Annotated in this window: 52 protein-coding genes, 1 pseudogene and 1 riboswitch (2 of these 54 only partly in view); of the genes and pseudogenes, 22 read left to right on the top strand and 31 right to left on the bottom strand. The window is 61.9% G+C overall.

What is annotated here, in order from left to right; genetic code table 11:
• On the bottom strand, positions 1-312 hold the 5' portion of the coding sequence (locus tag CIW50_RS06060; protein ID WP_149530292.1) for a VOC family protein. Its footprint begins 147 nt before the window's first position; the window shows 312 of its 459 coding nt (coding positions 1-312); the start codon lies at positions 310-312; the stop codon falls past the left edge of the window.
• Positions 313-423: 111 nt separating this feature from the next.
• Positions 424-1,587, bottom strand: a complete 1,164-nt coding sequence (locus CIW50_RS06055; RefSeq protein WP_149530291.1) for a PA0069 family radical SAM protein — start codon at positions 1,585-1,587, stop codon at positions 424-426.
• Positions 1,588-1,786: 199 nt separating this feature from the next.
• On the opposite strand from CIW50_RS06055, the gene CIW50_RS06050 reads away from it, so the two are divergent.
• Positions 1,787-2,356, top strand: a complete 570-nt coding sequence (locus CIW50_RS06050; protein ID WP_149530290.1) for a glycosyltransferase family protein — start codon at positions 1,787-1,789, stop codon at positions 2,354-2,356.
• A gap of 8 nt (positions 2,357-2,364) precedes the next feature.
• Positions 2,365-2,838 (top strand): annotated as a pseudogene (locus tag CIW50_RS06045) (GNAT family N-acetyltransferase); the annotation flags it as partial.
• Here the strand turns inward: CIW50_RS06045 and moaB are convergent.
• Both moaB and ypfJ read right to left on the bottom strand, forming a co-directional pair.
• Positions 2,835-3,398 carry a molybdenum cofactor biosynthesis protein B gene (moaB, locus tag CIW50_RS06040; protein WP_149530288.1) on the bottom strand — a complete coding sequence of 188 codons (564 nt, stop codon included), beginning with the start codon at positions 3,396-3,398 and terminating at the stop codon, positions 2,835-2,837. The pseudogene CIW50_RS06045 and the gene moaB overlap by 4 nt on opposite strands.
• A complete protein-coding gene (gene ypfJ / locus CIW50_RS06035; protein ID WP_149530287.1) occupies positions 3,398-4,336 on the bottom strand; it encodes a KPN_02809 family neutral zinc metallopeptidase in 939 nt (312 codons plus the stop codon). Before ypfJ ends, moaB begins: the two co-directional genes overlap by 1 nt.
• A gap of 240 nt (positions 4,337-4,576) precedes the next feature.
• Here ypfJ and CIW50_RS06030 point away from each other — a divergent pair, with 240 nt between their 5' ends.
• On the top strand, positions 4,577-5,710 hold the full coding sequence (locus CIW50_RS06030; protein ID WP_149530286.1) for a site-specific DNA-methyltransferase: 1,134 nt from the start codon (positions 4,577-4,579) through the stop codon (positions 5,708-5,710).
• A gap of 45 nt (positions 5,711-5,755) precedes the next feature.
• Here CIW50_RS06030 and CIW50_RS06025 read toward each other — a convergent pair whose 3' ends face one another.
• Positions 5,756-6,640, bottom strand: a complete 885-nt coding sequence (locus tag CIW50_RS06025; protein ID WP_149530285.1) for a LysR family transcriptional regulator — start codon at positions 6,638-6,640, stop codon at positions 5,756-5,758.
• Between the two features lie 90 nt (positions 6,641-6,730).
• Between CIW50_RS06025 and CIW50_RS06020 the strand changes: the two genes are divergently transcribed.
• Positions 6,731-7,033: a DUF6506 family protein gene (locus CIW50_RS06020; RefSeq protein WP_149530284.1), complete on the top strand. Its 303-nt coding sequence runs from the start codon at positions 6,731-6,733 to the stop codon at positions 7,031-7,033.
• Positions 7,034-7,294: 261 nt separating this feature from the next.
• Positions 7,295-7,975, top strand: a complete 681-nt coding sequence (locus CIW50_RS06015) for a glutathione S-transferase family protein (RefSeq protein ID WP_149530283.1) — start codon at positions 7,295-7,297, stop codon at positions 7,973-7,975.
• Between the two features lie 55 nt (positions 7,976-8,030).
• On the opposite strand, the gene CIW50_RS06010 is transcribed toward CIW50_RS06015, so the two are convergent.
• On the bottom strand, positions 8,031-8,459 hold the full coding sequence (locus tag CIW50_RS06010; RefSeq protein ID WP_149530282.1) for a nuclear transport factor 2 family protein: 429 nt from the start codon (positions 8,457-8,459) through the stop codon (positions 8,031-8,033).
• Between the two features lie 92 nt (positions 8,460-8,551).
• Between CIW50_RS06010 and CIW50_RS06005 the strand changes: the two genes are divergently transcribed.
• The gene (locus CIW50_RS06005) at positions 8,552-9,475 is read left to right on the top strand and encodes a LysR family transcriptional regulator (protein ID WP_149530281.1); all 924 of its coding nucleotides are present in this window, start codon (positions 8,552-8,554) and stop codon (positions 9,473-9,475) included.
• A 155-nt stretch (positions 9,476-9,630) separates the two neighbouring features.
• Complete coding sequence (locus CIW50_RS06000; protein ID WP_149530280.1) at positions 9,631-9,966, top strand: hypothetical protein; 336 nt, start codon at positions 9,631-9,633, stop codon at positions 9,964-9,966.
• A 75-nt stretch (positions 9,967-10,041) separates the two neighbouring features.
• Here the strand turns inward: CIW50_RS06000 and CIW50_RS05995 are convergent, their stop codons facing one another.
• Both CIW50_RS05995 and CIW50_RS05990 read right to left on the bottom strand, forming a co-directional pair.
• Complete coding sequence (locus CIW50_RS05995) at positions 10,042-11,367, bottom strand: methyl-accepting chemotaxis protein (protein ID WP_149530279.1); 1,326 nt, start codon at positions 11,365-11,367, stop codon at positions 10,042-10,044.
• Positions 11,330-11,866, bottom strand: a complete 537-nt coding sequence (locus tag CIW50_RS05990; protein WP_149530278.1) for a PAS domain-containing protein — start codon at positions 11,864-11,866, stop codon at positions 11,330-11,332. Before CIW50_RS05990 ends, CIW50_RS05995 begins: the two co-directional genes overlap by 38 nt.
• Before the next feature lie 205 nt (positions 11,867-12,071).
• Between CIW50_RS05990 and CIW50_RS05985 the strand changes: the two genes are divergently transcribed.
• Positions 12,072-13,361: a flavin-dependent oxidoreductase gene (locus CIW50_RS05985; protein WP_149530277.1), complete on the top strand. Its 1,290-nt coding sequence runs from the start codon at positions 12,072-12,074 to the stop codon at positions 13,359-13,361.
• A 45-nt stretch (positions 13,362-13,406) separates the two neighbouring features.
• Here the strand turns inward: CIW50_RS05985 and mutY are convergent, their stop codons facing one another.
• On the bottom strand, positions 13,407-14,519 hold the full coding sequence (gene mutY, locus CIW50_RS05980; RefSeq protein ID WP_149530276.1) for an A/G-specific adenine glycosylase: 1,113 nt from the start codon (positions 14,517-14,519) through the stop codon (positions 13,407-13,409).
• Between the two features lie 28 nt (positions 14,520-14,547).
• On the opposite strand from mutY, the gene CIW50_RS05975 reads away from it, so the two are divergent.
• The 3 genes from CIW50_RS05975 (at position 14,548) to CIW50_RS05965 (ending at position 16,670) form a co-directional block, all read left to right on the top strand.
• The gene (locus tag CIW50_RS05975) at positions 14,548-15,027 is read left to right on the top strand and encodes a DUF721 domain-containing protein (RefSeq protein ID WP_116661620.1); all 480 of its coding nucleotides are present in this window, start codon (positions 14,548-14,550) and stop codon (positions 15,025-15,027) included.
• A gap of 105 nt (positions 15,028-15,132) precedes the next feature.
• Positions 15,133-15,789, top strand: coding sequence for a DsbA family protein (locus tag CIW50_RS05970; RefSeq protein ID WP_149530275.1), 657 nt, complete (start codon positions 15,133-15,135; stop codon positions 15,787-15,789).
• Positions 15,790-16,418: 629 nt separating this feature from the next.
• Entirely contained in the window at positions 16,419-16,670 is a 252-nt protein-coding gene (locus CIW50_RS05965) for a hypothetical protein (RefSeq protein WP_149530274.1), read from the top strand.
• Between the two features lie 513 nt (positions 16,671-17,183).
• Here CIW50_RS05965 and CIW50_RS05960 read toward each other — a convergent pair.
• Positions 17,184-18,329, bottom strand: coding sequence for a hypothetical protein (locus CIW50_RS05960; protein ID WP_149530273.1), 1,146 nt, complete (start codon positions 18,327-18,329; stop codon positions 17,184-17,186).
• A 603-nt stretch (positions 18,330-18,932) separates the two neighbouring features.
• Here CIW50_RS05960 and smc point away from each other — a divergent pair.
• The 3 genes from smc to CIW50_RS05945 all read left to right on the top strand — a co-directional run bounded on the left by smc (position 18,933) and on the right by CIW50_RS05945 (position 24,083).
• Positions 18,933-22,397: a chromosome segregation protein SMC gene (gene smc / locus CIW50_RS05955; RefSeq protein ID WP_149530272.1), complete on the top strand. Its 3,465-nt coding sequence runs from the start codon at positions 18,933-18,935 to the stop codon at positions 22,395-22,397.
• Between the two features lie 245 nt (positions 22,398-22,642).
• Positions 22,643-23,635 (top strand): small ribosomal subunit Rsm22 family protein, encoded by a 993-nt coding sequence (locus tag CIW50_RS05950; RefSeq protein ID WP_149530271.1) that lies wholly within the window; start codon positions 22,643-22,645, stop codon positions 23,633-23,635.
• A 67-nt stretch (positions 23,636-23,702) separates the two neighbouring features.
• The gene (locus tag CIW50_RS05945) at positions 23,703-24,083 is read left to right on the top strand and encodes a COG4315 family predicted lipoprotein (protein ID WP_149530270.1); all 381 of its coding nucleotides are present in this window, start codon (positions 23,703-23,705) and stop codon (positions 24,081-24,083) included.
• A gap of 52 nt (positions 24,084-24,135) precedes the next feature.
• Here CIW50_RS05945 and CIW50_RS05940 read toward each other — a convergent pair whose 3' ends face one another.
• Positions 24,136-27,123 (bottom strand): autotransporter family protein, encoded by a 2,988-nt coding sequence (locus CIW50_RS05940; protein ID WP_149530269.1) that lies wholly within the window; start codon positions 27,121-27,123, stop codon positions 24,136-24,138.
• A gap of 285 nt (positions 27,124-27,408) precedes the next feature.
• Here CIW50_RS05940 and CIW50_RS05935 point away from each other — a divergent pair, with 285 nt between their 5' ends.
• Both CIW50_RS05935 and CIW50_RS05930 read left to right on the top strand, forming a co-directional pair.
• The gene (locus tag CIW50_RS05935; protein WP_149530268.1) at positions 27,409-27,969 is read left to right on the top strand and encodes a LemA family protein; all 561 of its coding nucleotides are present in this window, start codon (positions 27,409-27,411) and stop codon (positions 27,967-27,969) included.
• 26 nt (positions 27,970-27,995) lie between these two features.
• Entirely contained in the window at positions 27,996-29,165 is a 1,170-nt protein-coding gene (locus CIW50_RS05930; protein WP_149530267.1) for a M48 family metallopeptidase, read from the top strand.
• Between the two features lie 5 nt (positions 29,166-29,170).
• Here the strand turns inward: CIW50_RS05930 and CIW50_RS05925 are convergent, their stop codons facing one another.
• From CIW50_RS05925 to CIW50_RS05895, 7 genes are all read right to left on the bottom strand, one after another.
• Entirely contained in the window at positions 29,171-29,791 is a 621-nt protein-coding gene (locus CIW50_RS05925) for a hypothetical protein (protein ID WP_149530266.1), read from the bottom strand.
• 111 nt (positions 29,792-29,902) lie between these two features.
• The gene (gene acuI, locus CIW50_RS05920) at positions 29,903-30,889 is read right to left on the bottom strand and encodes an acrylyl-CoA reductase (NADPH) (protein ID WP_149530443.1); all 987 of its coding nucleotides are present in this window, start codon (positions 30,887-30,889) and stop codon (positions 29,903-29,905) included.
• A 139-nt stretch (positions 30,890-31,028) separates the two neighbouring features.
• A complete protein-coding gene (locus CIW50_RS05915) occupies positions 31,029-31,538 on the bottom strand; it encodes a 6,7-dimethyl-8-ribityllumazine synthase (RefSeq protein WP_149530265.1) in 510 nt (169 codons plus the stop codon).
• Between the two features lie 81 nt (positions 31,539-31,619).
• Positions 31,620-31,772: riboswitch (FMN riboswitch) on the bottom strand.
• Between the two features lie 65 nt (positions 31,773-31,837).
• On the bottom strand, positions 31,838-33,088 hold the full coding sequence (locus CIW50_RS05910; protein ID WP_149530264.1) for an MFS transporter: 1,251 nt from the start codon (positions 33,086-33,088) through the stop codon (positions 31,838-31,840).
• A gap of 266 nt (positions 33,089-33,354) precedes the next feature.
• Positions 33,355-34,746, bottom strand: coding sequence for a cell wall hydrolase (locus CIW50_RS05905; protein WP_149530263.1), 1,392 nt, complete (start codon positions 34,744-34,746; stop codon positions 33,355-33,357).
• A gap of 399 nt (positions 34,747-35,145) precedes the next feature.
• Complete coding sequence (gene ppdK / locus CIW50_RS05900; RefSeq protein ID WP_172980226.1) at positions 35,146-38,106, bottom strand: pyruvate, phosphate dikinase; 2,961 nt, start codon at positions 38,104-38,106, stop codon at positions 35,146-35,148.
• 118 nt (positions 38,107-38,224) lie between these two features.
• A complete protein-coding gene (locus tag CIW50_RS05895) occupies positions 38,225-38,383 on the bottom strand; it encodes a DUF3096 domain-containing protein (protein ID WP_081421867.1) in 159 nt (52 codons plus the stop codon).
• A gap of 246 nt (positions 38,384-38,629) precedes the next feature.
• Here CIW50_RS05895 and CIW50_RS05890 point away from each other — a divergent pair, with 246 nt between their 5' ends.
• Positions 38,630-38,995 carry a DUF1236 domain-containing protein gene (locus CIW50_RS05890; protein WP_149530261.1) on the top strand — a complete coding sequence of 122 codons (366 nt, stop codon included), beginning with the start codon at positions 38,630-38,632 and terminating at the stop codon, positions 38,993-38,995.
• Between the two features lie 107 nt (positions 38,996-39,102).
• Here the strand turns inward: CIW50_RS05890 and CIW50_RS05885 are convergent, their stop codons facing one another.
• The 7 genes from CIW50_RS05885 to CIW50_RS05855 all read right to left on the bottom strand — a co-directional run bounded on the left by CIW50_RS05885 (position 39,103) and on the right by CIW50_RS05855 (position 46,360).
• Positions 39,103-40,203: a hypothetical protein gene (locus tag CIW50_RS05885; RefSeq protein ID WP_149530260.1), complete on the bottom strand. Its 1,101-nt coding sequence runs from the start codon at positions 40,201-40,203 to the stop codon at positions 39,103-39,105.
• 311 nt (positions 40,204-40,514) lie between these two features.
• Complete coding sequence (gene glyS / locus CIW50_RS05880; protein ID WP_149530259.1) at positions 40,515-42,605, bottom strand: glycine--tRNA ligase subunit beta; 2,091 nt, start codon at positions 42,603-42,605, stop codon at positions 40,515-40,517.
• Entirely contained in the window at positions 42,605-43,537 is a 933-nt protein-coding gene (locus tag CIW50_RS05875; protein WP_149530258.1) for a glycine--tRNA ligase subunit alpha, read from the bottom strand. The genes glyS and CIW50_RS05875 overlap by 1 nt, the downstream gene beginning before the upstream one ends.
• A 406-nt stretch (positions 43,538-43,943) precedes the next feature.
• The gene (locus CIW50_RS05870) at positions 43,944-44,135 is read right to left on the bottom strand and encodes a hypothetical protein (RefSeq protein WP_089262464.1); all 192 of its coding nucleotides are present in this window, start codon (positions 44,133-44,135) and stop codon (positions 43,944-43,946) included.
• A 108-nt stretch (positions 44,136-44,243) separates the two neighbouring features.
• Entirely contained in the window at positions 44,244-45,128 is an 885-nt protein-coding gene (locus tag CIW50_RS05865) for a S49 family peptidase (RefSeq protein WP_149530257.1), read from the bottom strand.
• 235 nt (positions 45,129-45,363) lie between these two features.
• Positions 45,364-46,128, bottom strand: a complete 765-nt coding sequence (locus CIW50_RS05860; protein ID WP_149530256.1) for a tRNA1(Val) (adenine(37)-N6)-methyltransferase — start codon at positions 46,126-46,128, stop codon at positions 45,364-45,366.
• Positions 46,129-46,132: 4 nt separating this feature from the next.
• The gene (locus CIW50_RS05855; protein WP_116661319.1) at positions 46,133-46,360 is read right to left on the bottom strand and encodes a putative signal transducing protein; all 228 of its coding nucleotides are present in this window, start codon (positions 46,358-46,360) and stop codon (positions 46,133-46,135) included.
• Positions 46,361-46,595: 235 nt separating this feature from the next.
• Here CIW50_RS05855 and CIW50_RS05850 point away from each other — a divergent pair, with 235 nt between their 5' ends.
• Positions 46,596-47,606, top strand: a complete 1,011-nt coding sequence (locus CIW50_RS05850; protein WP_149530255.1) for a polyprenyl synthetase family protein — start codon at positions 46,596-46,598, stop codon at positions 47,604-47,606.
• A gap of 10 nt (positions 47,607-47,616) precedes the next feature.
• Here CIW50_RS05850 and CIW50_RS05845 read toward each other — a convergent pair whose 3' ends face one another.
• Together CIW50_RS05845 and CIW50_RS05840 are read right to left on the bottom strand one after the other, a co-directional pair.
• Positions 47,617-48,618, bottom strand: coding sequence for an NADP-dependent oxidoreductase (locus CIW50_RS05845; RefSeq protein WP_149530254.1), 1,002 nt, complete (start codon positions 48,616-48,618; stop codon positions 47,617-47,619).
• Between the two features lie 20 nt (positions 48,619-48,638).
• Positions 48,639-49,514 carry an alpha/beta fold hydrolase gene (locus CIW50_RS05840; RefSeq protein WP_149530253.1) on the bottom strand — a complete coding sequence of 292 codons (876 nt, stop codon included), beginning with the start codon at positions 49,512-49,514 and terminating at the stop codon, positions 48,639-48,641.
• A 156-nt stretch (positions 49,515-49,670) separates the two neighbouring features.
• Here CIW50_RS05840 and CIW50_RS05835 point away from each other — a divergent pair, with 156 nt between their 5' ends.
• Positions 49,671-50,102 (top strand): winged helix-turn-helix transcriptional regulator, encoded by a 432-nt coding sequence (locus CIW50_RS05835; RefSeq protein WP_149530252.1) that lies wholly within the window; start codon positions 49,671-49,673, stop codon positions 50,100-50,102.
• An 84-nt stretch (positions 50,103-50,186) separates the two neighbouring features.
• Here the strand turns inward: CIW50_RS05835 and CIW50_RS05830 are convergent, their stop codons facing one another.
• On the bottom strand, positions 50,187-51,032 hold the full coding sequence (locus tag CIW50_RS05830; RefSeq protein ID WP_149530251.1) for an alpha/beta hydrolase: 846 nt from the start codon (positions 51,030-51,032) through the stop codon (positions 50,187-50,189).
• A 132-nt stretch (positions 51,033-51,164) separates the two neighbouring features.
• On the opposite strand from CIW50_RS05830, the gene CIW50_RS05825 reads away from it, so the two are divergent.
• From CIW50_RS05825 to CIW50_RS05815, 3 genes are all read left to right on the top strand, one after another.
• A complete protein-coding gene (locus tag CIW50_RS05825; RefSeq protein WP_149530250.1) occupies positions 51,165-52,592 on the top strand; it encodes an amidase in 1,428 nt (475 codons plus the stop codon).
• A 388-nt stretch (positions 52,593-52,980) separates the two neighbouring features.
• On the top strand, positions 52,981-54,216 hold the full coding sequence (locus tag CIW50_RS05820; protein ID WP_149530442.1) for an MFS transporter: 1,236 nt from the start codon (positions 52,981-52,983) through the stop codon (positions 54,214-54,216).
• Positions 54,217-54,246: 30 nt separating this feature from the next.
• Positions 54,247-54,909, top strand: a complete 663-nt coding sequence (locus tag CIW50_RS05815; protein ID WP_149530249.1) for a sulfite oxidase-like oxidoreductase — start codon at positions 54,247-54,249, stop codon at positions 54,907-54,909.
• Between the two features lie 21 nt (positions 54,910-54,930).
• On the opposite strand, the gene CIW50_RS05810 is transcribed toward CIW50_RS05815, so the two are convergent.
• From CIW50_RS05810 to wrbA, 3 genes are all read right to left on the bottom strand, one after another.
• Positions 54,931-55,497 carry a DUF2478 domain-containing protein gene (locus CIW50_RS05810; protein ID WP_149530441.1) on the bottom strand — a complete coding sequence of 189 codons (567 nt, stop codon included), beginning with the start codon at positions 55,495-55,497 and terminating at the stop codon, positions 54,931-54,933.
• Between the two features lie 147 nt (positions 55,498-55,644).
• Complete coding sequence (locus CIW50_RS05805; RefSeq protein ID WP_149530248.1) at positions 55,645-56,019, bottom strand: winged helix-turn-helix domain-containing protein; 375 nt, start codon at positions 56,017-56,019, stop codon at positions 55,645-55,647.
• Between the two features lie 277 nt (positions 56,020-56,296).
• Positions 56,297-56,524: the final stretch of an NAD(P)H:quinone oxidoreductase gene (wrbA, locus tag CIW50_RS05800; protein WP_149530247.1), read on the bottom strand. It continues 372 nt past the right edge of the window; only the last 228 of its 600 coding nucleotides appear in the window; its start codon lies beyond the right edge, outside the window — the gene reads right to left on this strand; it ends in the stop codon at positions 56,297-56,299.

Genomic DNA, 56,524 nt, shown 5'->3' with positions numbered 1-56,524 from the left:
GCAATCGATGGCGAAAGCGAGAACCGCATCGACCTCGTCCTCCGAGCGGCAATTCCACGCCAGCGTGCTGCCGCGAAACGCCTGCGGCCTTGGATGGTCAGGCAATGTCGCGTCCTGCGCCAGTTGACTCCACGGAAACAGCGCGAGGACGCTGGCGCCGGTGTCGAAAAAGGCGATGGCATCGCCCGAGGCACGGGCCTTTCGCGTAAAGCCCAGCGCTTCGTAGAAAACAATGCTCCTGCGCATATCCGCGACGCCCAGCGTGATCACCGTCATGCGCGCGATCGGCACTGGTGGTTTTTTAGTTGTCATGCGCGTCACTCCTGTACTCACTCTATAAATCGAAAAGAGGGACGTTGGCAGGCTCTGGTTTCCTGCCAACGTCCCCTCTCCACCACTCCGTACGCTGCGAGACCTGCGGAGTTAGAACAGATTCAATTGCTGGCCGGCACCGGCCGGCTTCTCGAAATGGTCGAGGGTGAGCTTCGAACGACGCTTGTTGAGACCGAGTTTCGTGCAGGCGATCTCGAAGCGGCGGCCAATCATCCAGGCCATCGGTCCGGTGCCTTTCATGCGTGTGCCCCATTGCGAGTCGTAGTCGCGGCCACCGCGCATTTCGCGGATCAGCGTGAAAACGTGGCGATAGCGGTCCGGATAATTCGCCATCAACCACTCGCGAAACAGATCGCGCACTTCCATCGGCAGTCGCAGCAAAACGTAGCTGGCTTCCTTGACGCCGGCATGAGCGGCGGCATCGAGAATGCGTTCGATCTCGCTGTCATTCAGCGCAGGGATCACCGGCGCCACCATCACCGTGGTCGGAATCCCGGCCTCCGACAGTTGGCGCAATGCTTCCAGCCGCTTCGACGGCGTCGAAGCACGCGGCTCCATGGTTCGTGCGAGCTTCGGATCGAGCGACGTCACCGACAACGCCACCTTGACCAGGTTGCGCTGCGCCATCCGAGCCAGGATATCGATATCGCGCGTCACCAAAGCCGACTTGGTGACGATGCCGACGGGATGACCAGTCTTCTCCAGTACTTCGAGAATGCCGCGCATGACCTGACGCTCGCGCTCGATCGGCTGATAAGGATCGGTATTGGTGCCGATCGCGATCATCTTCGGCTCGTATTCGGCGGCGGCCAGCTCCTTCTCGAGCAGCGCCGGCGCATCGGGCTTCACGAACAGTTTGGATTCGAAATCGAGTCCGGGCGAGAGACCGAGATAGGCGTGGGTCGGCCGCGCGAAACAATAGACGCAGCCATGCTCGCAGCCGCGATAGGGATTGATCGAACGGTCGAAGCCGATATCCGGCGATTCATTGCGCGTGATGACCTTGCGCGCGGTGTCCGTCGCAACAGTCGTCTTGAACGGCGGCAATTCATCGAGGCTCTGCCAGCCGTCATCAAAGGCGACCCGGGCCTCGGCCTCGTAGCGCCCGCTGTCGTTGGACTGGGCACCGCGGCCTCGCCGCCGCTGCTTGTCGATCGCCACCGCGATCTCAGGAAAAGGGGAAAGCGCACCCGCCGGTTCATCGGAGGGCGCCGGGACCGGCGGGTGCTTGAGGGCAGCGATCTGGCGACTCATGCAGCCACGATAGCGCAGACAAGGAACAAAGCAAGAACATAAATGGGATGGCGCGCAGGGCAGGCACTGTGCATTCTCCGACCGCCCTCAGGACTACCGCCTAGGCGTGCCCCAAATTGCCGCGGTTGAGAGTGCTGCGTAGAGTATGACGAAATGATAACGCAGTTGCGGACTTGTTAGAGGTATCAATCCGAAATCCATGCTGAGCGTGATTATCCCCACCGAAGGCGTCGAACAGCCCGCTGTTGCCACACTGGCAGCGCTGGTCCCGGGCGCGGCTGCCGGTGTGATCCGCGAGGTGCTGCTGGTCGACCGAGCCGGCACCGATGTCATCGAACGCGTCGCCGATGTCGCCGGCTGCGGCTTCCTGACCTCGCAGGGATCGCGCGCCGCGGCGATGGCCGCCGGCGCCAAGCAGGCACGCTCCCCCTGGCTGATGTTTCTGCATGCGGGTGCCGTGCTCGACGCCGGCTGGATCGAGGAGACCCAGCAATTCATTCAGCGCGTCTCGACCAGCAATCGCCCCCGCGCGGGCATTTTCCGCTATGCGCGCTCGCCCTATGACGAGGCGGGATTTGGCGATGGCCTGAAACACATGATCCGCGTGATCACTGGCCCCAAGGCCGATCAGGGCCTCTTGATCGCACGCGACCATTACGACCGGCTCGGAGGCTATGCACCCGATGCCCGCCGATCCGAAGCGCGGTTGCTGCGTCAGCTTGGCCGCTCCTCCCGCACATTGCTCCGTAGCCGGATCATCGTCGCCTGACCATGGCAGCCGTGTTACGCGATCTCCAGCCTGGCGACATCGACTGGGTCATCCGCAGCCACGGCGAACTCTATACGGCCGAATACGGATTCGATGCATCCTTCAAGGCGCTGGTGGCTGACATCGCCGCAGAATTCGTCGCGTCATGCGATCCTGCGTGCGAGCGCTGCTGGATCGCTGATATGGATCGCGCGCCCGTCGGCTCGCTGTTTCTCGTGAAGGCATCCGACGACGTCGCCAAATTGCGGCTCTTGCTGATCGATCCCAAGGCGCGCGGACAAAAACTCGGCCAGCGCATGGTGACGGAATCCATCGCCTTTGCGCGGCAATGCGGTTATCGCAGGATCACACTATGGACCCAGAGCAATCTCGGTGCTGCGCGAAGAATCTACCAGGATGCCGGCTTCACGCTGGTCGCCACCGAGCCGCATCGCAGTTTCGGGCAGGATCTGATGGGAGAGACCTGGGAGCTCGTGCTCTAGACCGACGCGCCCTTCGCCTTCGGACGTCGCAGATGCTCATCGAGACGCGGCATGATCTCGACGAAATTGCACGGCTTAGTGCGGTAATCCAGCTGCGCGGCGAGAATGCCGTCCCAGCCATCACGGCAGGCGCCAGGCGACCCCGGCAGGCAGAAGATAAATGTCGCGCCGGCGGTACCAGCAGTCGCGCGGCTCTGGATCGTCGAGGTGCCGATCTTGGCGTGGCTCAGCATGTGAAATGCAATCGAGAAGCCATCCATCCGCTTCTCGAACAAGGGCTCGATGGCTTCCGGCGTGACGTCACGGCCAGTGAAGCCCGTGCCACCGGTCGTGATGATGGCGTCGACGCCGGGATCGGCAATCCATGCGCGCACGATCGTCCGGATCGCTTCGACATCATCTGTGACGATCTCGCGCTTCGCCAGCGTGTGACCGGCCGATGTCAGCCGATCGGCCAGCGTCGCGCCGGACTTGTCGTCATCGAGCGACCGTGTGTCGGAAATGGTCAGTACCGCGATATTGAGCGGCACGAAGTCTTTCGTCACATCGGTCGATGACATCACAGCCGATCCGTCGCAAATGTGTTGCAGGCCTGCACGGTGCCCTGCTGATAGCCAGTCATGAACCAACGCTTGCGCTGTTCAGCCGAGCCATGCGTGAACGAGTCCGGCACGACGCGGCCCTGTGCCTGACGTTGCAGCGTGTCGTCGCCGATGGCAGACGCGGTCTGCAGCGCGGCATCGATGTCACCGGCTTCAAGGAAACCAGGACGCTTCTTCGATTCGCGGTTGACCCAGACACCGGACAGACAATCCGCCTGCAGTTCGACGCGGACCTGCAGCAGATTGGCCTCCGCCTTGCTGCCGGCCTGCTGCTGCAGCCGCGTCACACGCGGAATGATCCCGAGCAGATTCTGGATGTGGTGGCCCGCTTCATGCGCGATAATATAGGCTGCGGTGAATTTGCAGGCATTACCCGAGCAACCGCGAAATTTGGTTTCGACCTGACGGAAGAAGCCGGTGTCGAGATAGATCTTCTTGTCGGGCGGACAGTAGAACGGCCCCATCGCCGACTGCGCATTGCCGCAGCGCCCGCCATTGGTGGCATTGCGAAACAGCACGATCTGCGGCCCTGTATATTTCTGTCCGCTCTCCTTGAAGATTTCATCCCAGCGGTCGTCGATTTCGCCGAGCACGCCCGAGATCATACTGCCCATTTCGTCTGATGGCGCACCACTCTTGGTCGGTGCTGACCGGCGATCGGTCTGGTAGGTCGGTGCCTGTTGTCCGCCGGTGAGAATCTCTGCGCCACCGATGAGAATGCGCGGATCGATGCCGAACGCCCAGCCAACCAGTCCGAGCACGATCACCGTGCCGATGCCGAGGCCACCGCCGCCACCGGGAATACCGAAACCGCCGCCCCCGCCGCCATATCCGCCACCGCTATCGTCACGACGGTCGTCGATATTGTCGCTGCGACGGAAGTCATCGTAACGCATGGGGCAATTCCTTCATTTCAATTCGCAGCATTTTAGACGAGTTGCGGACGATCCCGCACACATAACGCAGTTGCGACGCAAAATTTCCATTGCATTAAGCATTACCCTGCCCGGCAAAACTTGCCTAGTTCGATCTCGTTACCAATTAAGTCGATTTTTACTTTGCGCGGTCAATGTCTGCCTGTCGGTTGTTTAGTCCCGCGTCGCCGACAGCGTCGCCTGAGTCAGAGTAATTGAGTCATGGTTGTTTCGCGTCGCGGGGCGTCTGCAAGGGCGCCCCGCTCTCACTTCGAAGCCTCTCCGAGCAGCAGCATCGTCATTGGTGATTGCGTCGCAGAGATGTCAAAACTCCCGGCAGGGTCGGTCGATCTGGTGTTCGCAGATCCGCCGTACAATCTGCAGCTGAAGGGCGACCTCAAACGCCCCGACGAATCTCATGTCGATGCGGTGAACAATGACTGGGACAAGTTCTCGTCATTCGCCGCATATGACGACTTCACGCGCGCGTGGCTCCTGGCCGCACGCCGTATCATGAAGCCGTCGGCGACCTTGTGGGTGATCGGCTCGTATCACAACATTTTCCGCGTCGGCGCGATCATGCAGGACCTCGGCTTCTGGGTCCTGAACGATATCGTGTGGCGCAAATCGAACCCGATGCCGAATTTCCGCGGACGTCGTTTCACCAATGCGCATGAGACCATGATCTGGGCCGCGCGCGATGAGAACGCCAAGGGCTATACGTTCAATTACGAAGCCCTCAAGGCAGCCAATGAAGACGTGCAGGCACGTTCCGACTGGCTGATCCCGCTCTGCACTGGCGACGAACGCCTGAAGGGCTCGGACGGCAAGAAGGTTCACCCGACGCAGAAGCCGGAAGGCCTGCTCGCCCGCGTGCTGCTGTCATCGTCGAAACCCGGCGACCTCGTCATCGATCCGTTCAACGGCACCGGCACGACCGGCGCTGTCGCCAAGCGCCTCGGCCGCAATTACATCGGCTTTGAGCGTGACCGCGAATATGCCGCGGCTGCCGAAGCACGCATCGCTGCGATCGAGCCGCTGCCGGAAGCCACGCTGGCCCCGTTCATGACTGCTCGTAGCGCGCCGCGCGTCGCGTTCTCCGAACTGGTCGAACGCGGCATGATCTCACCCGGCACTAAGCTGGTCGATCTGAAGAAGCGTCATGGTGCGCTGGTGCGCGCCGACGGCGCCATCATGTTCGGCGACAAGGTCGGCTCGATCCACCGCATGGGCGCGATGGCCCAGGGTTCGGCCTCCTGCAATGGCTGGACGTTCTGGCACGTCGAGACCAAGAAGGGCCTGCGCCTGATCGACGAGCTCCGCGCCGAAATCCGCAGCGAGATGGGCGCGGGATAGAGCCCCACCGCATCGCCAAGGCAAGTCTTCTTGCGCACGCCGGATTTACGGCGCGCGCCGACACGCATCCAGAAACACGCGTACGAGAGCCGACGTGTCCCGCGCGGCCACAGCATAGATACGCATGCGTAGCGGAAATGCGCCCGGCATTGCTCGCAACACAACACTGGGCGCTGCCCGATGCCGCAGACTCGCCTGCACGATCGCCAATCCCAAGCCTGCCTCTACGAATCCCAGTGCTATGGTCGGATTGTCGGCCTCAAACTGGATGTTTGGCATGAACCCGGCCACGGCGCAGGCCTGCAGGAAAGCCTGTCGCGTCTGCAACGACCGGGATTCGGGCGCGGCAATGAACGTCTGACCATGCAGCCGCTGCGGCAAGAGCCGGCCTGTGGCAAGTGGGTGTCCTTCGGGGACGGCAAGCAGGAATTTCTCTTCGGCGCAGAGATGGCCGACGAGAACTCCGTCCGCTGAAGGCGCGGAGTAAGCCAGGCCAACGTCGAGATCACCTTGGCTGATCGCTGCAAACAGAGGAGCCGAACGCAAACTGCGCAGTTGCAGTCGCACGTTCGGAGCCCGATCGCGTAACGCCCGCAGACCCGCCGCGATAACGCCGCTGTGGATGGCTCCCTCCACATAGCCGATCGCTAGACTGCCTGCGCGACCCTGCGCAATATCCTGAGCGCCGTTCTCCACCTTGGCAGCATGCGCCAACAGGGCGCGTGCCTCCTTCAGGAACGTCCGTCCCGCAGTGGTCAGGCGAAGCCGTTTTTTCTCGCGAGCAAACAATGCAAGCCCCAACCGGGCCTCCAACTGCTGCATCTGCCGGCTGAGCGGCGATTGCGAGATGTGAAGCTGCGTTGCGGCCCGCCCGACATTTTCCGTTTCCGCAACAGCGACGAAGTAACGCAATTGCTGCAAATCCAACATGAGACATATCCGGTCTGAAGTTCTGCCATATCAGTCTTGGACGACAGCATATGCCATCTCTAACGTAGGGTCACCGTAAGGAGAATTGCGATGGCTCTTGTCAAATTCGGCTTTATCGTCTCGGGCGCCCAACTCGACCCTGCGCAGCACCGGATGTCGATGGCTTCACCTGCATTCGAAATGATTGCCGTCGGCGTGGACGAGCCTGGTCAGGCTGTCGCGATCGCGCAGCAAATGGTAGAAGACGGCGTACAGCTCATCGAATTGTGCGGTGGTTTTGGCCCGCGATGGACTGCAAGTGTCCTCGAAGCCATCCAGCATCGTATCCCGGTCGGCTCCGTCAGCTACGGGCCGGAATCCATCGACGGCATGCACGCCCTCTTCAAGGAGTGATCAATCGCGCGGGCGCGATATCCCAAGGTTTCGCAGCCTGCAACCGCTCCATATTCTGGTATGTCGAGACCGAGATAGACGCGGGCTAAATCTCGATCTTCTCCACGACAAGCCCGGCCACGACGGAAGTGAAGATCCGGAGCTCAGCCCGGCTTCACTAAAACGTCGCTTGCACTCTCCCTGAATTCCAAGCACGAGACGACGGTCCGCATCAGCGGCCCCGCCTCGTGCTTTGACGTATAAAATCCAGGGAGACTTGAGATGCTGAAATTCTATTTCAACGGTTCGCCGAATCCGACCAAGGTTGCGCTGTTTCTGGAAGAAGCTGGGCTGGCCTATGAGCCCATCGCCGTCGATACCCGCACCGGCGCACAGTTCAATCAGGATTTCCTCAAGGTCAATCCGAACGGCAAGGTTCCGGCGATCGATGACGACGGCGTCAAGGTGTTCGACAGCAACGCCATCCTGCTCTATCTCGCCGAGAAGACCGGAAAATTCCTGCCGCCGGCAACGCAGCGCGGCGAGCTCCTGTCCTGGCTGATGTTTGTCGCCACCGGCGTCGGTCCATTCTTCGGTCAGGCTGTGCACTTCAAGCATTTCGCGCCCGAGAAGATCGATTACGCGCATAACCGTTATCAGTTCGAGGCCAAGCGCCATCTCGGCGTGCTCAACGAGCGCCTCGCCGGACGTCAATACATGGTCGGCGACACCTATACGATCGTCGACATGGATGTCTGGGGCTGGGTGAGGATGACCAATTTCATCCTGGGCGACGAAGCTTTCGCCCAATTCCCCAATGTGAAGCGCCTGCATGACGAAATCTCGGCGCGCCCCGCTGCAGCCAAAGCCGTCGCGCTGAAGGACACGTTCAAGTTCAAGGCCGAGATGGACGACGAAGCCCGCGCCGCCATGTTCAAGCACCTGGCGACCAAGGTCGCCTGAGCACGAGCCATTCGACGAATGCCAGGCGCAACACCGCGCCCGGCATTTTGTTGTGTCAGGTGGGCACCCGTGCCATTTCTTCGGGAAACGGGCCCAGCACCCGCTCGACCAATGCCGTGTCGCAATATTCCTTGATCATGGTGATCTTGCCGTTCTCGACACGCCACACCATGCAGTAGTCGTTGTCATAGCGGTCGCCCGCCTTGGTGACATTATCGCCCTTGGCCTCGACAACCACCAGATTGCCTTCCGCAATGAAATTGGACGCGAGTGTCCGCGGCCGTATGTCGAGTAGCGACCGGAAATGCCCCATGAGGCCGTTGAGGATGGCGTCCTTCCCCTTGAACGTGCGCCCCCAGGAATACTGACCGACCACGATCCAGCATGCATCGTCGGCGAGATGATCGGCAAAGGTTGTGCCGCTGCGGTTGGCTGAATCGCTATAGACCTGCTGAATAAGCTTCTTGTTGTCTGCGGTGCTCATGGCATCTGCTCCATCGATCAAACGATGACGCAGTATGAGTCGGACAATCCACATTCTTCCAATCGATAGTCCGTATGATATATATTCACCCCATGAATTTGGCTACGCTCGATCTCAATTTGCTGGTCGCGCTCGATGCATTGCTGCGCGAAGCTAGCGTCAGCCGCGCCGCGATGCGGATCGGGCTATCGCAGCCGGCCGCCAGTCATGCGCTGCGGCGACTACGCGATCTGCTCGGCGACCCCCTGCTTGTCCGCGTCGGCGCGCGCATGGAATTGTCGCCGCGGGCGCAGGCCATGCGCGGTCCACTCGCCCAGACGCTCGAACAGGTGCGCGGACTGTTCATCCCGGATGTCTTCGATGCCAGCCAGAGCGACCGACACTTTCGGCTGATGATGCCGGATCTGGCCGTCGAACTGCTGATGCCGCCGTTGATGAAGAAGCTCGACAGCGTCGCGCCGGGCGTCCGAATCAACGTCGTGCCATGGCGCGGCCCGTCGATCATGACGGCGGAATTCGCCCGCAGCCTCGACATGGTGATCAGCATCGGCAACGCCTTCAATGGCTTCCATCGCCAGTTGCTGTATGTCGATTCCGACGCCCTTGCCGTCCGCAAGGGCCATCCGGCGGCGGCGCGCCTGAAAAGCACTGACGGATTTCTCAAAGCCCGCCATATCGCCGTCGTGCTCAGGGGCCAGAGCGAAGACCTTATCGACGACTGGCTGCGCAGCAAGAGACTGGAGCGACAGATCGCCCTCGTCGTGCCGAGCTATATCGAGGCGCTGCATGTCGTGGCACGAACCGATCTCGTCGCCTTTGTGCCGCGCCGCCTGATTGCCGCACTGGCTCAGCCGCTGTCGCTCACGACAATTGCGCCGCCATTCGATCCTGGCAACGACGAACAGTTCATGTTCACGCCGACACGCGCGCAATTTGATCCCGGCTCGATCTGGCTGCGCAAGATCATGCTGGAGACCGGCCGTGAGCTCGATCCGCCGAAACGCCGCGCGACCTGACGCAGCACGCCCCGGTCAAAATTGCCGGCAAAGCTTGCCGGGAGGCAATGCCGCGGAGCAACCTCAGATACCCAAGTACTTATGATGTCTGAATATTTCTGATGGCCTGGTTTTTGCGTAGTTGAGCGCAAACATCTCGTAGCAAGAGAATTCCGATGTCGAACTCCATCATCTCGAGCCTGCAATCCTTTACGCTTCCGAGCCGGCTGCAACCATCCGACAAGGCCGAGAGCGGCCTCGGCAATGCAACGACGGCATCAAAATCGCCGGAAGAGAAATTCCTCGACTACGCAAAGAAGACTCCGGCTGAAAAGATGCGCGATGCGTTGCTGTCGAGCATCGGCGTGACGGAAGAAGAACTGAAAAACATGTCGCCCGAACAACAGCGGGAGATCGAGCAGAAGATTGCCGACAAAATCAAGGAGGCCGTGAACAAGAAGACCGAGAATGGCGGCAGCGCCAAAGGCTTCTTCACGGATATCAGCGCGTAAAGGCGCGTTCCTCAACGCAAAGAATTGGCGCCACAAGGGCGCCAATTTCAGATTATTTGATGAAGGAGGACGAGCTCAGCTCGCCACGGCCTGACGCACCAGATTCTGCCGGGCCTCGCCGAGATAGCCGCGGATTTCCTTGGTCAGCAATCCCGACTGCGACGACAGATCGCCTGACGCGACCATGGTCGACGTGGCGAGCTGCTCGGTATCCTTGGCCGTGGTCGCCAGCGACTGGATGTTGGTCGAAATCTCGCGCACGACGGCAAAGGCTTCGTCGATATTGCGAGCGATATCCGCCGTTGCTGCCGATTGCGCTTCCGAGGCGCTTAGGACCTTGCCGGTGATCTCGTTCACTTCCGCAATCACGGTGCCGATCTCGGTGATCGACGAGGATACCTTGTCGGTCGCAGATTGAACCTGGCCGATTTCCTTTTCGATCTCGGCGGTGAAGTTCGCGGTCTGTGTCGCCAGCGCCTTCACTTCATGCGCCACTACGGCGAAACCACGACCGGCATCGCCTGCGCGGGCCGCTTCGATCGTTGCGTTCAGCGCCAGCAGATTGGTCTGGCTGGCGATCACATTGATCGAGGTCACGACTTCGCTGATACGCACGGCGACAGCGCGAAGCACGTCGACATTGCTCGCTGCATCGGCGACGCGTTCGACAGCGCGACCGGCAATCGCGGCTGAGCGATTGACGTCGGCGCCGACCTCGCTGGCACTGGACGACAGTCGCGCCGTGGCCGAAGCCACCGATTGCATGTTGGCGGACGCCTGTTCGGAAGCCGCCGCCACCGACGTGACGCGGGTCAATGTCGAGGATGCGCCGGTCCGCAGATTGCCTGCGGTGCTGCTCATCTCGACCGCGCCGCTGTCGAGTGCGGAGACGATGCCGCCCACGGTGGATTCGAGCTGGCTGGTCTGGCGCTCAAAATTTTTGATGCGGTCGGCAATATTGTCTGTCGCCGCATTCATCGCTTTCGCGCCGTGTAGCAGGCCACCGTGCAATCCGCCCGGCAGGATGCGCCGGTAATATTTATTGTCGTTGAGCGCCGCCATCGCCGCGGTGGATTCACGCACGAAGGCATCGCAGCCGTCGATCATGTCATTGACGCTATGCAGCAGTTCGCCGGTGACACCGCGCACAGGAATTCCCAGAATGCGGGCCTCGAAGTCTCCCTGCGCGATGCGCTGGCAGGCGATGCGTGCCTTCTCGATCAGGCGTACCGTCTTGCCCATCAGGACAAGCGCGACGACCGCCGCTGCAATCGCTGTGGCCTGAGAGACCATCGCAGCGAGCGAAAGACCGAAGAACTGAAGCACCAAGGCAAGCGCAGAGCCGGCGATGACGACGAGCGTGCTAAGCTGCGCTCTTGAGAGAAAACATAAGTTCGTCATAGCTGACCTTCTGGGATGCAACGAAATCGGTAAGGGCCTTGTAACCGGCGGCGAGGGATTCCTTGCCATTCACGTGTCGCTTCTCGATTGCCAGAACGTCGGCATAAAGAGGCGCAATCGTCTTCTTGATGAGATCCGGCGGCGGAACGCGGCGATTGGAATGATAGCCGGCGACCTTGCCGTCGGGGCCGTAGGACGGCGTGACATGGGCGAAGACCCAATAGTGATCGCCATTGCTCGCCATGTTTTTCACGAAGGCGAAAATCTCGCGGCGGTCCTCGACCGTGTCCCAGAGCAGCTTGAAGACGCTGCGCGGCATATCGGGATGACGAATGAGGTTGTGCGGCTGACCGAGCAGCTCGGCTTCGTTGTAACCGGCCATCTTGCAGAACAGACGGTTCACATAGGTCATGCGCCCCTTGAGATCCGTCTTGGATACGATGAGCTCCGACGCCGGAAAGAAAGTCTCGCGGCCGCTCGGCTTAATCTGGTTGGACATCATTGACCTGTCGGTGACCGATTCACCCAAAAACTAGTGCCACCGGTATTAGGGAACGCGGCTGAATTTTGCGTTAAGGTTCCGTCCACCATGAATTCACCGCCGGCGGACGATCCGGACGCGTTTTTCCGTGACGATCGTCCCAGTTGCCGCGATTGCCTTTCCCGTGCCATGACCTCGATCAAATCGAGGGGGAGGCAACAACATGACCGTTCTCATTGCAGGCGGCGGAATTGGCGGACTGACGCTCGCGCTCAGCCTGCACCAGATCGGCGTACCATGCCGCGTATTCGAAAGCGTACCAGCGCTGAAGCCGCTTGGCGTCGGCATCAATGTGCTGCCGCATGCGGTACGCGAGCTGATCCAGCTCGGCCTGCACGACCAGCTCGACGCGTCCGGCGTGCGCACCCGCGAACTCGCCTTCTTCTCCAAGCACGGCAAGCCGATCTGGAGCGAACCGCGCGGCATCGAGGCTGGCTACAAATGGCCGCAGTTTTCGATCCATCGCGGCAAGCTGCAGCAGATCCTGCTCGATGCAGCCACTGAGCGACTCGGCGCCGAGAACATCCTCACCAGCCATCATCTGACCGGCTGGACGGAAACGCCGGACGGCATCCGCACCGATTTCATCGACAGGGCCACCGGAAAATCCGCCGGCAGCCATGACGGCACGCTGCTGATCGCCGCCGACGGCATCCATTCGGCGATCCGGCAAAAGCTTTATCCGCAGGAAGGCGCGCCGCTGTGGAATGGCCGCATTCTCTGGCGCGGCATTACCAGGAGCGATGCGTTCCTGACCGGCCGCACCATGATCATGGCTGGCCACGAGATCCTGAAATTCGTCTGCTACCCGATTTCGCAGGCGCCGGAGGCCGACGGCAAATACGACATCAACTGGGTGGCCGAACGGCACATGCCGCCGACCTATGAATGGCGCCGCGAGGACTACAACCGTGCGGCTCGCCTCGACGAATTTCTGCCCTGGTTCAAGGACTGGACTTTCGACTGGCTCGACGTGCCCGGCCTGATCAGCAACTGCCCGCACGCCTATGAATATCCGCTGGTTGACCGCGATCCGGTCGATCGCTGGACCTTCGGCCGCGTCACATTGATGGGCGATGCCGCGCATCCGATGTATCCGATCGGCTCCAACGGCGCGTCGCAGGCCATTCTCGATGCGCGCGTGCTGACCCGCGAGATTCTTGCGCTTGGCGAAGTGCCGGCCGCGCTCGAAGCCTATGAAGCTGAGCGCCGTCCAGCGACCACCGATCTCGTGATGCTGAACCGGCGCAACGGACCGGAACAGGTCATGCAGATCGTCGAGGAGCGCGCGCCCGAAGGCTTTAACGTCGTCACCGACGTGCTGTCGCAGCAGGAACTCGAAGACATCGCCGCCAACTACAAGCGCGTCGCCGGTTTTCAGGTTGAAGGGCTGAATGCGAAGCCGCCGATCGTGACGCTGCCGCAATCGTCGCAACTTTCCAGTGCGGACTGATACAGCCCACACGCTGTCGCGCATTCAGGCGTCTGGCTTCAAACTTCAATCCAGTCCGTGCGCGATGACCTTGCGCATCACGTTCGGCAGAGCTTCGTCGTCCAATGTTGCGATCGGGACCCAGCGCATGCCCTCCGGGGGGCGGGTGCGGGGCGGCACGTGCGCCGTATAGACGGTGAGCTCCAGCGGGAAGTGTGTGAAGATATGGGTGACCGCGCCCGCTTTGCGATGCCACGCCGTGAGATTTTTCAAGGTCGGCGCCTGCTTCAACGCGTCCTTGTCGTCGTGACCGGCCAGCCATTCCGATGACGGCACTTCGGTCATGTTGCCCAGCAAACCCTTTTCCGGGCGGGTGCGGACCAGCAGATCGTTCCCGCGCGTCACCACGAAGGCCGCTCCCCGCCGCAAGGTGCCGGCCTTCTTCGGCAGTTTGCGCGGAAACGTCTCCTGATCGCCGCGGGTCCTGGCCGCGCAGTCGTCATTGATCGGGCACAGCGCGCAGGCCGGTTTCTTCGGCGTGCAGATGGTGGAGCCGAGATCCATCAGCGCCTGGGCGCTGTCGCCCGCCCGCGTGGGTCCGAGCAGCGTCGCGGCCAGCCCCACGATGACAGGCTTGGATTTCGGCAGCGGCTCTTCCACCGCATAGAGTCGCGACGTGACGCGCTCGATATTGCCATCCACGGGCATGCATTGGCGGCCGAAAGCGATCGCGGCGATCGCCGACGCCGTATAGGGCCCGATGCCCGGCAGCGCGCGCAGGCCGTCCTCGGTATCGGGAAAGACGCCGCCGTGGTCGCGCAATACGGTGACGGCGCAGGCGTGGAGATTGCGCGCGCGGGAGTAATAGCCGAGCCCGGCCCACATCCGCAGCACATCGTCCTGCGAGGCGCTGCCGAGATCGCTCACCGTCGGCCAGCGCGCCAGGAACTTGGCGAAATACGGCCCCACCGCCTGAACCGTGGTCTGCTGCAGCATGATTTCGGACAGCCAGACCCGATAGGGATCGACGCCCTCGCCCGGCAGCGGCCGCCACGGCAGCCTGCGGCGATGTCTGTCATACCAGTCGAGCAGTTGCGCCGGACGCCTGGCGGCGGCGCTTTCCCCGCTATCCCGTGCGGAAGGTTTCTTTCGTCGGGTGGCGGCGGCTGATAGACTCATGCCGACCATGTATCCAAAACGCCCGACCATGAACAAGCCCGGCTATATCTCGGCGAAACCGCTCTCCGTCCTGCTCGGCGGGGTGTTTGCCGATGCCTATGCCAAACAGGGCTTTGCCTCGCGCGAGCTGGTGACACGCTGGGCCGAGATCGCCGGCCAGCAGGTGGCGAACTTCTCCGAGCCCTTGAAGATCCAGTGGCCGCGCCCGGTGGAAGGCCAGCCGCAGGAGCCGGCGACGCTCATCCTGCGCGTCGAGGGGCCGATGGCGCTGGAGATCCAGCATTCGTCGGATGCGATCCTGCAGCGGGTGAACCGGTTTTTCGGCTGGAATGCGGTCGGCAAGATCGCGCTGCGCCAGGCGCCGCTGTCGCGGCCGCAGCCTCGCCGCACCGTGAAGCCGCCGGACGCCAAGGCCATCGCCAAGGTCGCGGAAACGCTGCCGGAGGTCGAGGACGAGGCGCTGCGCGAGGCGCTGGCGCGGCTCGGCGCCTCGATCAAGCGAAGTTGAGGCTTTCCAGCCCGGCCGGAACCGGCGCGTGCTTGCCACATTTGTAGTTTCAAGTTAGCGAAGCGAACCTTGTCCCGGCGTCCGCCGCCGCTCTGGAGCATTCCTTTGATCATCACGCGCCGTGACTTCACCGCCGCCCTTGCCCTGACCGGCGCCGCCGCAGCCATCGGCCTGTCGCCGCTGCAGCTGATCTCCGAGGCATTCGCGCAGAACGCGACCGATGTCGCCAAGCCGGTGTCGCTGCCCGACATGGTGCTCGGCCCGAAGGATGCCGCCGTCACCGTCACCGAATATGCCTCGATGACCTGCCCGCATTGCGCGGCCTTCACCGAGCAGGTGTTCCCGAAGATCAAGGAAGCCTTCATCGACACCGGCAAGATCCGCTTCGTGTTCCGCGAATTCCCGCTCGACATCAAGGCTGCCGCCGGCTCGATGCTGGCGCGCTGCATCGCCAAGGACGACGCGGGCAAGTACTTCGCCGTCATCGACATGCTGTTCAAGCAGCAGAACGACTGGGTGATGAAGGACACCGCCGCGACCCTGACCCGCATCGGCAAGCAGGCCGGCCTCAGCCAGCAGGCCGTGGAAGAATGCCTGAAGGACCAGGCGCTGCTCGACAAGATCGCCGCCGACCAGAAATACGCCAATGAAGTGCTGAAGGTGAACTCGACGCCGACCTTCTTTATCAATGGCGAAATGCTGAAGGGCGAAACCTCGTTCGAGGAATTCTCCAAGAAGATCACCCCGCTGCTGAAGAGCTGAAGTTTTCTTCGCGCGCATCCGTCTCGTCATTCCGGGGCATGCGCGCGAGATGATCTCCGGCCTGCATTTCAAACAGCCACACATATCCTGTCTCGCGGCGCTTGCGCGTCCGAGGTGTGAGCAGTCCCCCTCGAAGATATGAGGGGTGGCGGCGCGCCGTCAGGCGCAAAAGGTGGTGTGTGTCGCGATCCGCTTCGCCGTCGGCGACAAAGCTGCAACCGCGCAACGCCTTGAGGGCGCGCCACCGCGGCGATTTCTGGCCGGGGACCGTTCTTCCTGGGACGTGGTGGTAGCGGATTTCCCGCGCCTACCTGTCCCAGTCCAGCCGCACGCTAGCGGCAGACCCCCGTAGTGGGGTCGGACGGTGACCTCCGAGCCTCCCGGGTGCGCGAGGGAACGTCTCCCTCATGCCCGCAGGCGCCGCAATCCAGATCCCACTTCAAGACGCCTCATGAAGCGCCCCTCGCGAACCGGATAAGACTTGATTATAATCTCATAAGAAAATTGTCAAGCGCTCGGCGGACATTTTTCCGATGCCGGATGCAACCGAAACCGCGCTCATGCGTTTGCGTAACTCAACCCACAGGGACAATTGCGCTCCCCTCGTCCAACTCGATGAGTCCCGCCCCATGCCGATACGCGCCAGCCACCTGCCGCATTATGTCGAGCGCACCGTGCTGCAGAAACTCCGCGCCACGCCGGGCCTGCCTGCGGTGCATCTGATGCCTGCCGGGCCGAAGACCCTGTCCAAGATGGTCGAAAAGACCTGGATCGCACCGCTGGCCGGATCGCCGGTGCGTTATCGCATCACGCCCGAAGGCGAAGCCGCGCTGAAGGCCGAAATCCCGATGCCGCGCAGCGCGCAGGCCCGCGCCCGCTGACATCCTGCGATAGCAGACCTGCGATAGCAGACCGGCGATAGCTCCCCAGCGATAGCCGCGCTTACGCACCTCCCGGATATTAACGGATGATGCGCTTGCGGATTAACCCTGATTCGAGGTGTAAACGCGCATTAAGGAACGCTTAAGCGCCATCTCCGCATTCTCGATACATCTTTAAGGGGTGCATCATGTTTGAAAATTTCATCTGCGAGATCATCGGCCTGGCATTTCTCGGCCTCTGCATCGCCGTGCTCGGCGCACCGCAGCAGCGTCGGCCGAATGGATATGCGCGGGATTTATAGATTTCAGCGTCCATGCGCGAGTAATCTCGTCGCAAAGATCGCGTGGGTGCTAAAGAACAATTCTCATGCAGTAGCTTCCATAAGAAATGGAAGAACGAAGTACGATAACGTCGATCGGAATACGATCTTTCGGCTTTGAGCCGAAAATTATCGCATTGGAAAATAACAGCGGCACTATTCGTGCCGGTGCATATTACGTCATTGGATCGCATCACTCTTCCTTCAGGAATTTTGGATCCAACCTGCCGGGCACTTGTCGATCTATCTCAGCTTGCACAGCTTTGAGGATGTCGCCCTTTATGGCTGGCGACTGGACCAACTCTCGTTGCTTGGAAGACGAGGTCGCTAGATCCTGAAAATCTTTCTTGTCTTTCAGGATGCCGGGCAAGCTTGCGATTGGACCTGAGCCCTTTCCTATGTCGAACTTCTTCGTTAGACCGAATGAAAAGTTCTTGGAAACAAGATCAGCAACATTACCTAACTGGGTAGCGAATTGCTGTTCTATAACCGGGGTAAGCACAGCTTCGAGCGTTGCTACAAGCTGCTCGCTGCTCTCTTTCACATGCCATTTCTGAGGCATGTTCACACGGCCACCGCGATTGGCGACATAATGTTTCTGCACGCCCCCACCAAAGCAATCACGGAATTTGCTTGGGTGGGTATCTGGACTTGAGCAAACTCCCTTGCCATCGCTTCCAGTGAAGAATGCCCATCGGTATGCAAACCCGGCAACTCCAGAACCTTGCGATGAGTAATATTTGAAGCCGGCAACCTCGCTGCTGAAGTTCTTTAGCTCGTTGTATTCTTTGTCGAGGTAGCTAATGAATATGACAGAATGACCGCTATTATTTCCTCGGTCAAAGCTCAGAAAATCGCCAGGGCGAAGATCCGGGAAATCCAGCTTTTGGCCAATCCCGAATTTATCGAATGCGTATCCTGCACTATGCGAACCTCTATTTTCCCACATGTAGTCGCGGATATCGCGAGCTGACCAGCCATTCCATCTAGCCGCAGGTAGGTCGTCGAAGGGCTTCGTATCCTTTGTATTGTTGTAGTAGATGTTGAGTGCGGTAATCAGGGTTTCAGAAACTGCTGCGACGCACATCGTGTTGGGTTTTTTGTTGGATGCTTCTATGGCGTTCGCTGCAGGACCGTAGTCGAGATCCTTGGTGAAGTAAGCGTCGGAGTAACCTTGGCCCTCGCGGGAGCCGTGTATCAGATCAACCGCCGCCAGAATGCAAACATTGAAGTCATCGGTCTTCCCGCATTGCTCTTCTAATTCCGAAGAAAATGCTGACGCATTTGAGAAGACGAACAAAATCCAACCGACAAACAAATTTACCAGCAATCGTTTCATCCAATCCTCAATCTCTAGGAGTGCAATTTAGATACACTACCTTAAGGAGGGTAAGTGCACCAACGGATTCGACTGCCCTCCCTCACTCCTCACCCCGCGCTTCTCCCAACCTTCCCCACTAGAAAACCTACGAGCCGCCGCACACGGACGATACCGGCGCTACTGCGGACGATCAGCATCTTCAGCGCCACTGTTGGCAATGCATCCTCCGGCGGAATGACCTCGATCCGGCCTGACGTGAGCAGATCATCCGTCAGCATTAGATCCTGGGCCGAAGCCACGACCGCTGCGGCCGGGCGTCGCGCTCCACATAAATGGCGAGGCATAGCGGACTTTTCCCGCCCTCCTCCCGCATCCCCCTTAAAACAAGCCCTTTTTCACGCCCTCCCCCACCTATCCCCCGCAAAACCCTTGGGAAAAGCGGGGTTCCGCGGTTGCGCGGCTGCCCTCGTCTCGCCATTGTCCGGGCCAATGAGAGCCGCGACCAGCGAGTCTCCACCCGCGCGGCAGATGCATTTATGCTATTGTTCGTGTTGGGGGATTCGCGCTCTGCCGGGGCTTTTTGAATAAAGTGGCCTGTCGGCTAACCAGAGTACCGTATCCATGAAACTCACGCGCCTGCGCCTGCACGGATTCAAGTCGTTCGTCGAACCGACCGATTTCATGATCGAGCCCGGTCTGACCGGCGTCGTCGGCCCGAACGGCTGCGGCAAGTCCAATCTGGTGGAAGCGCTGCGCTGGGCGATGGGCGAAACCTCGCACAAGTCGCTGCGCGCCGCCGACATGGACGCCGTGATCTTCGCCGGCTCCGGCAACCGCGCGTCGCGCAACCACGCCGAAGTGGTGATGACGATCGACAATACCGATCGCACCGCGCCGGCGATGGTCAATGACGCCGAAATTCTCGAAATCTCCCGCCGCATCGAGCGCGAAGCCGGGTCGCAATACCGCATCAACGGCCGCGACGTACGCGCCCGCGACGTGCAGATCCTGTTCGCCGACGCCGCCACCGGCGCGCGATCGCCCGCCCTCGTCCACCAGGGCAAGATCGGCGAAATCATCCAGGCGAAGCCCGAGCAGCGCCGCCGCGTGCTGGAAGACGCCGCCGGCGTCGCCGGCCTGCATGCGCGCCGCCACGAGGCCGAGCTGCGCCTGAAGGCCGCCGAAACCAACCTCACCCGCGTCGAGGACGTGATCGGCCAGCTCTCGGGCCAGATGGAAGGCCTGAAGAAGCAGGCCCGCCAGGCGATCCGCTACCGCGAAGTTGCCGGCAAGGTGCGCAAGGCCGAGGCCATGCTGTTCCACCTGCGCTGGCTGCAGGCGCATCAGGACAATGCCGAAGCAGCGACCCTGCATGACCAGTATGTCCGCGATCTCGCCGAACGCACCCGCGAACAGGGCGAAGCCGCGCGCATCCAGGCGATCCGCGCCAGTGAATTGCCTGCTTTGCGCGAGGCGGAAGCCGCTGCTGCCGCCGGCCTGCAGCGCCTGACCAATGCCCGCGACATGCTCGACCGCGAGGAAGAGCGCGCCAAGGAGCGCGCCACCGAACTGGATCGTCGTCTGACGCAGTTCGAGAGCGACGTCGCGCGCGAGATGAAGCAGTCGGAAGACGCCGAATTCGCGCTGCTCCGTCTCGAAGAAGAAGACGCGATGCTCAAGGAAGAGATCATGCAGCGCGTCGAGCTGCGTGGCGGCGTCGATGACCGCGTCTCCGAGGCCGAAGCCGTGCTGGCCGCCGCCGAGCGCACTTTCACCGAACTCACCACCGCCCATGCGGACATGACCGCCAAGCGCAACCAGCTGCAGTCCAATGTGCGCAGCCAGGCCGATCGCCTGGCGCGTCTCGGCCAGGAAATCGCCAGCGTCGAGGCCGAGATCGAGGCGCTGACCGCGCAGACCTCGGGCTTCGGCGATCTCGACGAACTCGCAGCCCTGATGGAGACCTCGCAGGAAATCCTGCTGCAGGCCGAATATTCCGTCAGCGAAAACGAGGCCGCACACGTTGCCGCGCGCCAGACGCTGGAAGCCTCGCGCGCGCCGCTGAACGAAGCCGACAAGAAGGTGCAGCGGCTCGAGACCGAAGCCCGCACAATCTCGAAGATCCTCAACGGCGAGACCAAGAACCTGTGGCCGCCGATCATCGACGGCGTCAGCGTCACCAAGGGCTATGAAAAGGCGCTGGGCGCCGTGCTCGGCGACGATCTCGACGCGCCGGTCGATCCCTCCGCGCCGATGCGCTGGACCAATGCCGGCGACCACGCCAACGACCCGGCGCTGCCGGCTGGCGTGGAATCGCTCGCATCGCACGTGAACGCCCCCGCCGAGCTTCAGCGCCGCCTCAAGCAGATCGGCGTCGTCTCCAAGGATCAGGGCGCGGCTCTCGTCTCGCAGCTGCAGACCGGCCAGCGGCTGGTGTCGCTGGAAGGCGACGTCTGGCGCTGGGACGGTTTTGTCGCCGGCGCGCATGCACCGACTGGCGCGGCCCGCCGTCTCGCCGAACGCGCGCGCCTGACCGATATCGAAGCCGATCTGGAAAACGCCAAGATCGACGCCATTGCCAAGCGCGAAGCGCTGGACAGCGCCGAACAGGCATTGAAGTCTGCGGCCTCGGCCGAAGGCGCATCCCGTGAAGCGCTGCGCAACGCCCGCCGCGACGTCGACCAGGCCCGCGAGCGCCATGCCAATGCCGAGCGCGAGATCAACCGCCATGCGGCCCGCCGCGCGACGCTGACCGAAGCACAGTCGCGCCTGTCGAACGATCGCATGGAGGCGGAAGCCGCCCATGAGAGCGCGCATGCCGCGCTGGAATATCTGCCGGAGAGCTCCGACGCCGAAGCCCAACTCGCCACCGTACGCGCCGAGATCGAAGGCCATCGCCGCGGCGCCGCCCAGGTGCGCGCCGAAGCGCAGGCACTGGCCCGCGAGGCCGAACTCGCCGACCGTCGCCTGCAGGCGATCATCGCCGAACGCACCGACTGGCAGAACCGCAAGACCTCCGCCGCCTCGCAGATCGAAACTGTCGCGGCGCGCGTCGCCGAAGTGACGCGCGAACGCGCCGAACTCGAAGACGCCCCGGCGCTCTACCTGCAGAAGCGCCGCGCGCTGATCTCGGAAGTCGAAAGCGCCGAACAGGCCCGCCAGCTCGCCGCCAACGCCCTCGCCTCGGCCGAAAACGCGATGCGCGAGACCGACCGCGATGCCCGCGGTTCACTCGAAGCTCTGTCGGCCGCCCGCGAAGCCTGCGCCCGCACCGAAGAGCGCATGGAAAGCGGCAAGCGCCGCCTGGAGGACATCGAGCGCGAAATCCGCGACATGCTGGAAGTCGAGCCGGAAGGCGTCGCGGCGCTGGCCGAAGTCCGCCAGGACGATGCGCTTCCGCCGCTCGCCGATATCGAAGCCGATCTCGAAAAGCTGCGCCGTGATCGCGAGCGTCTCGGTGCCGTCAACCTGCGCGCCGAAGAAGAGCTCAACGAAGTCGAAGGCACGCATAACGGCCTCGCTGGCGAGCGCGACGACCTCGTCGAAGCCATCAAGAAGCTGCGCACCGGCATCCAGAGCCTGAACAAGGAAGCCCGCGAACGGCTGATGACCTCGTTCGACATCGTCAACGGCCACTTCAAGCGCATGTTCGTCGAACTGTTCGGCGGCGGCGAAGCCGAGCTGAAGCTGATCGAGAGCGACGATCCGCTCGAAGCCGGTCTGGAAATCGTCGCCAAGCCGCCCGGCAAGAAGCCGCAGACCCTGTCGCTGCTGTCCGGCGGCGAGCAGGCGCTGACCGCGCTGGCGCTGATCTTCGCGGTGTTCCTGACCAACCCGTCGCCGATCTGCGTGCTGGACGAAGTCGACGCGCCGCTCGACGACCACAACGTGGAGCGCTTCTGCAGCCTGCTGCATGAAATGTGCGCCTCGACCGAAACCCGCTTCATCACCATCACCCACAACCCGATCACCATGGCGCGCATGCACCGCCTGTACGGCGTGACGATGGCGGAGCGTGGTGTGTCGCAGCTGGTCTCGGTGGATCTCGAAAACGCGGTGAAGATCCTCGATCAGGAAGTGGCGTAAGCTGGTTCTTGGTCAAACGCCGACGGTAATCGCCCCCTCCCCCAAGCGAAGCGCGGTGGGGAGGGTCGGCCGATAGGCCGGGGTGGGGCGCACCACGTGACATAGAGCGTGCTGAACCACCCCACCCGTTTCGATGCTTGCTGAACGCTCGCATCGATCCACCCATGGCGGACGAATTCGTCCGCCAGCCCCCACTGCGCGGCGTCGCCGCTTGAGGGAGGGACACGAGGAGCGTCGCTTCATCCATGACCGCCCCCGATCTCCCCGCCGAACTCACCGCGGCTCTCAACGCCCGCCTGCACGGCTTCTCGCGCAACGATGCGGCTGCGCGCTCTGACACCATCTCGCAGACCTATCGCTCGGGCGGCGGCTCCACGGCCATCCGCAACGCGACCGACGCGCTGGCCTACGCGCTTGCCCGCATGCCCGCGACCTACGCCGCCGTGATCGCCAGCCTCAATGCGCTGCAGGAGACCCGGCCGGATTTCGCGCCGGCCTCGCTGCTCGATTGCGGCGCCGGACCGGGCACAGCGACCTGGGCCTGCGCCGAAGCGTTCCCGTCGCTCAATGCGTTCACGCTGCTCGATGCCAATCCCGCTCTGCGCACGCTGGCACTCGGCCTGGCGCAGGACAGCCACCGCATCCCCGCAATGCGCTACGAGCTCGGCGACGCTGCCGCGACAATCGCCGACGCGCCGTCCGCCGATCTTGTGATCGCGAGCTACGTCATCAACGAACTCAACGATGCCGCGCGCTTGAGGCTCGTGGCCGCTATGTGGGCAAAAACAAACGACACATTGCTGATCGTCGAGCCCGGCACACCGGCCGGCACTCAACGCATCCTCGACGCACGTGCGCAGCTCATTAATGCCGGCGCGCACGTGATCGCGCCCTGCCCGCATGACGAGGCGTGTCCACTGGTCAAACCGGACTGGTGCCACTTCAGCCAGCGGCTGCAGCGCTCCCGTGTGCACAAACAACTCAAATCTGCAGAACTTCCCTATGAGGACGAGAAATTTATTTATGTCGCGCTGTCGCGTGCGCCTGTCGCGCAGCGGCCTTCGCGCGTGCTGACGCAACCGGTAACGACAAAGATCGCAATCACGGCAAAACTCTGCACAAATGTAGGCGTTATCGCCGCAAACGCACCACGCCGCGACAAGGCGCTGTATGCAAAGTTCCGCAAGCTCGACTGGGGCGATGCGGTTTTCGATTCATCGGCATCATCCACGGAATAATTCTCTACAGCTGGCGTTTGTTCTCCTGACGCGACTGCGTCGCCCAATCATCAGGAGTAACGCTGCAATGACCAAATCATTCGCCGCCCTCGCGGCTCTGACTCTCATGCTCGCCTCAAGCGCCGCCTCGGCGCAGATGCTGAAGACCGCCGACACCGCCAAGGGCAAGACCTTCGTCGATGCCAAGGGCATGACGCTCTACACATTCGACAAGGACGCTGGTGGCAAGTCGATGTGCAATGGCCCGTGTGCGGAAAACTGGCCGGCGCTGATGGCCGCCGACGATGCCAAGCCGACCGCCGACATGACCATCGTCGTGCGCGACGACGGCAAGAAGATGTGGGCCTACAAGGGCAAGCCGCTCTACACCTTCAAGAAGGACATGGCTGCCGGCGATACCAATGGCGACGGCTTCCTGAACGGCGCCTGGCACATGGCGAAGCCGTAAGTCTCTCCCCTCCCTCAGCGCAGCTATGCTGCGCCGGGGGAGAGGGTAAAAATCAGAACGAATGCCGGATGCGGCCCATCACCTGATGCGCCACCGCGTCGTTGCTGCCGACGATCGCATCATAGTTCACCGACAGCACCGTGAGCGGCGCAAGCTTGCCGGACAGGCCGGCACCGATGACGCCGCGATCGCGCAGCGCACTGCCGGTCGCGGTGATGAACGAGCCCGGCAGCGTGGTGTCGGCGAAACTCGCATTGATGCCGCGCACGCCGTCGCTGAATTCATGCAGCCAGGCCAGCCGCAATTCCGGCGTCAGCACGCCGCCGTTCAGCGCGTAGTCATAGGCGAAGCGTGCGCCAACGCTCGAGCGCAGCGATTCCGAACTGTCCGAGCCGACCACCAGCGCCGCAGCACCGCCGCGCTCCGCAAAGCCATCGGTCATCACCCGCGTATATTGCAAGCCGATTTCCGGCGTGACGACCCAGCCGCTGACGCGCAGATCGGTGCCGACCGTGCCGCGGATCGAATAGTGATCGCCGCTGAAGGTCGCGGTGTTCGTCGTGCCTAGCGCCATGCGCGTGGTGTCGTAATCGCTGAAGCCATAGAGGCCCATGGCGGTCGCGAACCAGCCGGGTGCCTGATAGGTGCCATAGCCGCCGATGGTTCCGGTCGAGATCTTGGCGTGGCTGCCGACATTATCGATATCGCCGCGGGTCAGCGCGTAGCCACCGAACACACCGGCGACGATGCTGTCCGTGATGCGCCGGTCGTAGCCGGCGAGCACGTTGACCGTGTTCGACTTGAAGCCCGGTGCGTCAGTTCGTGCGCCTTCGCGCGCGAAGCTCGCGCCCGACGTGATGAACAGGCCCTGCTCGGCAGCGATGGCCACCGGACGCAGGCCCGGCAGAGCCTTGGTCACGGGCGCGTAGGCCATCGCATCGGCCGCATTGCCGCCCCAGCCGGCATCGGCCAGCGCAGAACTTGCGCTGCCAGGGAATGCCGTCACCGCGGCCAGCGCACGATCGGCGCCGAAGTTCTTGTCGAACATGCCGCCGTCGAACATCGCCAGCGCGTTGCCCACACCGGACATGTCGGTGCCGAGGCCGCCGAGGCGGTTCTGCGTCAGGTGCTGGCCAACCAGCGAGGTGGCCTGGAACGCGTCATTCATGGTCATGCGGCCGAGGCCCTGATAGGCCGCAGGCGTGAGCTGTGCCAAGGCCGCGCCGACATCCGCTGAGCTGGCAACGCTGTCGAGCAGATTGACCACCGAACTGCTGGTGGCGGTGGCCGGCAGATTGTCGAACAGCGAGGCGACGCCCAACGAGCCCGCGCTGGCAAAGGATGCGAACGAAGACGACGTTCCGGTGATCACCTCGAACGACGTATAGAGCGTACCGCCGATATTCACGGTCTGACCCGCCTGCAGCGCGGCGCGCTTGGCGTCGGTGAGGCCGGCCTTGTTGTAGTTCAGCGTGTCGGTGCCGACGCCGCCATCGACCAGGCCGACAATGCGCGAGCCCTTCATGATGTTGACGGTATCGTTGCCGCCTTCCATGTTCACGGCGCGGCCGTTATTGCCGATGATCGTGCCGTAGTTGGTCAGCACGTCATTGCCTTCGCCCATCTGGATGGCGGAGCCGTCACCGCGAATGAAGCGGGCGGAACCGGTGCCGGTGTAGGTGACGCCGTTGAGGGTGCCGACCGAATTCGGGTCAGCGACGCCTGTGTTCATCAACACGATCGCGTTTGGATCGGGGATCGCACCGTTGCCGATGATCGTGCCGTAGTTGACGATCGTGTCGTTATTGATCGCCGGCGTCGCCGTGCTCTTGTTTTCGAGCCGGATCGCATAACCTGTCTGGCCGATGATCGTGCCGCTCGCATAGTTGATAATTGTGGTCGCTGCGACGCCGCTGCGATCCACATTGGTGTCCTTATTGACGACGATCGCAGTATTTGCACCGCTTATGGTGCCGTAATTGGTGATCGTGCCGCCGCCGATGGAAATGCCTTCGCTGGCATTGGCGCGCCCGCCGCTATCGAAACCGCCGGCGCCGGTACCTTCGATGATGCCGTAGTTGATGATGGTTCCGACATTGTCGATATCGACGCCGTCGCCATCGCCATTGATCTGCGCGATGCCGTCCGAGTTAAAGATGTTGCCGACGCCGGCATAGGTGCCGGTGATGCGACCGTAGTTGGTGACGGTACCGGCGCCGTCGGAACCGACGCCCGAGCCGTTGCGGCCGAGGATCGTGCCGCCGGCCGCGTTGTTGACCGTGACGTCATTGTCCGCAGTGATGCCGTGGCGCGCACCGGAAATCAGACCACCGGCCTGATTGTTGACGACAACGCCGAGATTGCCGCCGGTGTCGATGCCATCCGATGTGCCGTTGGCACCACCGGATGTATTGGCACCGAAGCTGCGGATGATGCCGAAATTGTTGATCACAGCGTTGGCGCCGGGCCGGACCGCATCATCGGTCATCGCTTCGATCACGCCGGTCGCACGGTTGATGATGGTCATCGATGCCGCGCCAGTCATGCCGCGGAAATCGAGCGCCTGCCCGAGCGCGGCATAGCCGGTACCGCCGGCCTGGATCAGTCCGGCATTGTCGATCACGATCGTGCCAGACGTCATCGCCAGGTTGAAACGAAACGCGTCGTTCCGCGTCGTTCGCACGATCGCACCGACATTGTTCAGGAATGTGAGCGTGCGAGGACTCAGCACTGCGGTGCCCGACGTATTGACGATGTCAACAGTACGACCTGTGCTGGTGTTTTCGATGATGCCGGAGTTGGTGATAACTACCCCGGTAGATGCGCCATTCCAATCAACTGTTGCGGTGCTGGTGGTCGACCGCAGGGTCCCACCCGCCTCAACAGTTCCCGTCTGCGTTCCGTTGAGTGTCTTCGGCACCGAGTCCGTTGTGCCCGCAGGAACAGTGAATGTCTGCGCCTCCGCCGCCATTGGCGCGAACAGCGCCGCCACAACCACACCCATCGCAAGCCGGCTCGCGCCGTTACGCCATTCCAACATCAGAAATCCCCAGCCTCAAAAGTTAGGGTTTCATTAGGTTTTGCGGATGACGGCTGGATGACGAGGGAGTGCGACGCTAACCCGCAGGCGCCACATGCAAGTTTTGCTGAGTGATGCATTGCTGCAACGATACGGATCGGGACGGCTGCTGCCCGGCAACGCCTTTTGAACGTATTCCATCCCCGCGACGACTAATCCGTGCCGCGACATGCCCTGCGGCCCCTGCCGTGTGGCCGCATGATCGGCTAAGCTTTGGGTTTGATGGTTTCTTTTGGGGGTTTTCACATGTCGACCGGCTGGATCGTTCTTGGCGTCATCGTTGTCCTGATTGTCCTGGCATTTGCTGCCTACAACCGGCTGGTGGCGCTGAGCCAGCGGGTCAACCAGTCCTTTGCCGATATCGATGTGCAACTCAAGCAGCGCCATGACCTGATCCCGAACCTGATCGAGACCGTGAAGGGCTATGCGGCGCATGAGCGCGGCACCCTCGACGACGTCATCAAGGCGCGCAATTCGGCGATGAGTGCACAGGGCCCGGCGCAGGTCGGCGCGGCCGAGAACCAGCTCTCCGGCGCGCTCGGTCGGCTGATTGCTTTGTCCGAGGCCTATCCGGACCTCAAGGCCAACGCGAACTTCCAGCAGCTGCAGACCGAGCTCTCGGACATCGAGAACAAGATCGCCGCCTCGCGCCGCTTCTTCAACAATGCCGTGTCCGAATACAACACCGGCATCCAGCAGATGCCTGCGGCTCTGTTCGCCGGCACCTTCGGCTTCCACCCGAAGGAGTTCTTCGATCTCGGCGAGACCCGCAAGGACGTCGAAGCCGTGCCGCAGGTCAAGTTCTGATCGCAGCCTGAACCGAGCAGCGCATCATGGCCGCCTATGGTCTCTATACGCATATTGCCTCGAACAAGACGCGTTCGATGCTGCTGCTCGCAGGCTTGTTCCTGCTGATCTACGTCATGGTGTTCGCCGGCGCCCTGATCGGCGAGGTGGTGGTCAACAGCAACGGCTCGGTCGCCTATTATATCAACGCGGCGACGCGCGACCTGATCAGGGCCTTGCCGTTTGCCACCATCGGCGCGGTGTTGTGGATCGTCATCGCCTATTTCGGTCATCAGAAGATGATCGACGCCATCACTGGCAGCGAAAGCGTGACACGGCAGCAGCAACCGCGGCTCTATAATCTCCTTGAGAACCTCTGCATCTCGCGTGGCATTCCGATGCCGAAGCTGAAGGTGATGGATAGCGATGCGCTCAACGCCTTCGCCACCGGTCTGAACCCACGGCAATATTCCGTCACGGTCACGACGGGCCTTCTGCGCGCGCTCAACGATGACGAGATGGAAGCGGTGCTCGGCCACGAGCTGACGCATATCCGCAACGGCGACGTGCAGCTGATGGTGGTGGCCGTCATCATCGCCGGCGTGGTCGGCTTTGCCGCTGAACTGTTCTTCCGGATATTTATCAATTCCGGTTTCCGCTTCGGCGGCAGCCGATCGTCGCGATCGTCTTCCTCGTCTGACAGCGACAGTAAAGGCTCCGGCGGCGGCGCAGTCATTGTCATCATCATCGCCGTGGCACTGATCGCGCTGGCTTGGGCGCTGTCGCTGGTGGTGCGCTTCGCGCTGTCGCGCTCGCGTGAATTGCTGGCAGATGCGGGTTCGGTGGAACTGACCAAGAATCCCGACGCCATGATCTCGGCGCTGCGCAAGATCGAGAATCGCGGCGAACTGCCCGGTGCCACGTCAGCCGTGATGGAGATGTGCATCGACAATCCCCGCGAGGGTTTTGCCGATCTGTTCGCGACGCATCCGTCGGTGGATTCGCGGGTCGCGGCACTGGTGAAATTCGCGGGCGGGCACGATCCCGGGCGGATGGCGCTGCCATCGGACACGGACGAGACAGCGGCTTCGGACGGAACGGAAACGCTACCGCTGCCGCCGCGCTCTGGCCCATGGAGCGACGGCAAAACGCCAGCCGGCGGCGCACAGGACCCGCTACGGGCCCCGCTCAAAGGACCTTGGGGACGCCACGCCTAGCTTGCTTAGTTGGTGGATTTGCGCAGTTCGAGCGCTTCGGTCTTTTCCGGCTCGGGCGCTTTTGCCGGCTCGGACTTGATCGATCCGACAGCCTCGATCTTGCTGCTCTCGACGCGCGGCGTCGAGACGCGGGTCACCGTATTGTCGGCGCCAGCGGAGGCATCGGCCGAACGGGTGGTGGACGGCGCGCGCAATGAGCGCGGCGCCGACAGCGAGCGGGCCATCAGCATCTGACCACGGCCGCCCTGGTGGCGGAAATCGCAATACGCGAAGCCCATGCCTGACACAGCGCCACGGAACGAGCGCTCATCGTTCTTGACGAGGTTGAAGCAGGGTTCGAACGGCAGGCCCTTGATGGAGGCGCAGATCGCCTGGCCGCGCACCTGCAGCGTATTGCCGGGCAAACGCATGTTGCGCGCAGGGCCCGAGCCGGAGAACTGCACCGCGCCAGCCGCACCGCCATCATCGAACACACGGCCTGCGCCGCGGGTGCCGTCGAAACAGGTGAAGGCAAAGACTTTGCCGGCGACGAACTTGCGGGCCTCATCGGCCGTCATCGAGTCTGCCAATGCAGGTGTCGCCAAAGCAGCCGCGACAACAGCTCCCCATACAAAACGCGCAACCATAGGATACTCCGAACAACCGAGCGCGGATGACCGCCAGATGTCTTTACCCGCTGCTTACCATACCAACCGTGGCAACAATGGAGCAGGTTGGTTGGTAAAGTCTGAACGTCGTTAGCCGATCTTTACCACGATTCTGCCGCGGACCTGACCGGCGAGCACCTTGGCGCCGGCGTCGATCACCTGGTCCAGCGTTATTTCCTGAGTGATTTCAGCAAGTTTTGCATGATCCAGATCAATCGCCAGCCGCGCCCAGGCCTGCTGTCGCAGCTCGATCGGGCACATGACAGAATCGATACCGAGAAGACACACGCCGCGTAAAATGAACGGTGCAACCGAAGATGGCAGGTCCATGCCGGCTGCGAGGCCGCAGGCGGCGATGGCGCCGCGATACCTGGTCATCGACAGGAGATTCGCCAGGGTGGTCGAACCGACGCTGTCGATGCCGCCAGCCCAGCGTTCTTTCGCCAGCGGCTTGGCCGGTCCCGACAGTTCGTTGCGGTCGATGATCTCGCTGGCGCCGAGGCCCTTGAGATAGCCCTCCTCCGAGGTCCGGCCGGTCGAGGCGATGACCTGGTAGCCGAGCTTCGACAGCACGGCGATCGCCACCGAGCCGACGCCGCCGGCGGCGCCCGTGACAACGATCGGACCGTCAGCCGGCTTCAGCCCATGCTTCTCCAGCGCCAGCACGCTGAGCATTGCGGTGTAACCGGCCGTGCCGACCGCCATGGCATCGCGGGTGGTCATGCCATCCGGTAACCGCACCAGCCAATCGCCCTTCACGCGGGTCTTTTCGGCATAGGCACCGAGATGGGTTTCGCCCGTGCCCCAGCCATTGCCGATCACCTTATCGCCGGGCTTCCAGTTTGGATTGGATGAGGATTCCACCGTGCCGGCGAAGTCGATACCGGCGATCATCGGGAAGCGGCGCACCACCGGCGCCTTGCCGGTGACGGCGAGGCCATCCTTGTAATTCACCGTGGACCATTCGACCCGCACGGTAACGTCGCCGTCCATCAATTCGGATTCGTCGAACTGCGTCAGCGCAACCGTGGTGCCTTTATCAGCCTTGTCGATGCGGACAGCCTGGAACGTTCCCAACACGCCACTCCCGAATTTTACTTGTGATTTCTGCTGCCGAATTATGCCGCGCCATGGCGCGAAACGCCACCCGCGCCAGCCGGTCAGGAGCTCTGCAGCCCTGCCCGGCCTTAGCGGTATGACGCGATAATTACGGCGATCAGGCGGCCAGTTGCCGGGTCGCCGCGATATTGGCGATGGTGGCCGCACAGGCCGTTGCCGCCTCGGTGCCCTTCACGACGAAATGCTCGCGGAAGAATCTGACATGCTCGGCATGTTCATGGAAATGCTGCGGCGTCAGCACCGCCGAGATCACCGGCACATCGCTGTCGAGCTGCACCCGCATCAAACCGTTGATCACGGCCTCAGAGACGAATTCATGGCGATAAATGCCACCGTCCACAATGAGACCGGTCGCGACGATCGCGACATAGCGCCCAGTGCGCGCCAGCAATTTGGCCTGCAACGGAATTTCGAAGGCGCCGGGCACTTCGAAGACATCGATCTGGCTATCGGGCACACCACGCCGCGCAAGTTCGGCGACAAAACCGACACGGCATTGATCGACGATGTCCTTATGCCAGCACGACTGGATGAAGGCGATGCGCCCGGTCGCTGGTGCAGAGTTGAGGGAAGAGGAAGCTTTGAAGTTCATCACAGGCTGATTCATGGATGCTCTCGCGGTTTGAGACCAGAATCAGGACGTACGGTCACACGCCGAGCATCCGCTTGAGGCGGTGACCCTGCGCATACCCGTTCTCTTTCATCCGGACTATGACCGTCGGCTCCGGCATCGCACCGGATCTGCTGACCCTGCTGGAGCGATCCAGCAGGCGCTCGCGGGCTTCTGCACTTTCGCACAGTTACCGCCGGTGGGGATTTTCACCCCGCCCTGAGAACGAAGGCCGCCCCGACTGGGACGGCCGATATCAATTTTTATCGCTGGAGATCAGCGAGTCAACAACAGGCTCATGCCGGCTGCGCCATCGGACGCTTCACCGGCTCTTCCACGATCGGCAGGTTGATCAGCGCCGACAACACGCCGAACAGCACCGACAGCCACCACACCGGTGTGTAGGAGCCGAACTTGTCGAACACGACACCGCCCAGCCACGCGCCGAGGAAGCCACCGACCTGATGGCTGAAGAAGGCGAAGCCATAGAGCGTTGCCAGCCAGCGCGTGCCGAACATCAGCGACACCAGGCTCGATGTCGGCGGTACGGTGGAGAGCCACGCAAGGCCGCTGATGGCGCCGAAGACGAGCGCCGAGGTGGTGGTCAGCGGCAGCATGATGAAGGCCACGGTCGCCAGCGCGCGGGTAAAATAGATGAAGGACAGGATATAGCGCTTCGGCAGTTTGCCCTGCACATAGCCCACCGTCAGCGAGCCGATGATGTTGAACAGGCCGATGATGGCGATCACCCAGCCGCCAACAGCCGCCGGCAAGCCGCGATCGACCAGATAGGCCGGCAGATGCATGGTGATGAAAGCAAGCTGGAAGCCACAGGTGAAGAAGCCCAGCACTAGCAGCACATAGGAGCGATGGCCAAAGGCTTCCGTGAGTGCGCTCTTGAACGACTGCTTCTGCGCTACCGGCGCGTCGGCGGATGTCGTGGCGGTCGGAGTCGCCAGGGCAAGCGACAACGGGATCACCAGCAACATCAGCACCGCAAACACGGTGAGCGTTGCCTGCCAGCCGGTGTTGTCGATCATTGCCACGGTGAAGGGCGCAAAGATGAACTGGCCGAATGAGCCCGCGGCTGTGCCGGCGCCGAGCGCGATGCCGCGCCATTCCGGCGGCATCAGCTTGCCGAAGGCAGACAGCACCAGATTGAACGAGCAACCCGACAAGCCAAAACCGACCAGCAGTCCGGCGCTGATATTCAGCTCGAGCGGGGTCGAGGAGTAGCGCATCATCAGCAAACCAGCCGCATAGAGGAAGGCGCCGACGCAGATCACGCGCACGCTGCCGAACTTGTCGGCGACGGCGCCGGCGAAAGGCTGGCCGATGCCCCAGAGCAGGTTTTGCACGGCGAAGGCGAGCGCGAAAACGTCACGGCCCCAGCCGAACTCCTGGCTGAAAGGCTGCATGAAGAAGCCGACGCTGGAACGTGGGCCGAAGGTCAGCATGCCGATCAGCGATCCGCAAATGATGATCACCAGCGGCGTACGCCAGCCAAAACCCGATGCCGGGCGCGTCGCGCCGTCAATTGCCGCCATGTCGTTTCCCCGGATCAAATTCGGATTGAAATTTCAGCCAGCCCAAGAGCGCAGGCCCGGGCTGAATTGCAGGAGAGATTAATGCATTCGCATGTAAATCCCAATGGGGATGATCGGGATTTCGGGGAATGCATTGCTGGAATGCAGGGCCACGCAGACATCATCGCAGCCCAGAGCCGGGATGACATTTTGCGGAATCCGGAATGGAAAGAGCGATGCCGGGCATGGCATCGCTCTGGGCAGGCTCGGAGGTAAAGTCGCGGCTGCTACGGCTTGATCTCGGAGAGTTTGGCGGAAATTTCCGCCGTCTGTGCCGCTGTGCCCCAGGTCGGCGCCTCGCTGCCGTCGCCCCAGGCGCGCGGCCGATAGAAGGAATGCACACCGGTCTTGTACATCTTCTTCATTTCGCGAACCCAGGATGGGTGCACCCAATAGGCATGGTAATGCGTGGACTTCGCGACTTCCGGAAGCCAGATCCGGCCGTCGAGCGTCGCCTTCGCGATCTTGCGGGCGCGCTCCCACATATCAGGCTCTTTCACCACGTCGGGAATGCCGTCACAGGCGAAGGTGAACTGGCAGGCCAGGCGGCGATGCTTGTTCTGATAGACGACGCCGCAAACAGTCGTCGGATAGAAGCCCGAGAACACGCGGTTCATCACCACCTGCGCCACCGCCATCTGGCCGCGCACCGCTTCACCGCGAGCCTCGAAATAGACGGCTTCCGTCAGGCATTTTTCCTGCTTGCCGCGGGTCTGCTCGGTCAGGCCCATGCGTTCGGCCGGCGTCTTCACACGCTGATTGGCGCTGTTGACCTCGCCCTTGCCGGCAACGCTTTCGCCGCCATCACTCGGGCTGATCGCGGCCTTCGGCAAGGCTGCCGTGGCCTTCATGTCAGGATCGACGCTCAAGCCCGGCATCACGATGGTCGGCTCTTCGCCGGGCTGCCAGCGCTCCATCGTCTCGACGGATGCGCCGAGCGACGAGCTGCCAAAAAACAGGCTGGCGGTCTTCACCGAGAAGCCGTCCTTGGCCGGTGCCGGCTCCACGGGGATTACTGCTGCATCGGTCTTGGCGTCCTCGGTGGGCTGCACGGGCTGCGATGCGTCGTATTGCGCAAGCGGCGGGGCACGCAGCGCTTCATCCAGCTCGGGATCGAGGGGCGCATGCTGCGCGGATGGCAGCGCATCGACGGTCTTCGCGCCCATCACCGATCTGTTGTCGTCGAATGAGTCCTGCTTTGCCGGCTCATCGGGCGTCACGGGCTCGGGCGCACGCATGGCCAGGCGATCGCCTTTCAGCGAGCGATCCACTTTCGGAAAATCGGCGGTTTCATAGCGGCGCGGCGGCTGCGCCAGCGGATTACGGGTCAGTGCACCGGTAATGTCGATGCCGGAGTTGTCGAGGCTGGCGAGTTGCAAGGTCGGATTGATCGAGGCGGTGCCGATCGGGCGGCCGAATGAGAACGTCGCAACCTGGATGGAGCGGACGGCGGGCGCGAAGACGCGCTTCTGCCAGCGTTCGGTCACGCCCGGCTGGCGAGCCAGCAGCGAGGCGATGTCCTGATAGCCAGATTCTGTCGGGGCCAATGCGAAGACGCAAAGACCGAAGCCGAAGAACGCGCCACGCGCGCCCTTCGGCCGGTTACGCAGTACTAACATCGATACGCTCACGCAACGCTTACACCAGCATCGTCCTGTACGGCACTAATCAGCACATCCGTACATTTCGATCTATTTCGTTAGTACGAAATCAAAGTTGCCGCGGAGTTAATCGGCGATGCGCAAACGCCACACGCAAGCTGTACGAACGCAGTGCGAAATCATTCGAAAGCCTTGGTAAACCGGGGCTCCACAAAAGTAGTAAACATCGCGTTGACAAAGATGATGAAGAGAAATTCGCGTAAGCCTGAAAATGTTTGCGAGTTCCATGGCGCTGAGTGCGACATACACTCCGTGTCGCCCCCGCGAAGGCGGGGACGACTACAGAGGATGACGTAGCCAAAAGAAATGGCCGGGGAACTCCCCGGCCATTTTTCAGATCATGAAATCGAAAAGCACTTACGCCTGGCTGGAAATTTCCTTGCCGAGCGCAGCCTGTGCGGCAGCGAGACGTGCGATCGGTACGCGATAGGGTGAGCACGATACGTAGTCGAGGCCGATCTCATGGCAGAAGGCTACCGATGCCGGATCGCCGCCGTGCTCACCGCAGATACCAACCTTGATATCGGGGCGAGTCTTGCGACCACGCGCGACGCCGATCTTCACCAGCTCGCCGACACCGCTGCGATCGACCGTGATGAACGGATCGACGGGCAGAATGCCCTTGGCGATATAAGTACCGAGGAAGCTTGCAGCGTCGTCGCGGCTGATGCCGAAGGTGGTCTGCGTCAGATCGTTTGTACCGAACGAGAAGAACTCGGCGGTCTCGGCGATCTCGCCGGCCAGAAGGCACGCACGCGGCAGTTCGATCATGGTACCGACGGAATAGTTCAGCTTGCCGCCGGTCTCCTTCATCACCGCAGCCGCAGTGGCATCAATACGCGCCTTGATGAGATCGAACTCCATCTTGGTGACGATCAGCGGCACCATGACTTCGAGGCCGACCTGTTCGCCAGTGCGCTTGCCCGCTTCGATCGCGGCTTCGAACAGCGCGCGCGCCTGCATCTCGGCGATTTCCGGATAGGCGATCGCAATGCGTACGCCGCGGAAGCCGAGCATCGGATTGAACTCGGCGAGATCGCGCGCGCGGTCCGCCAGCTTGCGCGGATCGGTGCCCATCACACGGGCCACTTCCTCGACCTCACCCTGGGTATGCGGCAGGAATTCGTGCAGCGGCGGATCGAGCAGACGGATGGTAACCGGCAGGCCCTTCATGATCTCGAACAGCTCGACGAAGTCGGCGCGCTGCATCGGGAGCAGCTTGGCGAGCGCGGCGCGGCGGGCCTGCTCGTCTTCGGCGAGGATCATCTCACGCACGGTGCGAATGCGGGTCTCTTCGAAGAACATGTGCTCGGTGCGGCACAGGCCGATGCCTTCGGCACCATACTTGATGGCGGTGCGCGCATCTTCCGGCGTGTCGCCGTTGACGCGGACCTTGAGCTTGCGGACCTTGTCGGCCCAGCCCATCAGGGTGGCGAATTCGCCCGACAATTCCGGCTCGATCATCGGCATGCGGCCTGCCAGCACATGGCCAACCGAACCGTCGATGGTGATGACGTCGCCTGCCTTAAAGCTGCGGCCACCGACGGTCATGGTGCCGCGACCGTAATCGACGCGAACGGTGCCGCAGCCGGAAACGCAGGGCTTGCCCATGCCGCGCGCGACCACCGCCGCATGCGAGGTCATGCCGCCGCGTGTGGTGAGAATGCCTTCGGCGGCATGCATGCCGTGAATGTCTTCCGGCGAGGTTTCGACGCGAACGAGAATGACCTTCTTGCCATCGGCCTGCAGCTTGGCGGCTTCATCCGACGAGAACACGATCTCGCCCGAAGCAGCGCCCGGCGATGCCGGAAGACCCGTCGCGATGACGTCGCGATTGGCCGATGGATCGATGGTCGGATGCAGCAGCTGATCCAGCGAGGCTGGATCGATGCGCGACACCGCGTCCTTCTGCGAGATCACGCCTTCATTGGCGAGCTCGACCGCGATGCGGATCGAGGCCTTGGCGGTACGCTTGCCGTTCCGAGTCTGCAGCATCCAGAGCCGGCCCTGTTCGACCGTAAACTCCATGTCCTGCATGTCGCGGTAGTGCTTCTCGAGCTGCATATAGATGCGGGTCAGTTCGGCGAAGGCCTCCGGCATGGCGGCTTCCATCGAAGCCTTGTCCGAACCGGATTCCTTGCGCGCATCTTCGGTGATGTCCTGCGGCGTGCGGATACCCGCCACCACGTCTTCACCCTGCGCGTTGATCAGGAATTCGCCGTACAGCTTGCTCTCGCCGGTCGACGGGTTGCGGGTGAACGCAACGCCGGTGGCCGAGGTCTCGCCCATATTGCCGAACACCATGGCCTGCACGCTGACGGCAGTGCCCCAGGATTCCGGAATGTCATGCAGGCGGCGATAGGTCACCGCGCGGGCATTCATCCAGGACGAGAACACGGCGCCGACGGCGCCCCACAGCTGCTCATGCGGATCCTGCGGGAAGTCCTTGCCGGTTTCGCGCGCGACGGCTTCCTTGTACTGGCCGACAAGCTTGACCCAGTCGTCACCATCGAGATCGGTGTCGAGCGTGTAGCCCTTGTTGTCCTTGTAGGTGTCGAGAATGTCTTCGAAGTGATGATGTTCGAAGCCGAGCACCACGTCGGAATACATCGTGATGAAGCGGCGATAGCTGTCATAGGCGAAACGCTTGTCGCCGGAGAGTTCAGCGAGCGCTTCCACCGTGGTGTCGTTGAGGCCGAGATTGAGGACCGTGTCCATCATGCCCGGCATCGAGGCGCGGGCGCCGGAGCGCACCGAGACCAGCAGCGGGTTCTTCTCGTCGCCGAAGCCCTTGCCGGTGATCTTGCCGACGGCCTCGAGCGCCTTCTCCACCTGCGCCTGCAATTCCTTCGGATAGGATTTGCCGTGCGCGTAGAAGTAGGTGCAGACCGAGGTCGGAATCGTGAAACCCGGAGGCACCGGCAGACCCAGATTGGCCATTTCGGCGAGGTTCGCGCCCTTGCCACCGAGCAGGTCGCGCAGGCCGGCCTTGCCCTCGGCCTTGCCGCCGCCGAACGAATAAACCCACTTGCCGGCCTTGATGACGTCAGTCACCGGCTTGCTGGTGGCCTTCTTGACGGCCTTGGTCACCGAAGTCTTGGCTACAGAAGATTTGGCCACTACCGCCTTCTTGGATGCGGGAGCCTTTGCAACCGGCTTCGCAGCAACCTTTGCTTTCACAGCCGTCTTGGCCTTCGCCACGGATTTCGCTGCAGGCTTGGCAGCTGGCTTCTTAAGCGCCTTGCGGACCGGCGGCGCAGCCTTTGAGGGCTTTGACTTCGCAGGGGCTTTCTTGGACTTCGAGGCGGTTTTGGCCATGGTTCTCAATCAATCCGCGAGAGGAAACGACAGGGAAATGTGCCGCGTTACACCACGTTTCAGGGACGTGGCGCAAGCAGCCCGGAGGTACCCGTGTAGGTAATAGCCGTGTCGAAATTTAGCCGATTTTGAGCAGCTTGAAGACGCCGAGTCCGGCCAGTCCGATGAAGATCAGATAAATCGCCACCACCAGATTCAGAAATCGCGGCATGATCAAAATCAGAACGCCAGCGATGAGCGCGACGATCGGCTGGATATGAGCTGCCGTGATGACCATGGAGTGTCTCCGTGAGGGAATCGATTCGGGTGCGATGCGCCGCGGGATTTAGCAGCATAAAGACGCCCTGCCCATCAATGGGTTCCCGCATACCTGCCTGCAGTGCATCAAAAACCAGCAATTGCGCGTGGAAAATTCCGGAACGATCGCTGGCGGCATGCATTGGCGGACGGTGAATAAATCAAACCAGGCTGGATGGCACAGACCGGCGCGGCAAGCCGGACATCGTTCACGAAGGAGAACACCATGCGTAACAAACTCATTGCAGCGGCGGCTCTTGTCGGTGCGCTCGGCGCGCCACTGGCCGTGCAGGCACAGGGCGTCACCGTCGGTGTATCGGGCGGCGATCGCGTGATCCTTGATAACAACGATCCGGATGGCATCACCGTGCAGGAACGCCCGGCATTCCGTGAATATGTGGTGCGCGAACGCGTGCCGACCTTCACCGTGCCCGATCGCATCGTGGTCGGCACCACGCTGCCGGAAGCCGGCGTGACCTATTACGACGTGCCGCAGACCGTCGCGACGACGCCGTATCGCTACACGGTGGTGAATGGTCAGACCGTGCTGGTGGAGCCGCGCTCGCGCCGCATCGTGCAGGTCATCGACTAGACCGTCACGTTGAAGAAGATTCGTTCGGGCGCCGCGAATGGCGACCGGGCGAAGAAGCCCCGCCCCGGTTATCCCCCGCCGGGCGGGGCTTTTTTATTTGCGCGCGACTACGAGCTCTTCAGCAGCGACAGGATGTGGTTGGTCGACTTGTAGCTCGCGACCGCGTTATCGCGGAAGCTTGGCGTCCAGTTCGACGCAGTGCGTTCCTCGTCGCTCATCGCCGAATAGGTGTTGAGAATGCCGAGACTGAACTGGGTGGGATCGCCGCTTTTCTGGCTTGCCTGTAATGCCTCGAGAATGCTGGTGCGATTACGTGAATCGAGCACCTGCTTGGCGGCGAAGCTCTCTTCCTTCGAGAACAAACCGTTCTGATTGAGCGAGATCGCCGAGAGCGAACGATTGTCGACGGCGGAGAAATCCGCAAGCTGGCCGGTCTTACGGCGGCTGTCGTAAACGAGTTCGCCCTTGCCCGACTCGAGCGCCGCCTTGGCCTGCGCGTCCAGCGCCGCGCGCACGCTTTTTGCCACCGTCGCAATATCCTGCACGGGCGTGGTCGTATCGGGCTGCGCGAGATAGGCCGCGACGGGATCGTTGACGATGCCTGACGGCGCCTTGGTCGGCGTCTGCTGCGTCGCCTGAATGCCCTTCAGCACGGCCTCGCGCTGCGCGGACCATGTGGCCGTCGCCTTTTCTTCGCTGCCGGCGGCATCGAGATAGTCCAGCGCGGCCTTGTAGATGCCACTGAAATCGCCTGTAAGCTTGGCCGTGCCGGCTGCAGGCGCAAGCGCCGCATTGAGGCGATTACCGAGCTCGGTCTTGGCGACGCTCTGTTCGTCGGCAGTGAAGGTGCCGCCATTGTTGGTGGCCATGGCATAGAGCGAACGGCGATCCAGCGTCGAGAGATCGATGGTCAGCTTGCCATTGGCATCCAGCGGCCCAGTTGCTTTCGCAGCAACATAGAGACCCGCCAGCTTTGCCCTGAGGTCAGTGACAACAGTCGCGATATCCTTGTCCGGGCCTGAGCTCGCAAGCTTCGCCCGGGCCGCATCCGACAGCGTTAGATTTGTCGCCGCGTCGGATGAATACGAGGATGCGCTCTCATTGGCATTCAGCGCATTGGCCAGCGACGGCGGCGCCGTGGCGGCAGCACGCGCATAGGCGGAGCCGTAATTGGCATAGGGATTGAGGCCGGTATTGACCGAAGTCATGGGCAGTCCTGTCCGCGCTTGGAGCGACGGTTAAGAAACCGTTACAGGACCGGACCATTTCAAGTTGTGGTTAAGGGAAGGTAAATGTTTCGGGAGATTGCTGGAAATATCGTGGGGGGCTTGTGCGCGATGCCTGGCGTCCGCCTCAATCAAGCTCGTCATTCCGGGGCGCGATCTCAGCATCTGAGAACGAGAGCCCGGAATCCCGAAGTGTTCAAAACATATCGGGATCCCGGGTTCGACCTCCGCGGCTTCGCCGCTGCGGCCGCCCCGGGATGACGATTAGGGGCGCACACGCGCGCGCCTAATCGTCAATCCTGGATCTTCGAAAAATCCGCCACCGCACGCGTTGCCGCGCGGATCTCGTTCAGCAGCTTCAGACGGTTTTCGCGGACCGCCGCGTCGTCGTCATTGACCTTCACCTTGTCGAAGAACGCATCCACCGCCGGCCGCAGCTTGGCCATGGCCGTCATCGCGCTGGCGAAGTCTTCCTTGGCGACAGCCGCGCTCGCTTCCGGGCCGACCTCGGCAATCGCCTTGGCCAGTGCCTTTTCTTCATCGAGCTTGAACAACGCAGCATCAGGCGCGCCGTCGAACTTGCGTTTGTCCTTCTTCTCCTCGATGGCGAGAATATTGTTGGCACGCTTGGTGCCGGCCAGCAGATTCTTGCCGTCGTCGCTGTCGAGAAACTTGCCGAGCGCCTCGACGCGGCGAACGACCATCAGGAGATCGTCCTGACCGCCGAGCGCAAACACCGCATCCACGAGATCATGACGGGCGCCCTGATCGCGGAGCTGACCTTTGAGGCGGTCGGCGAAGAAGGCGAGCAGGTCGGCCGGTTTGCCCTCGTCATAGCTGGTCATCGTCGATGCATGAGACAACGCGACAGACTTCAGCTTGAGGCGCAGATTGTTTTCGATGATCAGACGGATCACACCGAGCGCCGCACGACGCAATGCGAACGGGTCCTTCGATCCCGTCGGCTTTTCGTCGATCGCCCAGAAACCCACCAGCGTATCGAGCTTGTCCGCTAGCGCCACGGCGACACTGACGAGATCACCCGGCACGCGATCGGTCGGCCCCTGTGGCTTGTAGTGATCCTCGGATGCAGCAGCGACGGCGGCGTCTTCGCCTTGCGCTAGCGCGTAATACTTGCCCATCAGGCCCTGCAACTCTGGAAACTCGCCGACCACTTCGGTGAGCAGATCGGTCTTCGCGAGCTGCGCCGCACGCTTGGTCTTTGCCGGATCGGCGCCGACCAGTGGCGCGATCTCGGCAGCGAGCTTTTCGATGCGCGCGATACGCGCGGCCTGCGTCCCAAGCTTCTCGTGAAACACGATCTGCTCGAATTTCGGCAGCCGGGCTTCCAGCTTCGTCTTCAGATCCGTCTCGTAGAAGAACTTCGCGTCCGACAGGCGCGCGCGGATGACACGCTCGTTGCCGGCGATAATCGCCGTGCCGCCGTCGCTGGCTTCGATATTGGCCGTGATGACGAACTTGTTGGTGAGCTTCCCGGTCTTGGGATCGCGCACCACGAAACATTTCTGATTGGCGCGAATGGTGGCGCGGATCACCTCGTCCGGGATCGACAGAAACTCTTGGTCGAACGAGCCCATCAGCACCACCGGCCATTCGACCAGACCAGACACTTCGTCGAGTAGCGCGGGGTCTTCGACCAGCTCATAGCCCTGCGCGAACGTCAGCTGCCGCGCATCGGCCAGGATGATCTCCTTGCGGCGCTCGGGATCGAGCACGACCTTGGCGACCTGCAGCTTCGCCACGTAGTCATCGAAGCGACGTACCTGGATCGCATCGGGCGCAAGGAAGCGATGGCCGTAAGTGGTCTGGCCGACGCTGACGCCGCTGAGGTCGAACTGCACCACTTCCGGTTCTTCGGTCTCGATGCCGAAGGTCGCGACGATGGAATGCAGCGGACGCACCCAGGTCAGCGCACTTGATTTCGCGGAAGCCGCGCCCCAGCGCATCTGCTTCGGCCAAGGGAAAGTGCGGATGATGATCGGCAGGATTTCGGCTAGCACATCGACCGTCGGCTTGCCCGGCTTCTCCGTCAACGCGATGTAGAAATCGCCTTTGGGATCGCGCTGGATCTTGGCTTCATCCAGCGAAGCGAGGCCGGTCGCTTTAAGAAAGCCCTGGATCGCGGCTTCGGCGCCACCGACGCGCGGTCCCTTGCGCTCCTGCTTGAGGTCCGACTGGCGCGCCGGAATGCCATGCACCGTCAGCGTCAGACGACGCGGCGTCGCGAAGGCCTTGGCGCCTTCATAGACAAGGCCTTCGGCGACCAGACGATCAGTGACCATGCGGCGCAGGTCTTCCGCCGCCTTGGCCTGCATGCGGGCGGGGATTTCTTCGGAGAACAGTTCGAGAAGGAGATCGGGCATCAGGCAGCACTTCCGGCTTCGGTATGCACCCACGCTTCGCCGCAGGCCTTGGCCAGCTCACGAACGCGCATGATGTAGCTCTGGCGTTCGGTGACCGAGATCACGCCGCGCGCATCGAGCAGATTGAAAACATGGCTGGCCTTGATGCACTGGTCATAGGCTGGCAGCGCCATCAGATGTTCTTCGCGCTTGCCGCCCTTCCAGCCGGCGTCGAGATACTTCCTGCAGGCGGCCTCAGCCATCTTGAACTGCTCGAACAGCATCGCGGTGTCGGCATGTTCGAAATTGTGCCGCGAATATTCCTGCTCGGCCTGCAGGAAGACGTCGCCATAGGTCACCTTGTCGGCGCCGTCACGGCCGTTGAAGTTGAGATCGTACACGCGATCGACGCCCTGCACATACATTGCGAGGCGTTCGAGACCGTAAGTGAGCTCGCCGGCGACCGGCGCGCATTCGACGCCGGCGACCTGCTGGAAGTAGGTGAACTGGCTGACTTCCATGCCGTCGCACCAGCATTCCCAGCCAAGGCCCCAGGCACCCAGCGTCGGACTTTCCCAGTCGTCCTCGACGAAGCGCACGTCATGCAAGGCGGTGTCGATGCCGATGGCTTTCAGCGACTGCAGGTAAAGATCCTGCAGGTTCGGCGGGGACGGCTTCATAATCACCTGGAACTGGTAATAATGCTGCAGCCGGTTCGGGTTCTCGCCGTAGCGGCCATCCTTCGGCCGGCGCGACGGCTGCACATAGGCGGCCTTCCAGGGCTTAGGCCCCAGCGCGCGCAAGGTCGTCGCGGGATGGAAGGTACCGGCGCCCATTTCCATGTCGTAGGGCTGCAGGATCACGCAGCCCTGCTCGGCCCAAAACCGCTGCAGAGCGAGAATGAAGCCCTGGAACGAACGTTCCGGGCGCATGTGCGGAGGCAGGGAGTCCATGGTGGTTTCTGGGCCGTTTTTCGGGGATTCGCCAAGGGGATCAAGGCGGATCAAAGCGCGCGGACCGTATCGGCGCGGCCCCCCGGAATCAAGGCAATGCGGCCCGATTTGGCGGTAACCGGCGGGTAACCGCACCGGCACATGGCCCGATCAGGTGGGATAGTCGTTAAGTCACGCGCGCTATCCTGATGGCATCGGTGGGAACGAACCCGGTCATCGGGACTTACCCCAGCGAAAGGCTCGAACGATCCAAGTCGCGCGGGCCGAAGACCTCCAAGTCTTTAAGTTGTCCAAATCTCCAGGGCCAAGGGACCTCCAAGCCTGAAAGCCCAACTTTGTCGCCGGCCTCAAGGACGTGCCCCGTCCTCGGGCCGGCGCAAATGTTTTGGGGGCCGGCTTGTGGTGTCTAGCCCGGCCGATACGCGCCCGTGACGGGATCGCGTCGCAGGGTCGGGACTTCCGTGGTCCCGCTGCGTTCAGCCACCCGCGCCTGGCGGGCTTCTTCCAACTCGTGATTGATCCGCTTGGCGGTTCGGTAAGCCCAGCGGACGACGGCTGCGCTCCCAAGCGCGCCTGCGAGTGCGACCAGCGGCGGCATTTGTCGATTCCTGTCGTTCATCTCAAGCCCCCTGCCGATAGTCTTGCGCAACCGCCGGTTTCCCGCAATCGGCATTTGCTGAGCCAAATGCCGCGCAATAACAACCCGCTAAAAGCCGTATTTGGACCACAGCGCGCGCGTCTCCAGCGCCGAGATCAATTGGTCCGGCAGTCCCGACAGACCGTCCATCGAAAGCTGCGAGCCCGCTCCCGATTTGCGGCCGAGCAGACCCGACAACAAGCCGGTCGGCTGCGCGATCACCGGCATCTCCACCTTGTCGCCATAGCGCGCGCGCAGCACCGAGCGCAGATCGCCGATGGCATCGCTGAGACCAAGCGCGATGGATTTTTCACCGGCCCAGTATTCGCCGGAGAACAACACATCCTCGGCACCCTTCAGCCGAGTGCCGCGACTTTCCTTCACGAGGTTGATGAAGATGGCGTGGATTTCGCGCTGAAGCGATTTCAGCCGCGCCACATCATCGGGATCTTCCGGCAGAAACGGATCAAGCATCGCCTTGTGCTCACCCGCCGTATAGAGACGCCGTTCGACACCGATCTTCTTGATCAGTTCCTGAAAACCGAAGGTGCCGCCGACCACACCGATCGAACCGACGATGGACGAAGGATCGACGAAAATTTCATCGCCCGCGCAGGCGATCATGTAACCGCCGGATGCAGCAACATCCTCGACGAACACATACACCGGCAGTTTCTTCTCCGCTGCGAGCTGGCGAATGCGCAGATAGATCTGCCGCGACTGCACCGGCGAGCCGCCCGGTGAATTGATCACCAGCGCAACGGCTTTGGCATTCTTGGTCGCAAACGCCTTGTCCAACAATTTTGCGACACCCGCGAGCGATAATCCCGGGCGCAGCGGCGTCACCGCGCCGATCGTGCCGGACAGACGCACCACCGGCACCACTGCGGAGGCGCGACGGAAACGCGCAGGCAGCAGCCTTGTGATCGCCGTTTTTAGATTGGATTCGCTCATTCGAATTTCCTCAACATTAACCAACTTTTATCACGCTGCTGTCATTGAACCGAGAGACGCTTTCAGCGTTGGGAAACCATAACAGCCCACAGCGCCACAGCGGGAGAAGACATGAAGATCTATCTGCTGATGCTGATCATCGGTACACTGCTCACGGCGATCCACTTCACGTCGACGCCGCAGAAACGTTCCGAAACAGCTCCTCAATAAACCAACACGCTGACTGCGGCATCGCCTAAAGCGATGCCCAGGCTAAAGCTGCCTGCCCAGCCAGCACCTGCTGGATATGGAGATCGGGCGCGCCATTCGCATCCCGTAGAAAGATGCCCGGCTCAATTGCCGCAGGCGCACGACCACCCTTCATAGCACGCACCAGCACCCTGATGGCCGGCGCTGCGATGTCTCCATACACCGGCATGATCGCAACACTGCCAAAGCCGCGCTCCAGCGCCGCCAGAACATCAGCCAGACCATCAGCACGCCAGATCAATGTCAGCACGCCGCCGGATTTCAGTAGACGGCGCGCCGCGTGAATCCATGTTGGCAGCGTGTCTTCCGTCGCAACATGGGCGATCTCACGCGACTTGTTCGGCGAAGCGCGATGGCGCGCTGGATCGTTGAATGGCGGATTCATCAGCACCGCGTCGGCGCTGTCTTGCGGCAAACCTGCGGCAGCGAAAATATCGGCGCTCGACGCAACATCGAGCGTGACGACGTCCGCCGTAATATCGTTCGCCGCAGCGTTTTCTCTCGCCAGTTCAGCGAGTTGCGGATCGATCTCGACCAGCGTCAGGGACACGCCGGAGACCCGTCTGGCCAGCGCTAAACCTGCTGTCCCGACACCTGATCCCAAATCGACGACTTTATGGCCGGCTTGCGCTGACGTTGCGGCAGCCAGCAAAATCGCGTCATGGCCGGCGCGATGACCGGATTTCGGCTGGCGCAGCCTCAATTGGCCGCCCAGGAAGCCGTCCTCCGTGGTCACGATCGCGTCAGCCATAAACTCAGTCCTGCACCCGCAGCTCATGGGCCAGACCGGCATCGGTCAGCACCCGGCGCGCCTGCAGGTCATCGTCCTCATGCACCAGAATCCGGCGCGGAATGATGCCCAATGATCCCTCGATCACGCTCATATTCTGGTCCAGCACCAGATGGTGGATATTCGCGCCATCGAGCAACGCGCCCACGGCCGAGACCAGCACCACATCGTTCGTCCGCATGATTTCGCGCAATTGGGGGCGCTCCCTGTCAGTAGCCGGGTGTGTATCTGGATGAAGTCAAGGTTCCGATGCCCTTGCCGCGCCGCTGCGCAGTTTCTATTGTGCGGGCCAATATCATTCTCGGGTCAATTCAGCAGATGGGACCACCTGTTTTCAACCTGAATTCGCCCTATTTGAACTTGAGCTCTGCCGGTGCCGGGTTTTTCCATGGCCCGACGAAGCGCCCTTATCATTCGGAGACCCCAGCGTGGCGGTGATTGTTCCCTTCGAGAGTCACGCGACAGCGTCGATTGACCAGTTGGTCAGCCTTGTCGCCTCTGACATGGAGCGCGTCAATGCGACGATCCTGTCGCGGACCGGCTCGGAAGTCACCATGATCCCCGAGGTCGCCAACCACCTGATCTCGTCGGGCGGCAAGCGGCTACGGCCGATGCTGACGCTCGCGATGGCCAACCTCACCGGCTACGTCGGCGATGGCCATATCAAGCTCGCGGCCTCCGTCGAATTCATGCACACTGCGACGCTGCTGCATGACGACGTGGTCGACCAGAGCGAATTGCGCCGCGGCAAGCTGTCTGCGCGCATGCTGTGGGGCAACGAGGCCAGCGTTCTCGTCGGCGACTTCCTGCTCGGCCAGGCCTTCCGCATGATGGTCGAAGTCGGCTCGCTGCGCGCACTCGATATTCTTTCCTCGGCAGCCGCCACCATCGCCGAAGGCGAAGTGATGCAGCTCGCCGCCGCCAAGAACACCGCCACCACTGAAGACGAATATCTCGCGGTGATCCGCGGCAAGACCGCTGAACTGTTCGCCGCCGCCTGCGAAGTCGGCCCGGTGATCGCCAACCGCCCGAAGGCCGAGCAGACCGCGTGCCGTTCGGTCGGCATGAATCTCGGTATTGCCTTCCAGCTCATCGATGACGTGCTCGACTACGGCGGCAAGGCCGCCAAGCTCGGCAAGAATGTCGGCGACGATTTCCGCGAGGGCAAGATCACGCTGCCCGTCGTGCTCGCTTTCCGCCGCGGCAACGATGCCGAGCGCGAATTCTGGATCAAGGCGCTGGAGCGCGGCGAGATCGGCGAGGGCGATCTCGACCACGCCATCGGATTGATGACCAAGCACCGCGCGCTGGAAGACACGATCAACCGCGCCCAGCATTACGGCGCCATGGCCGTCGATGCGCTGGCGCTGTTCCCGTCATCGCCGATGAAGACCGCGCTCGAGCAGGTCGTCGCGTTCTGTCTGGCACGCACACATTAAGGGCCAAACGTCACTGCACCGTGATGACGACCTTGCCCTTCGCGCGGCCGGTCTCGACATAGGCCAGTGCATCCCCGGTGTTCTCGAACGGGAACACCTTGTCGACGACCGGTCGGATCACGCCGGCTTCGATCAGGGACGTAATTTCACTCAACTGCTGCCCCTGCGCGCGCATGAACAGGAATGAATAGCGTAGGCCGAGGCGCTCGGCTTTTTTCCTCACGCCACGGCTCAGCAGACGCATGACCAGTTTCAGGAACAGGTTCAGACCGGCTTCCTTGGCGAAGGCCGGATCGGGCGGACCGGAAATGGAAATGAGCTGGCCGCCCGGCTTGAGCACACCCAGAGATTTATCGAGCGTCTTTGGATCCTGACTATTCAGCACAAGATCGTAGCCCGACAGGACCTTCTCGAAGTCCTGCGTCTTGTAGTCGATGACCACATCCGCCCCGAGACTTTTGACCAGTTCGGCATTCTTTGCACTGGTCGTCGTCGCAACTGTCGCACCGAGATGCTTGGCGAGCTGGATTGCAAAAGTCCCGACACCACCGGAGCCGGCCTGAATGAAGACCTTCTGGCCGGGCTTCACCTTGCCCACTTCGACCAGCGCCTGCCACGCCGTCAGCCCCACCAGCGGGATGGATGCCGCTTCCGCCATGGTGAGGTTTTTCGGCTTCAGCGCCACGTCAGCTTCATTGATGGCGATGAATTCGGCGAATGTACCGCCCCGATGATCGCGCGGCCGCGCATAGACTTCGTCGCCCACCTTGAACCGGCTGGCCCTGGGTCCTGTCCTGATAACCGTTCCGGCGACGTCGTGACCCAGGGTGAAAGGCGGACGATAGGGAAGAATAAGCTTGAACTCTCCATCCCTGAGCTTGGAATCCAGCAGGTTCACAGCCGTGGCGTGAATCCCGACTAGGACATCAGTGTCCTGCACCTCCGGTTCGGGCACGTTGGCCAGACGCAGAGCGCCTTTCTTTTTGTACTTATCAACGACGAATGCCTTCATGGGCTTTCTCCAATCTCAAGTTAGCAGCGGCGCCAGTCGCTCAGGAAGGAAAGAGCCTTCGGCACGAAATCGGCGTGGTACTGGAATATCCCGCCATGCCCGGCGTCTTCGTAGATCACCAGTTGTGCTCCGGAGATGCGTTGGGCCATGTCGGTACTGTTCACGGTCGGCACCATGATATCGTTGTCGCCATTCGCGATCAGAACCGGGATCTTGATATCGGCGAGATTTTGAGGCGCCTGCTGGCCCCAGGCTTTGATTGCCCTGAGTTGGCGCAGGAAAGCGCCGGGAGTCGGGCCCTTGTCCCTGTCCGCCTTGCGTTCTTTCAACCGCTTCAGAAAGGCCTTCGCGGCCTGGCGACCATTGGCCGTGGATGTGAAAAACAGATAGAATTTCGGGTCGCGCAGCGTCAGCAGACCCTTGATCATGAGCGGCCAGGACACCGCTCCGACCTTGTCGATACCTGTGCCGCCCGCAGGACCGGTACCAGTCAGGATGAGTTTCCGCACGAGGCCGGGAGCCTTCAGCGCAACATCCTGCGCCACAAATCCTCCAAGGGAAAAACCGAGCAGATCGACTTTCTCGAAACCCAACGCGCGGATCAGGGCAATCGCGTCGCGCGCCATTTCGTCGATGGTCACTGGCGCAGTGCCGGCCGACGCACCGATGCCGCGATAGTTGGTCGCAATCACGCGATGCTTGCTGGCGAGACCATCGACTATCTTCGGATCGAAATTGTCCAGCACCGCGCCCCAATGGTTAAGGAGAATGAGCGGCACGCCGCCCCGGGGGCCCAGATCTCGATAGGCAAAAGCAGTCCCTTCGACGTTGATGGAGAGATTGGGCGCCTCAATGTAGCGCGCGCCCGATCCGGCGTTGCCAGGAGCATTCGTCATTGCTTGCCCCATTGCCGCAACACCTGTGCTGTCACCAACCCGACACGGCTGCGCTCTCCTATACTCATCGCTTCTGCCTTCATTTTATCGTGGAACATCCTTGGAAGCGGTGTTACTATCAAATCAATAGTAAGTCACTACTAAAAAGATACCAACATGAAGAATCTTTCGGATGAGCCATGCCTGATTGCCCGGAGCCTCGCGGTAGTGGGGGACGCATGGAGCATGCTGATCATGCGCGACGCCCATGCGGGGCTGACCCGCTTCGATGATTTCCGCAAAGGCCTCGGTATCGCGCCGACGATGCTGACGGGGCGTCTTTCAGCGCTGACCGACGAGGGGCTGCTGGAGAAGCGCCGCTATTCCGAGCGTCCGCCACGGGACGAATATGTGCTGACGGAAGCTGGCCGCGACTTTCTGCCGGTGCTGTTTGCGATCGGTGCGTGGGGACGCAAGCATCGCGGCGGGGGCGACGTTACCCGGTTCTTCGACGCAGAGACCGGAACAGAGATCGATCCCGTTACCATCGATCGCGCAACCGGCGCCCCGGTCGGAACACGTCCCATTCGCGTCGTCGCAGTCGAATGAATCGCGCGCTACAGCCGATGAAACAGTGCAACAAGCGCTGCACCGCGTCCGCAATACACTTCCGGTTTGAGGTGTTGCTCGATTTTAAATCCGCGCGACCAATTCCTTGATCAGCGTCGTGATCCGCCCCGTCGGCGATTCCAGCTCTTTCATGATCGAGAAGTGATCCGCGCCCGGGATCTCCTCGTAGCTCACCGGCAGGCCATGCTGCACGCGATGTACGGCGAGGTCTGCGGTCTGCTGGCGCAGGATAGGCAATTCGCCACCGCCCACGACCAGTGCCAGCGGCTTGTTGGGGCCGCCATCGACCATCAAGGGCGACTGGCGCTTCGACATGGCTTCATCGAGCTTCAGCTTCTCGTTGAGATAGGACGCGCGGATCGGTTCGAGATCGTAGATGCCTGAAATGGCGACGCCGCCCTTCACCTTCGGATGCGACAGCGTTGTCGAGGTGAGGTGGCCGCCGGCGGACCAGCCGGACACCACGATCCGGTTCGGATCGCCACCGAGCGAGCGCAGCTTTTCGACCAGCGCATCGACGCCGGCATGCATCTCGGCAACGATCTCGTCGAGCGTCGCGTCCGGCGCCAGTGTATAGCCGATCGCGGCGACGTTAATACCATGGGCGATTGGGCCGGCGGCGAAGCAGGTGAAGAAGTCCTTCGAGCGCATCTGCCAATAGCCGCCGTGAATCAACAGCAGCGTCGGCCCGCCGTCGGCAGCCTTGATGAAATCGAACTTGTTGCGCTCGCGTGGGCCATAGGCAACGTCGAGATGCGCGGGATACTTCGCCTTCATGGCATCGGAGCGCTGGCCCCATCCGGCGGCGATATCGGCGCTGCCCGCAACGGCGGTCGAGTTGTTCAGGCCGGCATCGAGCTGTTCGCGTGACATCGCGCGCCAGTTGGAATCGCCGAAAGGCTTACTCATGGTTGCATCCCTGCATTGTGTACGGCGAGACTGCCTGCGAGTCCCATTTATCCAGAAAATAGTCTACACGGCTACGTCGGGATCGACATCCCAAGCATACGAATTGCTCTGCATCCAAAATTGGAGACGTGCGTGGCCTCTCAGCAAGACCTCATCAAAGCAACGGCCTGCGCCGTGGTCGATCAACTCAATGCCGGAACGGTGACGCCGCTCGACCTGCTGGACGCGCTGGAAGCCCGCATCAAGGAGGTCGATGATGGCCAGGTCAACGCGCTGCCGATTTTGTGTTTCGATCGCGCACGCGATGCTGCGAAAGAGCTGATGAAGAAGCCGCTCGGCCAGCGCGGCATCCTCGCCGGCCTGCCGGTGCCGATCAAGGATCTCACTTCCGTTGCCGGCGTGCGCACCACGCAGGGGTCGACGATCTACAAGGATGTGGTGGCGGCCAAGTCCAACGTCCTCGTCGAACGCCTCGAAGAAAACGGCGGCGTGATCTATGCGAAATCCAACACGCCTGAATTCGGCGCGGGCGCCAATACGTTCAACGAAGTGTTCGGTGCGACACTGAATCCGTGGGACCTGTCGAAGTCGGCAGCCGGCTCCTCGGGTGGCGCTGCCGCGGCGCTCGCCAGCGGAACAGCCTGGATCGCGCATGGCTCCGACATGGGCGGTTCGCTGCGCAATCCCGCCAGCTTCTGCGGCATCGTCGGCCTGCGTCCGAGCGTCGGCCGCGTGGCGTCGACGCCGTCCGTGGCACTCGCCCGGATGGTGAGCGTGCAGGGCCCGATGGCCCGCAATGTGGAAGACCTCGCGCTGATGCTCGACGCCATGAGCGGCGAACATCCTGCCGATCTGATCTCGCTGCCGAAACTGCCGACCTCGTTCCGCTCGGCTGTGCGCGCCGGCACCAAGCCGAAGCGCATCGCCTACTCACCTGACCTCGGTATCACGCCGGTCGATCCGGAAGTGGCAGCGCTCACCCGCAAGGCTGCCGAAAAGTTCGCCGAAGCAGGTGTCATCGTCGAGGAAGCGCATCCTGATCTCCGCGAAGCGCACGAATGCTTCCACGTGCTGCGCGCCTATGACTTCGCGATATCGAAACTCGGCCTGCTGCGCGACCACCGCGACAAGCTGAAGCCGGAAGTGATCTGGAATATCGAGGAAGGCCTGAAGCTCAGGGTCGAGGATCTTGCCAAGGCGGAAGCACAGCGCGTTACGCTCGCGGCGCGCGCCTACGAGTTCTTCCAGAAGTATGACCTGCTGCTTTGCCCGGCGACCATCACGCCGCCGTTCCCGATCGAGCAGCGCTATCTCGCCGAATGCAACGGCACCAAATTCGACAACTACGTGCAGTGGCTGGGCATCGTCTATGCGATCACGCTGACCTGCTGCCCGGCACTGTCGATGCCCTGCGGCTTCACTTCGACCGGCCTGCCGGTCGGATTGCAGGTAGTCGGCCCGCCGCGCGGCGAAGCCTCGTTGCTCGCCGGTGCGCGCGTGCTGGAGGACATTCTGGGCCTGCGCGATTCCACGCCGATCGATCCGCGCCCGGCGAAGTAACGCAACGCTGTCATCGCCGGGCGAGCACGAAGCAAGGCTTCGCGCTTTAGCCCGGGCATGACGACTGAGAGGATGGCGGTCACCAAGACCGTATCCAGGAAGCACCGGAGTGCTTCTCTATTCGACTTTCGTCGATAGTGCGCCGCAACAATCCCACGATATCGCGACATTGCGCCGCAGGCTGCCTGTGCTACAGGCAATCGGAGGTTCTTTTGCCACCAGCAATGCATTCCGCGGCATTGGCTTTTCGTGCCGCGCGTGGCAACGGAGCATTTCATTTCACGGAATATGAGGGCTTTACGTGGCTGAACAATTCGCACCCCCGGCGGACGGCAAACTCCACTTCGACGATGCGAAAAAGCGGATCAAGGCGATCTTCATCGGCTCGATGGGCAATCTCGTCGAGTGGTACGACTTCTACGCCTATACCGCCTTCGCATTGTATTTCGCGCCGGCCTTCTTCCCGAACTCCGACCCTGTCGTTCAGCAGCTCAATGCGGCCGTGCTGTTCGCCGCAACCTTCCTGATGCGGCCGCTCGGCGGCTGGCTGTTCGGCTATCTCGCCGATGCCTATGGCCGTCGCCTGTCGCTGACGATCTCGGTGCTGTGCATGTGCTTCGGCTCGCTGATCATCGCCTGCACGCCGACTTATGCAACCATCGGCATCGCGGCGCCGATCATTCTCGCCTTCGCCCGCATCATCGAAGGCCTCAGCCTCGGCGGCGAATACGGCGCCAGCGCTACCTATCTCTCGGAAGTTGCCGATCCCAACCATCGCGGCTTCTATTCAAGCTTTCAATACGTCACGCTGATCGGCGGCCAGTTGACCGCGATCATCGTCCTCCTGTTGCTGCAGAAGGTGTTCCTCACCGAGCAGGAACTGAAGGACTGGGGCTGGCGTACTCCGTTCGTGATCGGCGCCGCGCTAGCAATCTTCGCCGCCGTGATGCGTCGTGACATGCACGAGACCGAGCAGTTCATCGAAGCCAGGAAGCTGAAGAAGCCGCGCGGCTCGCTGCGCGCGCTGCTAGCCTATCCACGCGAACTTCTGCTGGTCGTCGGCCTGACCGCCGGCGGTACCGCTGCATTCTACACCTTCACAACCTACATGCAGACCTTCGTGAAGCTGTCGGTAGGCCTTACCGCCGACCAAACCACCACGGTGATCTTCGGCACGCTGGTGTTTGCCTGCCTGCTGCAGCCGATCTATGGCGCCATTTCCGACCGCATCGGCCGCAAGCCGCTGCTGATCTTCTTCGGCGTTGCCGGCACACTGGCAACCGTTCCGATCCTCACGACACTGCAGACCACCAAGTCGCCGTTCACAGCGTTCCTGCTGATCTGCGGCGCCTGGATCTTCGTCGCCGGCTATACCTCGATCAATGCGGTGGTGAAGGCCGAACTGTTCCCGACCAATATCCGTGCGCTGGGCGTCGGCGTGCCCTATGCGCTGACGGTGTCGATCTTCGGCGGTACGGCGCCGGCGATCGCGCTGTACTTCAAGCAGATAGGCCATGAACAGTGGTTCTACTATTATCTGTCGGGCATGATCTTCCTGTCACTGCTGATTTACGCCACCATGCGCGACACCAAGCACAAGTCGGCGATGCATCGTCACGAGTGATAGTCACAGTCTGAACACGGAGCGTCAGCCATGACCGAGGACCACACCCCGCCGGATTCCAAGCTGACGCAAACCAAACAGCGCTGGGCGCGCGAGGGCCGGTTTCTCACCGGCAAGATTGCGCGCCCGGAAGACCAAAGACTTCCACCCGGCCAGCACCTCACCCAGGACTGGCCGGTGCTGGATCTGGGCATTACGCCCAACATTTCCCGCGAGCGCTGGCGCCTCGATGTCTATGGCGCCGTCGAGACGCCGCTGTTCTGGGATTTCGCGCAGTTTTCCGCAGCACCGCAATCCACCTTCATTTCCGACATCCACTGCGTCACCACCTGGTCGCGTTACGACAACCAGTGGGAGGGTCTGTCGACACGTGCGTTGCTGGATGCCTGCCAGCCGAAGCCGGATGCCCGCTTCGTCGTACTGGAATCCCATGACGGCTACACTACGAACCTGTCGCTGGAAGATTTCGCCGCGGAGGACGCGCTGCTGGCGCATTCGTGGCAGGGCACGCCGATCGAGCGCGACCATGGCGGCCCGGTGCGCGTGATCGTGCCGCATCTGTATTTCTGGAAGAGCGCCAAGTGGCTGCAGCGCATCGAATTCGTCGGCGACGACAAGCCCGGTTATTGGGAAGTCCGCGGCTACCACAACCGCGGCGATCCGTGGCAGGAGCAACGGTATTCGGACGATTGATGGCGACGCGTTGATGAAACTCTATTTCAGCACTTCGCAAACGCTGCGATGGTCCTGACGCATGAGCCCCTCGCTGCGGCAGGAGACTTTCGCCCACCAGCCATCGAGCGACTCGCGATCGCAATGCAGCTTGACGCTCATGCCATCGGCAAACTCGATCCATTCGGGAAAGCGATGCGACGGCACTGCGATCACCACGGGGATATCGCTCGAGAGTGCGCGTTCGATCAGATAGGCCAGCCCCTTGCCCTCGCGCTCCTGCTTACCGAACCGGTTGATGATGACAAGATCTGCGCCCTGGTCGATAGCGTCGGCGACCTGCGTACCCGCATCGAGCAATTGTCCGACGTCCAGCTTGCAGCCCTTCGCGCCGGGGCCGAGATCCTGAAACAAGCGCACCTGCGCACCGGTATGCAACATCACTGCGGTCAGCTTCGGCACATCGAATTCGCGATGCCCGAGCTGCACCAATCCAACAGCGCGAATGCCCTGCTTGCTCAGATTTGCCGCGAAAGCGTGCAGCACCGCGTCGGGATCCTGATCTTTCTCATAGACCAGCGCAGCCAGATCGCATTGGGCATCGAACATTGCGGGATTCCAGTTGAGACCCAGCACGCCGGGAACGGCCGAGGACAGCACAATGCTAGTCCAGAATAGAGGCATTCGAAAGCGCGATCGGCATCACGGTCGCGATATATTTATCTGGATACAACGGCGGAACCGGCGGGTGGCAAGCTAGAACCTGCGCTTCTTGCCAATGTCGCCCTTCAGCGCCAGCAGCTCCTTGCGCGCGGCGGTGGTCGCAGCGTTCTCGATGCCGCGATAGCGCTTGATGAGCGTCAGGCCGAATGGCGTGAGGATAGCGCCCCCACCATTCTTGCCACCGGTCTGGCGCTCGACGGCCGCCTGCCCGCAGATCCGGTTGAGTTCATCCACCAGATCCCAGGCGCGTTTGTAGGACATCGCCATGGCGCGGCCGGCGGCCGAAATCGAACCGGTGGCGTGAATATGTTCGAGGAGCTGGATTTTGCCCGGTCCGATCCGTCCCTCGGGATCGAGGTCGATGCGGATACTGAGGACTGGCGCGGGCGAGCTGGCTGGTTTGGACATGACCCAAGTCTACGTCCCCGGACGTAGCGTTTCCAGTCTGACAATCAAGGAACGTCTCAGCGTTGGCGACATTCGGGGCAAACAACTTCGCCCCTGGTCACATGCGCGATGCCGCGACAAACCCATTTCCGCGCGATCGCGTGCAACGGCCGCCGAGCCAGCTGATAAATGAAATACACGTCGAGCATGATGAAATCGAATCCGTTCGTCCCGGCATAGATAGGGCGGCGCTCTGCAATCAGAACGCCGCCTTTTTCGTATCTGCTATCCGTTTTGGTTAGCCATGCAGCTTCTTGGCGGTTTCGGCGATCACCTTGCCCTGATAACGGGCACCAGCCAGCTCATTGGCCGAAGGCTGGCGACTGCCGTCACCACCGGTCAGCGTGGTCGCGCCATAGGGCGAACCGCCGGTGACTTCATCGAGCTTCATCTGGCCCTGGAAGCCGTAATTGAGGCCAACGATGGTCATGCCGAAATGCAGCAGGTTGGTGATGATGGAGAACAG

The sequence above is a fragment of the Tardiphaga sp. P9-11 genome (assembly GCF_008329525.1).
Lineage (GTDB): Bacteria > Pseudomonadota > Alphaproteobacteria > Rhizobiales > Xanthobacteraceae > Tardiphaga.
This window is presented reverse-complemented; position numbering and strand designations above follow the sequence as displayed.

What these genes read in the sequence shown, in the direction of transcription:
- CIW50_RS06055 (WP_149530291.1), bottom strand. Translation starts at nt 1,587, where the DNA reads ATGAGTCGCCAGATCGCTGCCCTCAAGCACCCGCCGGTCCCGGCGCCC.
- CIW50_RS06050 (WP_149530290.1), top strand. Translation starts at nt 1,787, where the DNA reads ATGCTGAGCGTGATTATCCCCACCGAAGGCGTCGAACAGCCCGCTGTT.
- moaB (WP_149530288.1), bottom strand. Translation starts at nt 3,398, where the DNA reads ATGTCATCGACCGATGTGACGAAAGACTTCGTGCCGCTCAATATCGCG.
- ypfJ (WP_149530287.1), bottom strand. Translation starts at nt 4,336, where the DNA reads ATGCGTTACGATGACTTCCGTCGCAGCGACAATATCGACGACCGTCGT.
- CIW50_RS06030 (WP_149530286.1), top strand. Translation starts at nt 4,577, where the DNA reads ATGGTTGTTTCGCGTCGCGGGGCGTCTGCAAGGGCGCCCCGCTCTCAC.
- CIW50_RS06025 (WP_149530285.1), bottom strand. Translation starts at nt 6,640, where the DNA reads ATGTTGGATTTGCAGCAATTGCGTTACTTCGTCGCTGTTGCGGAAACG.
- CIW50_RS06020 (WP_149530284.1), top strand. Translation starts at nt 6,731, where the DNA reads ATGGCTCTTGTCAAATTCGGCTTTATCGTCTCGGGCGCCCAACTCGAC.
- CIW50_RS06015 (WP_149530283.1), top strand. Translation starts at nt 7,295, where the DNA reads ATGCTGAAATTCTATTTCAACGGTTCGCCGAATCCGACCAAGGTTGCG.
- CIW50_RS06010 (WP_149530282.1), bottom strand. Translation starts at nt 8,459, where the DNA reads ATGAGCACCGCAGACAACAAGAAGCTTATTCAGCAGGTCTATAGCGAT.
- CIW50_RS06005 (WP_149530281.1), top strand. Translation starts at nt 8,552, where the DNA reads ATGAATTTGGCTACGCTCGATCTCAATTTGCTGGTCGCGCTCGATGCA.
- CIW50_RS06000 (WP_149530280.1), top strand. Translation starts at nt 9,631, where the DNA reads ATGTCGAACTCCATCATCTCGAGCCTGCAATCCTTTACGCTTCCGAGC.
- CIW50_RS05995 (WP_149530279.1), bottom strand. Translation starts at nt 11,367, where the DNA reads ATGACGAACTTATGTTTTCTCTCAAGAGCGCAGCTTAGCACGCTCGTC.
- CIW50_RS05990 (WP_149530278.1), bottom strand. Translation starts at nt 11,866, where the DNA reads ATGTCCAACCAGATTAAGCCGAGCGGCCGCGAGACTTTCTTTCCGGCG.
- CIW50_RS05985 (WP_149530277.1), top strand. Translation starts at nt 12,072, where the DNA reads ATGACCGTTCTCATTGCAGGCGGCGGAATTGGCGGACTGACGCTCGCG.
- mutY (WP_149530276.1), bottom strand. Translation starts at nt 14,519, where the DNA reads ATGAGTCTATCAGCCGCCGCCACCCGACGAAAGAAACCTTCCGCACGG.
- CIW50_RS05975 (WP_116661620.1), top strand. Translation starts at nt 14,548, where the DNA reads ATGAACAAGCCCGGCTATATCTCGGCGAAACCGCTCTCCGTCCTGCTC.
- CIW50_RS05965 (WP_149530274.1), top strand. Translation starts at nt 16,419, where the DNA reads ATGCCGATACGCGCCAGCCACCTGCCGCATTATGTCGAGCGCACCGTG.
- CIW50_RS05960 (WP_149530273.1), bottom strand. Translation starts at nt 18,329, where the DNA reads ATGAAACGATTGCTGGTAAATTTGTTTGTCGGTTGGATTTTGTTCGTC.
- smc (WP_149530272.1), top strand. Translation starts at nt 18,933, where the DNA reads ATGAAACTCACGCGCCTGCGCCTGCACGGATTCAAGTCGTTCGTCGAA.
- CIW50_RS05950 (WP_149530271.1), top strand. Translation starts at nt 22,643, where the DNA reads ATGACCGCCCCCGATCTCCCCGCCGAACTCACCGCGGCTCTCAACGCC.
- CIW50_RS05945 (WP_149530270.1), top strand. Translation starts at nt 23,703, where the DNA reads ATGACCAAATCATTCGCCGCCCTCGCGGCTCTGACTCTCATGCTCGCC.
- CIW50_RS05940 (WP_149530269.1), bottom strand. Translation starts at nt 27,123, where the DNA reads ATGTTGGAATGGCGTAACGGCGCGAGCCGGCTTGCGATGGGTGTGGTT.
- CIW50_RS05935 (WP_149530268.1), top strand. Translation starts at nt 27,409, where the DNA reads ATGTCGACCGGCTGGATCGTTCTTGGCGTCATCGTTGTCCTGATTGTC.
- CIW50_RS05930 (WP_149530267.1), top strand. Translation starts at nt 27,996, where the DNA reads ATGGCCGCCTATGGTCTCTATACGCATATTGCCTCGAACAAGACGCGT.
- CIW50_RS05925 (WP_149530266.1), bottom strand. Translation starts at nt 29,791, where the DNA reads ATGGTTGCGCGTTTTGTATGGGGAGCTGTTGTCGCGGCTGCTTTGGCG.
- CIW50_RS05915 (WP_149530265.1), bottom strand. Translation starts at nt 31,538, where the DNA reads ATGAATCAGCCTGTGATGAACTTCAAAGCTTCCTCTTCCCTCAACTCT.
- CIW50_RS05910 (WP_149530264.1), bottom strand. Translation starts at nt 33,088, where the DNA reads ATGGCGGCAATTGACGGCGCGACGCGCCCGGCATCGGGTTTTGGCTGG.
- CIW50_RS05905 (WP_149530263.1), bottom strand. Translation starts at nt 34,746, where the DNA reads ATGTTAGTACTGCGTAACCGGCCGAAGGGCGCGCGTGGCGCGTTCTTC.
- ppdK (WP_172980226.1), bottom strand. Translation starts at nt 38,106, where the DNA reads ATGGCCAAAACCGCCTCGAAGTCCAAGAAAGCCCCTGCGAAGTCAAAG.
- CIW50_RS05895 (WP_081421867.1), bottom strand. Translation starts at nt 38,383, where the DNA reads ATGGTCATCACGGCAGCTCATATCCAGCCGATCGTCGCGCTCATCGCT.
- CIW50_RS05890 (WP_149530261.1), top strand. Translation starts at nt 38,630, where the DNA reads ATGCGTAACAAACTCATTGCAGCGGCGGCTCTTGTCGGTGCGCTCGGC.
- CIW50_RS05885 (WP_149530260.1), bottom strand. Translation starts at nt 40,203, where the DNA reads ATGACTTCGGTCAATACCGGCCTCAATCCCTATGCCAATTACGGCTCC.
- glyS (WP_149530259.1), bottom strand. Translation starts at nt 42,605, where the DNA reads ATGCCCGATCTCCTTCTCGAACTGTTCTCCGAAGAAATCCCCGCCCGC.
- CIW50_RS05875 (WP_149530258.1), bottom strand. Translation starts at nt 43,537, where the DNA reads ATGGACTCCCTGCCTCCGCACATGCGCCCGGAACGTTCGTTCCAGGGC.
- CIW50_RS05870 (WP_089262464.1), bottom strand. Translation starts at nt 44,135, where the DNA reads ATGCCGCCGCTGGTCGCACTCGCAGGCGCGCTTGGGAGCGCAGCCGTC.
- CIW50_RS05865 (WP_149530257.1), bottom strand. Translation starts at nt 45,128, where the DNA reads ATGAGCGAATCCAATCTAAAAACGGCGATCACAAGGCTGCTGCCTGCG.
- CIW50_RS05860 (WP_149530256.1), bottom strand. Translation starts at nt 46,128, where the DNA reads ATGGCTGACGCGATCGTGACCACGGAGGACGGCTTCCTGGGCGGCCAA.
- CIW50_RS05845 (WP_149530254.1), bottom strand. Translation starts at nt 48,618, where the DNA reads ATGAAGGCATTCGTCGTTGATAAGTACAAAAAGAAAGGCGCTCTGCGT.
- CIW50_RS05840 (WP_149530253.1), bottom strand. Translation starts at nt 49,514, where the DNA reads ATGACGAATGCTCCTGGCAACGCCGGATCGGGCGCGCGCTACATTGAG.
- CIW50_RS05835 (WP_149530252.1), top strand. Translation starts at nt 49,671, where the DNA reads ATGAAGAATCTTTCGGATGAGCCATGCCTGATTGCCCGGAGCCTCGCG.
- CIW50_RS05830 (WP_149530251.1), bottom strand. Translation starts at nt 51,032, where the DNA reads ATGAGTAAGCCTTTCGGCGATTCCAACTGGCGCGCGATGTCACGCGAA.
- CIW50_RS05820 (WP_149530442.1), top strand. Translation starts at nt 52,981, where the DNA reads ATGGGCAATCTCGTCGAGTGGTACGACTTCTACGCCTATACCGCCTTC.
- CIW50_RS05815 (WP_149530249.1), top strand. Translation starts at nt 54,247, where the DNA reads ATGACCGAGGACCACACCCCGCCGGATTCCAAGCTGACGCAAACCAAA.
- CIW50_RS05810 (WP_149530441.1), bottom strand. Translation starts at nt 55,497, where the DNA reads ATGTTCGATGCCCAATGCGATCTGGCTGCGCTGGTCTATGAGAAAGAT.
- CIW50_RS05805 (WP_149530248.1), bottom strand. Translation starts at nt 56,019, where the DNA reads ATGTCCAAACCAGCCAGCTCGCCCGCGCCAGTCCTCAGTATCCGCATC.